The organism is Flaviaestuariibacter terrae, from assembly GCF_054777635.1.
In genome coordinates this window covers 113,984-171,654 of sequence record NZ_BAAHAL010000008.1, presented here as the reverse complement: position 1 = coordinate 171,654, position 57,671 = coordinate 113,984, and the positions used below count along the sequence as shown (strand labels likewise).

At 60.5% G+C, this 57,671-nt stretch carries 44 protein-coding genes and 1 tRNA gene (2 of these 45 running past the window's edge); 24 read left to right on the top strand and 21 right to left on the bottom strand.

Going from position 1 to position 57,671, the window contains the following annotated elements; translation table 11 throughout:
• Positions 1-1,590, bottom strand: the 5' portion of a protein-coding gene (locus tag ACYU7Z_RS08705; protein ID WP_460569461.1) for a DUF6531 domain-containing protein. 60 nt of this gene lie to the left of the window's left edge; 1,590 of the gene's 1,650 nt are visible here — the first part of the coding sequence; it begins with the start codon at positions 1,588-1,590; its stop codon lies off the left edge, out of view.
• Positions 1,587-4,586: a caspase family protein gene (locus ACYU7Z_RS08700; RefSeq protein ID WP_460569459.1), complete on the bottom strand. Its 3,000-nt coding sequence runs from the start codon at positions 4,584-4,586 to the stop codon at positions 1,587-1,589. Before ACYU7Z_RS08700 ends, ACYU7Z_RS08705 begins: the two co-directional genes overlap by 4 nt.
• Before the next feature lie 212 nt (positions 4,587-4,798).
• On the opposite strand from ACYU7Z_RS08700, the gene ACYU7Z_RS08695 reads away from it, so the two are divergent.
• Positions 4,799-5,491, top strand: coding sequence for a lipoprotein signal peptidase (locus tag ACYU7Z_RS08695; protein ID WP_460569457.1), 693 nt, complete (start codon positions 4,799-4,801; stop codon positions 5,489-5,491).
• 64 nt (positions 5,492-5,555) lie between these two features.
• On the opposite strand, the gene fumC is transcribed toward ACYU7Z_RS08695, so the two are convergent.
• Both fumC and ACYU7Z_RS08685 read right to left on the bottom strand, forming a co-directional pair.
• Positions 5,556-6,956, bottom strand: a complete 1,401-nt coding sequence (fumC, locus tag ACYU7Z_RS08690) for a class II fumarate hydratase (RefSeq protein ID WP_460569455.1) — start codon at positions 6,954-6,956, stop codon at positions 5,556-5,558.
• Positions 6,957-7,074: 118 nt separating this feature from the next.
• The gene (locus ACYU7Z_RS08685) at positions 7,075-7,872 is read right to left on the bottom strand and encodes a DUF3575 domain-containing protein (RefSeq protein WP_460569453.1); all 798 of its coding nucleotides are present in this window, start codon (positions 7,870-7,872) and stop codon (positions 7,075-7,077) included.
• Between the two features lie 57 nt (positions 7,873-7,929).
• On the opposite strand from ACYU7Z_RS08685, the gene ACYU7Z_RS08680 reads away from it, so the two are divergent.
• Entirely contained in the window at positions 7,930-9,501 is a 1,572-nt protein-coding gene (locus tag ACYU7Z_RS08680; protein WP_460569451.1) for a hypothetical protein, read from the top strand.
• 80 nt (positions 9,502-9,581) lie between these two features.
• Entirely contained in the window at positions 9,582-10,235 is a 654-nt protein-coding gene (locus ACYU7Z_RS08675) for a C40 family peptidase (RefSeq protein ID WP_460569449.1), read from the top strand.
• On the opposite strand, the gene ACYU7Z_RS08670 is transcribed toward ACYU7Z_RS08675, so the two are convergent.
• The 3 genes from ACYU7Z_RS08670 to ACYU7Z_RS08660 all read right to left on the bottom strand — a co-directional run bounded on the left by ACYU7Z_RS08670 (position 10,232) and on the right by ACYU7Z_RS08660 (position 13,129).
• Complete coding sequence (locus ACYU7Z_RS08670) at positions 10,232-11,644, bottom strand: hypothetical protein (protein WP_460569447.1); 1,413 nt, start codon at positions 11,642-11,644, stop codon at positions 10,232-10,234. The two genes, ACYU7Z_RS08675 and ACYU7Z_RS08670, sit on opposite strands and share 4 nt — an antisense overlap.
• Before the next feature lie 161 nt (positions 11,645-11,805).
• Positions 11,806-12,585 carry an enoyl-CoA hydratase/isomerase family protein gene (locus tag ACYU7Z_RS08665; protein WP_460569445.1) on the bottom strand — a complete coding sequence of 260 codons (780 nt, stop codon included), beginning with the start codon at positions 12,583-12,585 and terminating at the stop codon, positions 11,806-11,808.
• A 127-nt stretch (positions 12,586-12,712) separates the two neighbouring features.
• Positions 12,713-13,129, bottom strand: coding sequence for a cobalamin B12-binding domain-containing protein (locus ACYU7Z_RS08660; RefSeq protein WP_460569443.1), 417 nt, complete (start codon positions 13,127-13,129; stop codon positions 12,713-12,715).
• Positions 13,130-13,233: 104 nt separating this feature from the next.
• Here ACYU7Z_RS08660 and ACYU7Z_RS08655 point away from each other — a divergent pair, with 104 nt between their 5' ends.
• Positions 13,234-14,763 (top strand): glycosyltransferase family protein, encoded by a 1,530-nt coding sequence (locus ACYU7Z_RS08655; protein WP_460569441.1) that lies wholly within the window; start codon positions 13,234-13,236, stop codon positions 14,761-14,763.
• Between the two features lie 112 nt (positions 14,764-14,875).
• Here ACYU7Z_RS08655 and gltX read toward each other — a convergent pair whose 3' ends face one another.
• Positions 14,876-16,390 carry a glutamate--tRNA ligase gene (gene gltX / locus ACYU7Z_RS08650; protein ID WP_460569439.1) on the bottom strand — a complete coding sequence of 505 codons (1,515 nt, stop codon included), beginning with the start codon at positions 16,388-16,390 and terminating at the stop codon, positions 14,876-14,878.
• Positions 16,391-16,496: 106 nt separating this feature from the next.
• Between gltX and ACYU7Z_RS08645 the strand changes: the two genes are divergently transcribed.
• On the top strand, positions 16,497-17,135 hold the full coding sequence (locus ACYU7Z_RS08645) for a polysaccharide deacetylase family protein (RefSeq protein ID WP_460569437.1): 639 nt from the start codon (positions 16,497-16,499) through the stop codon (positions 17,133-17,135).
• Between the two features lie 280 nt (positions 17,136-17,415).
• Here the strand turns inward: ACYU7Z_RS08645 and ACYU7Z_RS08640 are convergent, their stop codons facing one another.
• Positions 17,416-18,318, bottom strand: coding sequence for a hypothetical protein (locus ACYU7Z_RS08640; RefSeq protein WP_460569435.1), 903 nt, complete (start codon positions 18,316-18,318; stop codon positions 17,416-17,418).
• A gap of 123 nt (positions 18,319-18,441) precedes the next feature.
• On the opposite strand from ACYU7Z_RS08640, the gene ACYU7Z_RS08635 reads away from it, so the two are divergent.
• From ACYU7Z_RS08635 to ACYU7Z_RS08615, 5 genes are all read left to right on the top strand, one after another.
• A complete protein-coding gene (locus tag ACYU7Z_RS08635) occupies positions 18,442-19,203 on the top strand; it encodes a TatD family hydrolase (protein WP_460569433.1) in 762 nt (253 codons plus the stop codon).
• Between the two features lie 70 nt (positions 19,204-19,273).
• On the top strand, positions 19,274-19,783 hold the full coding sequence (locus tag ACYU7Z_RS08630; protein ID WP_460569431.1) for a VIT1/CCC1 transporter family protein: 510 nt from the start codon (positions 19,274-19,276) through the stop codon (positions 19,781-19,783).
• A 182-nt stretch (positions 19,784-19,965) separates the two neighbouring features.
• The gene (locus ACYU7Z_RS08625; protein ID WP_460569429.1) at positions 19,966-20,316 is read left to right on the top strand and encodes a DUF3127 domain-containing protein; all 351 of its coding nucleotides are present in this window, start codon (positions 19,966-19,968) and stop codon (positions 20,314-20,316) included.
• Between the two features lie 137 nt (positions 20,317-20,453).
• Positions 20,454-20,541, top strand: a tRNA-Ser gene (locus ACYU7Z_RS08620).
• Positions 20,542-20,707: 166 nt separating this feature from the next.
• Positions 20,708-20,944 (top strand): GIY-YIG nuclease family protein, encoded by a 237-nt coding sequence (locus tag ACYU7Z_RS08615; RefSeq protein WP_460569427.1) that lies wholly within the window; start codon positions 20,708-20,710, stop codon positions 20,942-20,944.
• 85 nt (positions 20,945-21,029) lie between these two features.
• Here ACYU7Z_RS08615 and ACYU7Z_RS08610 read toward each other — a convergent pair whose 3' ends face one another.
• Together ACYU7Z_RS08610 and ACYU7Z_RS08605 are read right to left on the bottom strand one after the other, a co-directional pair.
• A complete protein-coding gene (locus ACYU7Z_RS08610; protein WP_460569425.1) occupies positions 21,030-21,458 on the bottom strand; it encodes a hypothetical protein in 429 nt (142 codons plus the stop codon).
• A 133-nt stretch (positions 21,459-21,591) separates the two neighbouring features.
• Entirely contained in the window at positions 21,592-22,782 is a 1,191-nt protein-coding gene (locus ACYU7Z_RS08605) for a cytochrome-c peroxidase (protein WP_460569423.1), read from the bottom strand.
• 367 nt (positions 22,783-23,149) lie between these two features.
• Here ACYU7Z_RS08605 and ACYU7Z_RS08600 point away from each other — a divergent pair, with 367 nt between their 5' ends.
• The 4 genes from ACYU7Z_RS08600 to ACYU7Z_RS08585 all read left to right on the top strand — a co-directional run bounded on the left by ACYU7Z_RS08600 (position 23,150) and on the right by ACYU7Z_RS08585 (position 26,060).
• Positions 23,150-23,482, top strand: a complete 333-nt coding sequence (locus ACYU7Z_RS08600; RefSeq protein ID WP_460569421.1) for a DUF5763 domain-containing protein — start codon at positions 23,150-23,152, stop codon at positions 23,480-23,482.
• A 194-nt stretch (positions 23,483-23,676) separates the two neighbouring features.
• The gene (locus ACYU7Z_RS08595; RefSeq protein ID WP_460569419.1) at positions 23,677-24,057 is read left to right on the top strand and encodes an NINE protein; all 381 of its coding nucleotides are present in this window, start codon (positions 23,677-23,679) and stop codon (positions 24,055-24,057) included.
• 73 nt (positions 24,058-24,130) lie between these two features.
• The gene (locus tag ACYU7Z_RS08590; protein ID WP_460569417.1) at positions 24,131-24,742 is read left to right on the top strand and encodes a Rossmann-fold NAD(P)-binding domain-containing protein; all 612 of its coding nucleotides are present in this window, start codon (positions 24,131-24,133) and stop codon (positions 24,740-24,742) included.
• 61 nt (positions 24,743-24,803) lie between these two features.
• On the top strand, positions 24,804-26,060 hold the full coding sequence (locus tag ACYU7Z_RS08585) for a DUF2779 domain-containing protein (protein WP_460569415.1): 1,257 nt from the start codon (positions 24,804-24,806) through the stop codon (positions 26,058-26,060).
• 25 nt (positions 26,061-26,085) lie between these two features.
• Here ACYU7Z_RS08585 and ACYU7Z_RS08580 read toward each other — a convergent pair whose 3' ends face one another.
• From ACYU7Z_RS08580 to ACYU7Z_RS08570, 3 genes are all read right to left on the bottom strand, one after another.
• A complete protein-coding gene (locus ACYU7Z_RS08580) occupies positions 26,086-26,784 on the bottom strand; it encodes a hypothetical protein (protein WP_460569413.1) in 699 nt (232 codons plus the stop codon).
• Between the two features lie 106 nt (positions 26,785-26,890).
• The gene (locus tag ACYU7Z_RS08575; RefSeq protein ID WP_460569411.1) at positions 26,891-27,490 is read right to left on the bottom strand and encodes a Crp/Fnr family transcriptional regulator; all 600 of its coding nucleotides are present in this window, start codon (positions 27,488-27,490) and stop codon (positions 26,891-26,893) included.
• A 78-nt stretch (positions 27,491-27,568) separates the two neighbouring features.
• Positions 27,569-28,639, bottom strand: coding sequence for a M23 family metallopeptidase (locus ACYU7Z_RS08570; RefSeq protein ID WP_460569409.1), 1,071 nt, complete (start codon positions 28,637-28,639; stop codon positions 27,569-27,571).
• 69 nt (positions 28,640-28,708) lie between these two features.
• Between ACYU7Z_RS08570 and ACYU7Z_RS08565 the strand changes: the two genes are divergently transcribed.
• The gene (locus ACYU7Z_RS08565; protein WP_460569407.1) at positions 28,709-30,049 is read left to right on the top strand and encodes a DUF2779 domain-containing protein; all 1,341 of its coding nucleotides are present in this window, start codon (positions 28,709-28,711) and stop codon (positions 30,047-30,049) included.
• Here ACYU7Z_RS08565 and ACYU7Z_RS08560 read toward each other — a convergent pair.
• Positions 30,035-30,460: a hypothetical protein gene (locus ACYU7Z_RS08560; protein ID WP_460569405.1), complete on the bottom strand. Its 426-nt coding sequence runs from the start codon at positions 30,458-30,460 to the stop codon at positions 30,035-30,037. The genes ACYU7Z_RS08565 and ACYU7Z_RS08560 overlap by 15 nt on opposite strands.
• Before the next feature lie 218 nt (positions 30,461-30,678).
• Here ACYU7Z_RS08560 and ACYU7Z_RS08555 point away from each other — a divergent pair, with 218 nt between their 5' ends.
• Entirely contained in the window at positions 30,679-34,824 is a 4,146-nt protein-coding gene (locus ACYU7Z_RS08555; protein WP_460569403.1) for a PKD domain-containing protein, read from the top strand.
• A gap of 6 nt (positions 34,825-34,830) precedes the next feature.
• The gene (locus ACYU7Z_RS08550; RefSeq protein ID WP_460569401.1) at positions 34,831-35,868 is read left to right on the top strand and encodes a PorP/SprF family type IX secretion system membrane protein; all 1,038 of its coding nucleotides are present in this window, start codon (positions 34,831-34,833) and stop codon (positions 35,866-35,868) included.
• Here the strand turns inward: ACYU7Z_RS08550 and ACYU7Z_RS08545 are convergent.
• Complete coding sequence (locus ACYU7Z_RS08545) at positions 35,837-36,676, bottom strand: nucleotidyl transferase family protein (protein ID WP_460569399.1); 840 nt, start codon at positions 36,674-36,676, stop codon at positions 35,837-35,839. The genes ACYU7Z_RS08550 and ACYU7Z_RS08545 overlap by 32 nt on opposite strands.
• 291 nt (positions 36,677-36,967) lie before the next feature.
• Here ACYU7Z_RS08545 and ACYU7Z_RS08540 point away from each other — a divergent pair, with 291 nt between their 5' ends.
• Both ACYU7Z_RS08540 and ACYU7Z_RS08535 read left to right on the top strand, forming a co-directional pair.
• Positions 36,968-37,339 carry a hypothetical protein gene (locus ACYU7Z_RS08540; protein WP_460569397.1) on the top strand — a complete coding sequence of 124 codons (372 nt, stop codon included), beginning with the start codon at positions 36,968-36,970 and terminating at the stop codon, positions 37,337-37,339.
• Positions 37,340-37,348: 9 nt separating this feature from the next.
• Positions 37,349-37,912 (top strand): DsbA family protein, encoded by a 564-nt coding sequence (locus tag ACYU7Z_RS08535; protein WP_460569395.1) that lies wholly within the window; start codon positions 37,349-37,351, stop codon positions 37,910-37,912.
• 122 nt (positions 37,913-38,034) lie between these two features.
• Here the strand turns inward: ACYU7Z_RS08535 and ACYU7Z_RS08530 are convergent, their stop codons facing one another.
• Both ACYU7Z_RS08530 and ACYU7Z_RS08525 read right to left on the bottom strand, forming a co-directional pair.
• Positions 38,035-38,283 (bottom strand): hypothetical protein, encoded by a 249-nt coding sequence (locus ACYU7Z_RS08530; RefSeq protein WP_460569393.1) that lies wholly within the window; start codon positions 38,281-38,283, stop codon positions 38,035-38,037.
• 103 nt (positions 38,284-38,386) lie between these two features.
• Positions 38,387-39,463, bottom strand: coding sequence for a 2Fe-2S iron-sulfur cluster-binding protein (locus tag ACYU7Z_RS08525; RefSeq protein ID WP_460569391.1), 1,077 nt, complete (start codon positions 39,461-39,463; stop codon positions 38,387-38,389).
• A 207-nt stretch (positions 39,464-39,670) separates the two neighbouring features.
• Here ACYU7Z_RS08525 and ACYU7Z_RS08520 point away from each other — a divergent pair, with 207 nt between their 5' ends.
• The 5 genes from ACYU7Z_RS08520 to ACYU7Z_RS08500 all read left to right on the top strand — a co-directional run bounded on the left by ACYU7Z_RS08520 (position 39,671) and on the right by ACYU7Z_RS08500 (position 55,775).
• On the top strand, positions 39,671-41,713 hold the full coding sequence (locus ACYU7Z_RS08520; RefSeq protein WP_460569389.1) for a DUF3857 domain-containing transglutaminase family protein: 2,043 nt from the start codon (positions 39,671-39,673) through the stop codon (positions 41,711-41,713).
• An 89-nt stretch (positions 41,714-41,802) separates the two neighbouring features.
• Entirely contained in the window at positions 41,803-42,327 is a 525-nt protein-coding gene (locus tag ACYU7Z_RS08515) for a CAP domain-containing protein (protein ID WP_460569387.1), read from the top strand.
• Between the two features lie 238 nt (positions 42,328-42,565).
• A complete protein-coding gene (locus tag ACYU7Z_RS08510; RefSeq protein WP_460569385.1) occupies positions 42,566-43,156 on the top strand; it encodes a TMEM175 family protein in 591 nt (196 codons plus the stop codon).
• A gap of 173 nt (positions 43,157-43,329) precedes the next feature.
• Positions 43,330-54,753, top strand: a complete 11,424-nt coding sequence (locus tag ACYU7Z_RS08505; protein WP_460569383.1) for a PKD-like domain-containing protein — start codon at positions 43,330-43,332, stop codon at positions 54,751-54,753.
• 5 nt (positions 54,754-54,758) lie between these two features.
• Positions 54,759-55,775, top strand: coding sequence for a PorP/SprF family type IX secretion system membrane protein (locus tag ACYU7Z_RS08500; RefSeq protein WP_460569381.1), 1,017 nt, complete (start codon positions 54,759-54,761; stop codon positions 55,773-55,775).
• A gap of 85 nt (positions 55,776-55,860) precedes the next feature.
• Here the strand turns inward: ACYU7Z_RS08500 and ACYU7Z_RS08495 are convergent, their stop codons facing one another.
• The 3 genes in view from ACYU7Z_RS08495 to ACYU7Z_RS08485 are tightly spaced (at most 25 nt apart) and all read right to left on the bottom strand, a layout consistent with a single transcriptional unit that may run on beyond the window.
• On the bottom strand, positions 55,861-56,322 hold the full coding sequence (locus ACYU7Z_RS08495; protein WP_460569379.1) for a PPC domain-containing DNA-binding protein: 462 nt from the start codon (positions 56,320-56,322) through the stop codon (positions 55,861-55,863).
• A gap of 25 nt (positions 56,323-56,347) precedes the next feature.
• A complete protein-coding gene (locus ACYU7Z_RS08490) occupies positions 56,348-56,806 on the bottom strand; it encodes a DUF983 domain-containing protein (protein WP_460569377.1) in 459 nt (152 codons plus the stop codon).
• Between the two features lie 11 nt (positions 56,807-56,817).
• Positions 56,818-57,671, bottom strand: partial view of a UDP-N-acetylmuramoyl-tripeptide--D-alanyl-D-alanine ligase gene (locus tag ACYU7Z_RS08485; protein WP_460569375.1) — the 3' portion only. The gene runs 430 nt beyond the window's last position; only the last 854 of its 1,284 coding nucleotides appear in the window; its start codon lies beyond the right edge, outside the window; the stop codon is at positions 56,818-56,820.

Genomic DNA, 57,671 nt, shown 5'->3' with positions numbered 1-57,671 from the left:
ATCGGCGAAGGCGCGCGCCCATTGCTGGCGGGCCCGGTCGGCAGGACTTTTCGCTTCTGTTACCAGGTCCACATCGCCCCAAAAGCGGCTGCTGGCGCGCACGGGCGTTTTGCCGTCATAATGCAGGAGCACCGTCGTGTCGCCGGTGGATACGCGGAGGTCGCCGTCTTTCAGCCGCTGGATGTTGAACAGCTGCGTTCCTTTTTGCACCGCGAGCAGGGCGCCCTTGCTGTTGTAGCGGTATCGGTAAAGAAGCGTGTCTTTTCGGAGCGAGTCGATGACGACAAATTGCTCCGGCAGGTCCTGGACGTTGTAGCGAACGCGGAATACCGAGTCGTTCATCCGGAGATAGACGCAGCGCGACTTCCCATCGTATTGTGCGAATGCTTCGCGGCCGTTGACCCGGCGGTAGGCAACATTTCCGACGTTGGGGTCGTACCGGTTTTCCTCCTCGCTCGTATCGGAAAGCGCAACGTAGTGATAGAAGTACACCGTGCCATCACCGCGCACCCTGTTCTCGTATTCGTAGGAGCTGTTGAAAATCCTGGTCCCCAGGCTGTCGAACTGCTCGATGCGGGTGCCGTAGTGGTTGTTGTTCACCTCCCCCCATTCGTTATAGAAACTGAGGTACTGGTAACGGGTGCTGCTGCCGTTGCGCTCCGTAACCCTGATCGCAAAGAACGTAACAGGGTCGTATTCGATGAGGTATTGCGTGCTGTCCGAATAGCCGATACGCGTCATGTTGTGCGATGCGTCGTAACTGTGCCAGTACTCATTGCCGCCCATATCGCGTGAATAGACAAGGTCGTTGTTGCGGTCGTAGCGGTACACCGCGGTTTTTACCTTCCCGCTGTCGGTGGTCGTTATCCGGATGATCCGCCCCGCCGTGTCGGTTTGTACCTGGCAGGGAAAACGCTTGTCGAGCGTGATCTCCGTGATGTGCCTGCCCCGGTAGCGGATCTGCATGCTGCCGCCGTCCTGGGTCAATTCGGTGAGCAGTCCATCCGCGTTGAAGTGGTAGCTGTCCGCCCAGCTGCGCAGCGTGAATTGCCGGCCGTCCCAGCTGAGTTCGCGGTTGGTGTCCAATCGCCAGCTGCGTTTCAGCGCCGACCTGTAGGTGGCTGCCTGGGGGATAAAACCTAACTGCCGGTTGTGGAGGAATTGCTCGTACAATTTGTTGCGGTCGCTTCGAAGCTCGCCCCTCCGCCGCAGCAGGTCGGCGGGTGTATTGGACAACCTGTTGCGGCGGATCTCGGCCTGCACCACGGCATCGATCATCCGGTAAAATGCGTCCGCATCGGGCACGGCCGCTTCCATAATATCGTTGGAGCCCGAACCCCACCAGCGTATCGCCACCGTCCCGTCGGGGAGGGGAAAGAGCCGCGTTTCCAGGAGGCTTCCCCAGCCAAAGCCGAAGTACCCGTTGTCGACCGACTTGGAATTATAGCTGCGTGTGATGTCGAGTTTGGCGCCGTCGAAGGCGATGTCGGTATAGGTGATAAAGAAATTCCCGTTCTTGATGTTCACACCCGCGAAAGCGCTCCGGGCGGCGAGCAGCAGCAGGAGGAATATGGTTGCGCGCAGACTCATAGACCGCTGAAGTATTTGATGAAGTTGCTGTGGAAATACGATCGGATGCCGGTACCTGCTTCTTTTTTCCGGCGCCGCGCTTCTTCCGGGTGACCGGTAAGCTGCAACGCTACGGCCGCTATGGCGGGCTCGGTGTTGAGGGTCTCGTCCAGGTAGCGCCGGGCAAAGGTTTTCGCAGCGGCTCCATCCCGGTTTTCGATGGCCAGCAACAGCAGCCAGCGGATCGCCGCGGGGTAGAGGTAGTCGGTCGCCGCTTCGGCGCGCTGCAGCCCCCGGAAGGCGGCCTGCAGGTTCCGGTTGCTGCGGTAGGCCGCTTCTGCCAGCGCGATCCGGAGCTCGATGTGCGTTGTATCCAGCGGCACAAAACGCTGCAGCCAGGCATAGCGTTGGGCCTCCGGTTGCGCGCGGCTTTTTTCCAGCGCCATGCCGATATAATCCTGCACGCGGTCGTCGTAGGGGAGCAGCCGGCGCAGGCGTTCCATGCATTCGAGGCTTTGCGTCACCTCGTTGCGGGCCAGGTGCATATAGGCCAGCGCCGCCAGTGCCTGCGAAAAGGAGCTATCCACCTGCAACGCCTTCTGATAGGCGGCCACAGCGCGACCCGAGCGCCCGGTCTGAAACAGGAAATTGCCGAACTGGTAATGCACCAGGGGCGACAGCGGCTGGTGGCGGATCGACGCCAGCAGTACGGCCTCGGCGCGCGCTGTATCCTTGTTGCGCAGCAATTCGTTCGAAAAGCTCTGCGCGATATCGTAGCGGTAGGGGTTAATCGCCAGGGCCCGTGCATAGACGGCCAGGAGGCTATCGGTCTGCCTGGTAAAGTCGTAATAGCTTGTCATGCTGAACCAGGCGGCGTCGGAGCCACGCGAAGCCTCCACGGCCTTCCGGAACCAGGGCAGGGCGCTGTCCGGCCGGTTGCGGTCGAGCCAAAGCAGTCCTTTGCCTGCGTAGCCTTCCTGGTCGTAGGGGTTCAGCGCAATGCCGATGCTGAACAGGCTGTCGGCCCTTTCCTGGTAGCGTTGCAGGGTACTGCCGTTGCGGTAAAATTCAGCAAGGGCCAGGTAGCCGGCCGCATCGTACGGGTTGGCGGCGATCATCCGGCGATAGTAGGCTTCGGCCTTCCGGCCATCCGTCTTGTTGTAAAAGTCGCCCAGGTTCTTCAGTGACTGGGTGAACGTGGCATCGGTGGAATCGGCTTTCAGGAAGTAGCGCTCGGCGATGGCCGGGAGCCCGCGGAGGTTGTAAAGATTTCCCAGGTTGCTGTAGGAGATGGCGAAGTCGCGGTTCTGGCGTTGTTGCGCGTTTTCTTCTTTGAGCGCAAGCGCTTTCCGGTAGTAGCGTTCGGCATCCGCGGTGCGGCCGATGTCGTACATGATGGTCGCTATGTTGTTGTAGGCCCAGGCGTAGTTGCTGTCGTTGCGGAGCACCTGCTGGTAATAGCCGATCGCTTCGTCGTGCTGGTAGATGTCGTTATAGAGATTGCCCAGTTCGTTGCGGGCATGACTCCAGGTGGGAATGAGCTCGTGGGCTTTCCCGGCATAATAGAGGGCGCTGTCGTACTGAAGCCGGAAACGTTTGAGGTGGGCCATGGCGAGGTACACGTAGGCGGCCCGGTTTTCGAGCTGCAGCGCGCCTCGGAGCAGGGATTCGGCCTCGCCGAATTTCTCGTAGCGGTCGTAGCGCAGGTAGCTGTTGGCAATATGAAAAGCGGCCATCACGCGGTCGTTCCTGTGACGCGGATCGCCCGCCGGCAGGAGGCTGTCGGCAAGGGCTGCGTCGATGCCGGCCGTGTAAAAGGTGGCGGCCGGCGGCATGAGGCTGAGGCCTTTGAGGTAGTCGTTGAGCACGAGCTGGCTCCGTGTTTCGAGCACTTCGGCCAGGTGGTTCTGCAGGCCTTGCTGCAGGTCACGGGCGCGGCCTTCGGGCAGGGCGCCGAGTTGGGCGATCACGGCGAGGCAGCTGGAGTCGGAGCCATAAAGCCGTTCGCGCAGCAGGAAGCGGTTGTAGCGGTTCACGTATTGCTCCAGCAGCGAGTCCGGGAGGTCGCTGGCGGCGCCGTTGCCGCGCCCGGCAAGGCTTTGGCCGTACTGGCGCCCCTGGAAAAAGCGCAGCGCCTGCTCGCGCATCGCGGGTGTGAGCTCGGCCACCACGTTGTTGCCATCGGGAGCGGTGAGCACCGGGTTCTGGCGGCCGCGGGTAGCGCTGCCCACGCGTCCCTTTACAAAAGCGGCCAGCTCGTTCAGCGTCAGCTGGTTGTTGCCGGTATTGGCGAGGCCCATCATACCCTGCACGAGGTACCAGGTGAAAAGCCCGTGGCCCACCGAGTCGGCTTCGAACGAAAACTCGTTGACGGCGCAGCCGAGCATCTTGGAGATCTGGTTGAAGCTGGACACGATATTGTCCTGCGCCTTCAGGATACCGTCGTTGTGCACGCTGAAACCGGAGTGGCAGGCATCCATCACGAGCGTCACCTTTACTTTTTTGACCGAGGCAAGCCGGTTGGTGTAGAGCTCGAGGTCCGACAGCTTGAGGGTGCCCGCGGCGCCGTGGTAGTTGCGTGTGTCGGAGGCATCCCAGGCCAGAAAGAAAGCCTCGTCGAAGTCGGCAACGGTCTGCACATCGCCATGCCCGGCGAAGTAGAGCACCAGCTCGTCGCCCTTGTTGAGCCAGCGCATCATGTCGAGGATGGCGTTGTAGATACGGCCCGAGGTGGCGGCCGAGTCGGGGAGGAGAAAGACGTTTTCCTTCGGGAAGGCCCGCACGCTGGTGAGGTAGTTGTAAAACAGGACGGCGTCGCGGTTGGCGTACTGGAGCTGTAGGCGCTTGCTGCTGTAGTCGGAGATGCCGACAATGAGCGCCGCCTTGCGCTGCCCCGAGTCGCCCTTCAGCGGCGAGTTGGCGGAGCGCTCATAGGGTGTGACCTTGATGCCGCGCTCCTGGGCACGTAGCCCTGTGGCCGCCAGCAGGATCAGCAGGAAACAAAGAAGTCGGCGCATCGCAGTCAGGTTGGTCTGTTTGGTTAAAAGTACTCCTTTCATTCCTTAGATGCAGGGCGCGGCGGGAGCGTGGCGTCGTTACAACAACTTTAACAAGCCGCCCCGGTGCCGCGTTTTTTCATTTCTATTACAAAGGCGGCTGGCGGCGAGTGCCTTGCTGTCCTATCTTTGGCCCCTTGACAACCCCGCTGCGCGGGGACTAAATCCGCTACGTGAAACTCAGAACTCCCTTTCTTATTATCCTCGCGGTCATCCTGGTTGACCAGGTCCTGAAGATCTGGATCAAGACCCATTATCCCTTTGGCGAGGTCGCCAAGCTGGGCGGCATGTCGTGGGCACGCCTGTATTTTATCGAGAACGAAGGCATGGCCTGGGGCTGGAAGTTCGGCGGTTCCTGGGGCAAAATGACGCTGACGCTGTTTCGCCTTGTGGCCGTGATCTTCGGTACCTGGTACATCGTGCGGATCGTCCGCGAGCGCTATACCCGTGGCTTTATCGTTTGCGCGGCCCTGATCTACGCGGGCGCGCTGGGCAACCTGCTCGACTCGATGTTCTACGGCCTCCTGTTCTCTCCCTCCGACTACTTTACCGTAGCGAAGGCCTTCCCTCCCGGGGGCGGCTACGCCGGCTTTCTCCACGGCCGGGTAGTGGACATGCTTTATTTCCCCTTCATCGAAAACGGAACCTGGCCCTCCTGGGTGCCTTTCGTGGGCGGTGAGAGCTTTACCTTTTTCAGCCCCATCTTCAACGTCGCCGATGCGGCGATCTCCGTGGGTGTGATTTCGCTGATCGTTTTCCAGAAGCGCTTCCTGCACAAGCAACACGCAGATAACGCCGGTAACGCGGATAGAGTAAAGGATATACCCGCAAGCGCCGACCCGATTCATGAACGCTTACCCGAATAAAAACAAAAGCCTCGCACTGCGAGGCTTTTGTTATTATCTGCGTTATCCGTGTGATCTGCGCGCCCTATCCAAGGTTGCCAACCATTTTGCTCGGATCCACCCACTGGTCAAACTCTTCGGGGGTAACATAACCAAGCTTCACGGCCATTTCTTTCAGCGTGGTGCCTTCCTTGTGCGCCTTCTGCGCGATCTCGGCAGCCTTGTAGTAACCAATCTTCGTGTTGAGCGCCGTCACCAGCATCAGCGAGTTGCTTACGTGCTTGTGGATGTTGGCCTCGATGGGCTCGATACCGGCGGCGCACTTGTTGGTGAAGCTCACGCAGCCTTCGCCGATCAGGCGCGCGCTGTGGAGGAAGTTGTAGATCATCATTGGCTTGAACACGTTGAGCTCGAAGTGACCCATCGAGCCGCCGACGTTGATGGCGACGTCGTTGCCAAGCACCTGCGCGGCGATCATGGTGAGGGCTTCCACCTGCGTGGGATTCACCTTGCCGGGCATGATCGAGGAGCCGGGCTCATTGTCGGGGATCAGGATCTCGCCGATACCCGAGCGCGGGCCCGAGGACAGCATGCGGATGTCGTTGGCGATCTTCATCAGCGATACGGCAACCGTCTTGAGCGCGCCGTGGCTTTCCACGATGGCGTCGTGCGCGGCAAGCGCCTCGAATTTATTTTCTGCCGTTACAAAGGGAAGCCCGGTGAGCGTCGCGATATGCTTCGCCACATTTTCGGAATAGCCCTCGGGTGTGTTGATGCCGGTACCGACGGCGGTGCCACCCAGCGCCAGCTCGGCGAGGTGCGGCAGTGTATTGCGCAGCGCGCGGAGGCCGTGATCGAGCTGCGACACGTAGCCGGAGAACTCCTGGCCCAGCGTCAGCGGCGTGGCATCCATGAAGTGCGTGCGGCCGATCTTGACCACGTTCATGAAGGCCTTGCTTTTTTCCGCAAGCGTATTGCGCAGCAGCTCCACAGCAGGGATGGTCGTCTCCACGAGCATCTTGTAAGCGGCGATGTGCATGGCGGTGGGGAAGGTGTCGTTCGACGACTGCGATTTGTTGACGTCGTCGTTGGGATGAAGCACCTTGTCTTTATCGGTAAGAGCGCCGCCGGAGAGCACATGCGCGCGGTAGGCCACCACTTCATTGACGTTCATATTGCTTTGGGTGCCCGAGCCGGTTTGCCACACCACCAGCGGAAAGGCGTCGTCGAGCTTGCCTTCGAGGATCTCGTCGCAGGCGCGGCCGATGAGCTCCATCTTCTCCTTCGGCAGCACGCCGGCTTCGAAGTTGGTGATGGCGGCGGCTTTCTTCAGGTAGGCAAAGGCGCGGATGATCTCTTTCGGCATCCGGTTGATGTCCTGGGCGATGCGGAAGTTGTCGATGCTGCGCTGCGTCTGGGCACCATAGAGAGCGTCGGCAGGAACCTGCACTTCGCCCATGGTATCTTTTTCAATACGAAAGTTCATGGCGTTTGATTTTCGGGGGCAAAAGTACCGCATTCCCGTTGCGGTACGAAAAAGGCCGCCTCTTTCCGCTGGCAGGGAGCGAAGAGTGCGGCCATTGTATTTTCCGGGTTGCGGGGGATCAGAAATGGTAGCCTACGGTAAAGCCGAGGCCGAAGTTGATCAGGCTTTTGTCGTAGCTCGCGAAGCCCTCGGTGCCGTGGTTGCTCACCACGTACTTGCTGCCCCTGATCTGGCGCAGCCCGATGGCCGATGACCACTCCATCGACAGGCGGTCGTAGAGCCACTGGTGACCGAAATGCACCATGAAATCGGTGAGCGTCTCGTACTCGTTCTTTTCGGCGCCGCTGAAATCATTGCTGGCGGCCACGTAGCCGGGTATGCTGAAGTTGTAGCGGGCGTAGTTATACTGGAAGCCCAGGTAGCTCTCCTCCGGCGCGTCGCCACCGAAATACAGCCGCGGCTCGAGGCGGTACATATACCCCATTTTCGGCTTGCGTACATCGAAGTTATACGGTTCCGGCGCGAGGTCGTAGTCGCCCGAGTTGGCGCTCCAGGGGTATTGCTTGATCAGCGGGGCATCTTCATCGTGCAGCACGTTGATAAAGGTATTGCGGATGTAGTTGCGGTGCGTGAGTCCGCCGCCGACCTGCACGGTCAGCATACCGCTGATCCGGCGCTCATAGAGCAGCGGGAACTGGCCGCTGATAAAGCCCAGGGGGGCGATCTTGACGATGTTGTTCTGGGTGCTTCCCTTCTTTTTGGACGATGTCGAACCGGATTTCTGCTCGCCGAAAATGATCGTAACGGTACTGTCGCGGGCTTGCCTGCGTGATTGTGCCAGCACGGGTTGCAACGATGTGGCTGCGAGGAGCAGTATGAGTAGAAGGCGCAGTTGGTTGGTTTTGTGAGGCTTCATAATAATTCTGATTGCCGCGAATGTATTTTATTTGTGGTCTAAGCCAAAATAATTGCTATGAGAAAATACATGGTAGTGGCAGCGCTGATCGTTGCAGGACAAGTGGAGGCCCAGCGGGTGAATGTACGCTGGAGCGAAGAGAGTAAGACAGAGCTGCGATACGGCTCGCTGGTGAAAGGATCCGGCGCCGAGATGGTGAAGCTTTGCTTCGAAGACCACGGCGGGATGTTCAGGCGGCCTACGTCGACGCCCATTCTAAGCCGCTACAGCGACCGGCTGGAGGAGCAGGGCGTGCGCAGCTTTGCCGCCGACGAAGACAATATGTCGTTCGATAACCTGCTGAGCGTAGGATCGAACCTGTTCATGTTCACCAACCGTTACGACCGGAGCGAGAAGGCCACCAGCTTCTATGCGCAGAAGATCGATGCAAAAACGCTGCTGCCGGCCGGCAGTCCAGTCAACCTCGGCGTGATGTCGGCCATCGACCGGCGGCGCCAGTCGGAAGCCCACTACGAGCTCTCGCTCGACTCGTCGAAGCTTCTCATGTTCGGACTTTCGCCGTATTCGAAAAAGGACAACGAGAAATATTACATGGCCGTGTACGACAACAACCTCACGAAGCTGTGGGACAACACAGTGGAGCTGCCTTACAAGGACAAGTTCACCGACGTGCTGGATTATATCGTGACGAGCAACGGCGACGTAGGCGTGCTGCTGAAGCACTACGACAAGGAAGTAAAGCGCGAGAAGGTGCGCGAGGACGGCGCCAACGTGCCCGCCTACAAGACCAAGTTCCTGTTGTATGCAAAGGGAGCCGCAACGCCGCGCGAGTACGTGCTCGACCTGCAGGGCAAGTTCGTGCACGACATGCAGCTCACCGCCGACAAGAACAACAGCCTGACGATGTTCGGCCTCTATAAGAACAAATACGACGGCTATGTGAACGGGTACTTCATCACGAAGCTCAATGCATCCGGCGGCGGCGCCGAGCTCGTGAAGATGGAGGCCTTCCCCGACGAGATGGTGACGCTGATCAAGAAAGACAAGCAGGGTAGCGACCGCGAGAAAGACCCGGGCCTGAGCTCCTACTTCAGCCTCGCCGACGTGCTGACACGCCAGGACGGAAGCGTTGACTACCTGCTGGAATATTACAAGCTGACGATCGTGACCTACACCGATTCGCGCGGCCGCACAACGACCTACTACGATTATACCTATGGCGATGTTGTGGACGTCAACGTAAAGCAGGGACGCGACACCCGCTTCGTGCGGCTGCCCAAACTGCAGAACACGCGCAACACCTCGCTGTACAGCTCCTTCAAGGCGCTTACTGCCAATAACAAGCTGTTCATCTTTTACAACGACGACCGCGACAACGTGGAACGCCCGCTCGAAAAGCGCCCCGACGATATGGTGCGCTTCACCAAGAGCATCCTCGCCATGGCCACTATCGACCAGGATGGCGCCCTCACGCGCAGCCAGGTGTACGACCACCGCGACATGAAGCTGACGACCTGCGTACGCGTAAGCCGTCGCCTCAACGACGGCAGCATCGGCCTCTATGCGCAGCGGATCGGCGGCATCTTTTCCGCCGCCAAAGACATGGTCGGCATTCTCGCACTGCAGTAAGCTACAACGCATTACCACGAAGACCCGCCGAGGCGGGTCTTTTTTGTGTCCTTTGGTGCTGTTTTTGCACCGGTGTCGGTATGCGTATCCCGGTTCTCAGTATCGCCCTGTTGCTCGCCGCCTGCGGCGGGCCCGCCTTCGATCCCCGTTATAGCGAGGGGATCGAGGCCGATACGTTGCTCCGCACCGATTCGGCTGCGGCCTTCCGCGACAGCATGCCGGCGGATGGTACCCGCTCCGTGGACACAACACTGGCGGCGACACCGCCCCATGCTGCGGCGGACACGAACATCGACCTTACGGCGCTGCCGGCCGGGGCAACGATCCAAACAAAAGGCGTGCGGCCCGAGGAGCTGCTGGCCTTCGCGCAAACGTTGATCGGCACACGCTATGTATACGGCAGCACCAACCCAAGCGTCGGCTTCGATTGCTCGGGATTTATCACCTACGTGTTCAACCACTTTCACATCAGCGTGCCCCGCTCCTCGGTCGACTTTACGCGCGTGGGCCAAACGGTCGACACGCTGCAGGCGCGGCCCGGCGATCTGATCCTGTTTACCGGCACCAACCCGCTCGAGCGCGAGGTGGGGCATATGGGTATCGTTATCGATCGCAGCAAAACAGGGCTTCGCTTCATCCACTCTTCCTCGGGCAAGGCCATGGGAGTGACGATCACCCCGCTCAACGATTATTACAAGGGACGCTTTGTGCGGGTGGCGCGGATCTTTCCCTAAGCAGTCCCTTGTTCCGAAACAGGCGAGCCTTTTTCTTCCAATTCCCGTATCGTCCGCCGGGCGCGGGCCAGTCGGATGCGGTTGTTCTTGGCCACAAGCTTGTGCGTCAGCCAGTGCTCTACTTTGTGGTGCAGGGGAACGAGTATAGCCGCCAGGCCCACCATAATCAGCAACATCCATACGGGCGAGTGGTGGGAGGCCGATCCGATGTACGGGTGGAGCAGGAGATTGAGAAACTCGAACAGGATCAGCAGCGAAACAACGCCCAGGAAGCGAATGGCTTTTTCATTGGCAACAGCAGTATGACTGAACGCCAGGAAACCGGCGATGATCGTTACCAATGCAAGCGCAATGGCGGCGTATTGCAGGTTGTGCTGCCGCTCTTCTTCGGCTTCGGCACGCTTAACTGCCTCTTCCTGCTCGCGGAGCGTTTCGTTGAGCGCCATATCCTTTATCGCATTCAATTTATCGCTGTTAAACAAGGAGTCCTGGTAAGCTAACTGCAGCGTAGCGTAATGAAAGGCGCTGTCGTAGCGATGCAGGCTGCTGTAAATTTTCTGGAGCTGCGCTACGTTCTCCAGTAAGGGAAGCTTGGCCTGGCTCTCCCGGGCGATCTGCAGCCCCTGCAACGCCATCCGGCGTGCCTCCGCCACTTGTCCTTTTCTAAAGAGATACTCACTGTAAGATTTCGCGGTCATGGCATCGGTGAAGCTTCGGCTCTTGCCGGTACTATCGATACTGTTCCGGAAATAGCTTTCCGCCAGGATGTCGTTGCCCTCCTCTGCATACGCCTGCGCAATGATGGTCGCCATGATCTTCGCCATAGGATTCCCCTGTTTCTGCATTACGTCGAAGCAGGGCTGGGCATAGTAACGTGCGGAATCCAGCTGGTGCAGGTACTGGTAGTTTATGGCTGTGAAATATTGTACCATTGTATAGGCCGGGCCATTAGTGGTGATCCTGGAACGCACCCGCCGCAGGTACCGCAGGGATTCTCCGTAATTCTTCAGGTCAATGTACATAGAAGCCAGGCCTAGTTCAAGATTGTTGATCCACGTTGGAAATTTCGCCTCCGCAATTCGTAGTGCCTTGAGCAGATACTCCATTTCCTGCCGGGAATCGGTGCGATAGTCCAGGTAAAGCGCGGCGCTAGTGTAGGAAACCAATTTCAGGCTGTCATTACCCGATCTTACCGCTTCGATCAGGATGGTGTCCACCTGTTGCCGCGCGCGATCCAGGTACCCTTCTGTCACGAGGAAACCTAACAGGGTGGTCCGTATACTGAATTCGGATTTCCGGTCGTTACTCAGATCCAAAGCGCGTTGTAGGGAGTCTATTTTCGCTTTTACCTGTGCTGGGGCAGTAAACGATAGGGCGAGGAGGGCTACCAGGAGTCGGAATTTTCTCATAGCGCGGTTCAGTTTTGGGCTACGAAAGTAGGATTTCCGGCAAAGGAGCAGGATTTTCAGGTACTACTATTAATGCGCCAAACCCTTTGAAACTCCGAAGAGACAGAAATAGAAAAGCGCCCGTAAGGTCCGGGCGCTTTCGTGTGTGAAATTGATACCGATTACTTGCCGGTAAATTGCGCTTTACGTTTTTCAAGGAATGCCGACGTGCCCTCGCGCATGTCTTCTGTTGCGAAGCATGCACCGAAAGACTCGATCTCTACGTCATAACCGTTCTGCGATTCATCGTACACCGCGTTGGCCGCCTTGATGCAATGTGCGACTGCGAGCGGAGCCTTGCTGTTGATCGTTTCGAGGAGCTTGCGGGTTTTAGGCAGCAGGTCGTCGGCGGTCGTTACCTGGTTCACCAGTCCCCATTGCTGCGCCGTGGCGGCATCGATCATATTACCCGTGAGCAGCAGTTCGAGCGCGCGGCCTTTGCCAACGAGCTGTACCAAACGCTGCGTACCACCGTAGCCCGGGATGAGCCCGAGGTTGACTTCGGGCTGGCCGAACTTTGCCGTGTCAGAAGCAATACGGAAGTGGCAGCTCATCGCCAGCTCACAACCGCCTCCCAGCGCAAAGCCGTTAACGGCCGCAACGATCGGCTTCGCCGAGCGCTCGATGCGGTTGAAAACGGTATCCTGCCCGCGGCGCGCCAGCGATTCGCCTTCTTCCTTTGACAGGCCCACGAACTCGCTGATATCGGCCCCGGCCACGAAGCTTTTCGGCCCCGACCCGGTGATGATGACCGACCTGATCGCATCGTTCGATTCGATCTCGGTAAGCACGGCGCCCAGTTCTGCGATCACATCGCGGTTCAGCGCATTGAGTTTTTCGGGTCGGTTGATGCTGACGGTAAGGATGCCGTTATCGAGGTCGGTCAGGAGCGTTTGATACATGGGGGAAAGTTTTGGGAAATGGTTTTGGAAGGTTTTGGAAGGTTTTGAAGGGTTGGGCTCAGAGGGTTCAGCAGGTTTAGAAGGTTCAGGAGGTTGTTGCAGTGCGGCAACTCCAAACACCAAACTTCTAAAACGCCCGGTGCTCCTTCACCCAGCTGCTGATGTAGCCCGCGATATCGGCGGTGGAGGTGCCGGGTGCAAAGAGCTTGCCCACGCCTTGCTGCTGCAGGGTCTGCATGTCTTCGTCGGGGATGATGCCGCCGCCGGTGAGCAGCACGTCGTTGAGCCCCTTTTCCTGCATCAGCGCCCTGACCTTGGGAAACACGGTCATATGCGCACCGGAGAGAATGGAGATGCCGATGGCATCGACGTCTTCCTGCAGCGCGGCGGCCACGACCATTTCGGGTGTCTGCCGCAGGCCCGTGTAAATGACTTCCATGCCGGCATCGCGCAACGCCGTGGCGATCACCTTGGCGCCGCGGTCGTGGCCGTCGAGGCCTACCTTGGCCACCAGCACGCGAATGGGACGATTGAGCGTATCCATGGGGCAAATGTAATGGGATAATGTGGTGATGTGGTAATGTGGTAATGGGTAATGGGGTGAAGGTGTGGGCAAGGGGTTTGTTACTGCTGCGGTATCTTCCGCCCATGAACCGCAACGAAAAAGTGCTCGCCGGCTTATTCATCGGGCTCAAGCTCCTGTTGCCTTTTCTGCTGTCGGATGGCGCCTTCGGCCTGCACCGCGATGAATACCTGTATTACGAGCAGGGCCGCCACCTCGATTGGGGCTTTCTCGAAAACCCGCCGCTGCTCGGCATCCTGGCAGCCATCAGCCGCGCGCTTGGCGGCTCGCTGCTGGTTATCCGGATGTGGCCCGCGCTCCTTGGCGCGGCAACGCTGGTGCTGCTCTTCCGGCTGGTAAAAGGATTCGGCGGTGGCCTGTACGCGATCGGGCTGGCAGGTATCGCCTACCTGCTGTCGGTATACCTCCGCATCCACATTCTTTTTCAGCCCACCATTCTCGAGATCTTTTTCTGGACGGCTGCCTGCTGTTGCCTGCAGCAGTACCTGCTCAGCGGGCAACGTCGCGATCTGTACGGGCTCGCGCTGCTGCTGGCGCTGAGCTGGTGGAGCAAATACTCGGTGCTGTTTTTTATCGTGGCCCTTTTCGGTGCACTGCTGCTCACGAAGCAGCGCCGACTCCTGCTGCAACGCGATTTCTGGCTCGCAGCCAGCCTGGGCGCCGTGCTGGTTCTTCCCAACATACTCTGGCAATGGCAGCACCACTGGCCGCTGGCGCAACACATGTCGGAGCTTCGCCAAACACAGTTGAAATACCTGAGCAAGACGGGTTTCCTTTCGGAGCAATTGAAAATGTTTGTCCCGGGTGTGCTGCTTCTCTTCGGCGGCCTCTATGCCCTGCTGCGCGACGAGCGCTTCCGGGTGCTCGGCGTGCTTTATATCGGCGTGATCCTGCTGTTGCTCCTTGGCTCGGCGAAGGGTTATTACTCTGTGGGCATCTACCCCCTGCTGCTGGCGGCCGGCGCGGCCTGGCTGGAGCGTGTTGTTCGTCCCGTAGTTCTACGGGCCGCGCTCCCGCTGCTAATGATCGTGGCCGGCTTCCCGATGCCGTTCCTGCTGCTCCCCGTGCAGCCGCCCGCGGCAATGGCGCAATTCAATAAGCGCTGGGAACTAGCCGACAAGGGCGTGCTGAAATGGGAAGATCAAAAGAGCCATCTCCTGCAGCAAGACTATGCCGATATGATCGGCTGGGAAGAGGTCGCCCGGAAAACAAACAACTATTTTGATGCACTGCCTGCATCAATGCGCGACAGTACCGTTGTGTATGCGCGCAACTATGGCTATGCCGGGAGCCTGCTGTACTTCGCGCACGATTCCACTTTCTCCCGCCGCGTCATCTGCGACAACGGCAGCTTCCTGCTCTGGATCCCCGACCGCCTTCGCTACCGGCACCTGCTGTTCGTGGGCGAAAGCGCCCCGCGCCCCGGCGACGAGGTGTTCGATCATTTTCAAACAGTCCGCCGCATCGACTCCTGTACCAACCCGCTCTCGCGGCAGTACGGCACGCAGATCCTGTTTTTTGAGAACGCTGATACAGCAGCGTTCCCGCTCGCCGAAAGGGGACTGCGCCGAATGAAAGCGGCATTCGGGGAGTAGGACGCGGAAAAACCGGGGCTCCCTGCGTAGCACAGGCGTTTGCGTCGCCCGCAATGAAAGAGGGCCCGCAATGCGAGCCCCCAATTTCGTGTAGTCCATTTATATCCTGGGCCTATCCCAGTGTCGGCAGCACGCTCCGGATACGGGCGGCCGTCTCTTCCGCGCCGAGCACTTCCGCGATCGCAAATACCGGCGGGCCGAACTTACCGCCTACGAGCATGATCCGCAGGGGCAGCTGGAGCTCGCCCGGCTTGATCCCTGCTTCTTCGGCACCCTGCTTGAAGGTGCTTTCGAAAGAGGCGGCATCGGTGGCAGTAGAAATACGGTCGGCGTATTGCTCGAAGAAAGCCTGCTTTTCCGGGGTCCACTTGGCGGCGAAGGCTGCCGTATCCCACTCGGTTGGGGAGCGGAAGAAGAAGCCTGCCTGCTGCACAAAGTCGGTGAGGAAGGTGCAGCGCTCCTTGACCAGATCGATCACTTGCGCGACGCGGGAGTCATCGGCGCTGATCCCCTGGGCGCTGAGCACGCGCTGTACATCGGGAAGGAGGCGATCGGCGCTGCTGCGCTTGATCCACTCGTGGTTGAACCACTGCGCCTTCTCAAAGTTGAAGTGCGCGCCGCCTTTGTGTACTTTTTCCATCCGGAACCGCTCCACCAGCTCGGAGAGCGAGAACAACTCCTGCTCCGTGCCGTCGTTCCAGCCAAGCAGCGCCAGCAGGTTATTGAATGCTTCGGGGAGAAATCCGCGCTCGCGGAATCCTTCGGTGCGTTCGCTTGTTTTGGGGTCGGTCCAGCTGGCAGCGAAAACGGGGAAGCCGTACTTCGCGCCATCGCGCTTGGAGAGCTTGCCGCTTGGTCCCAGGATCAGTGGCAGGTGCGCCCACTGCGGCATCGCCGCTTCGCCGAAGAGCCAGCGCCACAGCAGCACGTGCACCGGCGCCGAAGGAAGCCACTCCTCGCCGCGGAAGGCGTGGGTGATCTCCATGAGGTGATCGTCGACCACTACCGCGAGGTGATAGGTCGGCATGCCGTCGGCTTTCAGCAGCACCTTATCGTCGACCGTGGAGCTGTCGAAGCTGACTTCGCCACGGATCATATCGGTGAACGTCAGCGTTTCGCCTTCGGGCATGCGGATGCGCACCACGTGCGGCGTTCCGGCGTCCAGCAGTGCCGTCACTTCGTCCTGCGGCAGCGTGAGCGAGTTGCGCATCTGCCCGCGGACGTGGCGGTCGTATTGCGGCGTCGGATTGCTGTCGGTCTTGAGACGTGCGCGCATCGCGTCGAGGTCCTCCGGCGTGTCGAAGGCGTAATAGGCATGTCCTTCCGACACAAGGCGCTCGGCATAGGCGCGGTACAGCTCCTTGCGCTCGCTCTGGCGGTAGGGGCCGAACGGGCCGCCCTTCAGCGGGCTCTCGTCGGGCTCAAGGCCGCACCAGGCCAGCGTTTCATAAATATATTCCTCGGCACCGGGCACATAGCGGCTCTGGTCAGTGTCTTCGATACGCAGCACGAACTCGCCGCCGTGCTGGCGGGCAAACAGGTAGTTGTATAAAACGGTGCGCACGCCGCCCAGGTGGAGACCACCCGTGGGGCTGGGTGCAAAGCGAACGCGAACTCTTTTCGGCATGCGGCAAATATCGTGAATCGTCAATCGTGAATCGTCAAGCACAACGGACAATAACAACCTCAAAACCAGCAGAACCCTCAAAACCTTCAAAACCTATCTTCGCTCCATGCACCGCTTCTTCATCAGAATCCCCTGGCTCATCAAGCGCCTCTTCCCCAGGTATACGTGGGATGCGCCGGCATCCGGGGGCGCGGTGTACCTCACGTTCGACGACGGCCCGCACGAGACCATCACGCCCTGGGTGCTCGACCAGCTGGCAGCCCATGGGGCGAAGGCCACCTTCTTCTGTATCGGCAAGAACGTGGCGCTCCATCCCGAGATCTTCTCCCGTATAATTACGGAAGGACACAGCGTCGGCAATCACACCGAGAATCATCTCAACGGATGGAAAACCGGCACGGCCGAATACCTCGCCAACATCCGCCTCGCGGCGAAGCGCATTTCCTCGCCGCTGTTCCGCCCGCCCTACGGACGCATCCGTGCCCGGCAGGCACGCGGCCTCGCTGCGGCACTCGGCGTACCCAACCCGCGGGTGATCATGTGGGATGTGCTCAGCGCCGACTTCGACCGCGAAACCAGCGCCGCCGCCTGCAGCGCCAACGTGCTGCGGAACAGCAGGCCCGGCTCCATCATCGTTTTTCACGACAGCGAAAAAGCCTGGCCCAACCTCAAAGAGGCGCTTCCCGTAGTACTACGGTTTTTCCGGGAAAAAGGCTATCTCATGAAAGCATTAGAAACGACGTAGCATTCTGTGCTTACTGTTACAAGAAAGGGTCGGAGTCAGCAAGACGAAGCCGTAGTTTTCGCTTCGGATTTTTTATACATGCGCGGATTAACTGTCAGATAATTTGATTGGTCCCGCGGTATCGATGCAACATCTAACGAATTGCACCGTCTTTTCGCCGGTCGTGGATGTCATTTTCTTCATTTGGCCTTCAGGCAACAAAAAGGGCCGGGGTTGAAACCCTGGCCCGTTTTTAATCCGTACCCTATGAAAACTAGGTCAAAAATATAGGTTTTTACCTTTACGGCAAACTAATTTGATAAGTGGAATTATTTACTGTAAGACTGGCAACATTGTCGCAATTCCCCTGGCCGTAATCCAGCAGAGCTACCCATCTCGGGTTTGAAGGGGAAGTGCCCCGGTTCGTGCGCACGGTGCCCTGCCGGATCCAGCGGCAGTTGAAGCTCTTCCGGAGCGGAGTCTCGATAACCGACTGCCAGTTACTGACGAGATCGTTGGTCTGCAGGGTTCCGTGCGACTCGCCGCTGATCAGGAATACATCGTCGGCGGGGAAGTTCGGGGTGGCGGCGCCTTCCACCTGGGTAAGCACCCGGGTGCTATTGGCGCGAATGTAGTTGCCCGAGGGCTTGTCAATGCGCCCGTTGTTGATGGTTACGCGGAACACCCGGTTGTGGTTGGGGCCGGTGCCCGGCGGGGTCGTGTTTTCCACGATATGGGTGCCGCTGATGGCGAAGGAATCGAGCTGGTAGTGATCGAAGGTAGTGGTGGCAGTGGCCCCCGGCTCGGTAATCCGGGCCGTGTAGTCGATGATGATCTTCCCGGAGCGCGTGCGGCCGTCGCGGCCGGTGCAGCCGCCGCCGAAATCGAGCGTGACGCGGGCAGGGAAAGCGTTCGGCCCGAGGCGCTGGATCAGCACGGTGACGCAGGCAAGGGAGTCGGGCCGCTGGAGGCGACCGAAAACACCGGTGCCGCCGATACCGAACTCGGTGTTGACGCCGAGGACATTGTCGAACACTTCCTCGCGGGAAAACGACATCTGCGCATCACCGCGCACGGCGGCCAGCGCAATCTGGAGCTCTTCCTGCGAACTGAGCTCGTCCTGGCTGTGCTCTTTTTTGCAGCCCAAGAAGAGGGCGGGCAGTCCGAAAAGAAGCAGGTATTTGGTAAGCGAACCTTTGATCATGGCGATAGTATTGCGGCTGGAAGCAATGGCCGGCCCGTTGCGGCGCGGCCGTCCCCCAGTAAGAGACGCACTTACGGGAAAGGTTTAAAGGTATCTTAAAAAATAATTACCCAGCTTTGCCCCATGACCCTGATCGACACCCATGCCCACCTTTACCTCCCCGAATTTCGCGAGCGCTGGCCCGAGCTGCTGGAGCGCGCCCACACCGCGGCAGTCGGCACGATCTTGCTGCCCGCGATCGACAGCGAGACGCACGCCGCCGTGCTGGAGCTCGAGGCCGCCCACCCCGAATGCCGCGCTATGATGGGACTGCATCCCTGCTCGGTGGGGGCTAATTGGGCGGAGGAGCTGGCGCTCGTTCGGGCTTACCTGTCGGAGCGCCGTTTTTGCGCCATCGGGGAGATCGGTCTTGACTTTTACTGGGATAAAACTTTCACCGAACAGCAGTACAGCGCCTTCCACGAGCAGATCGGGCTGGCCTTGCAGTACGACCTGCCCATCGCCGTGCATTCGCGCAGCGCCACGGCCGAAGCCATCGAGGTCGTGCGGCAGTACCCCGGGCTGCGGGGCGTGTTCCACTGTTTCGGCGGAACCCTCGAAGAGGCCGAAGCGTTGATCGGGCTGGGCTTTTACCTGGGTATCGGCGGCGTGCTGACCTTCAAGAATTCGGGGCTCGACAGTGTTGTGGCAGCGATCGGCCTCGACCGCATCGTGCTCGAAACCGACGCGCCCTACCTGGCGCCGGTGCCTTTCCGCGGCAAGCGCAACGAGCCGTCGTACCTGCGCCATGTGGCGGAGAAGCTGGCCGGGGTAAGCGGAAAGAGCCTCCCCGAAGTTGCCGATATTACCTCGGCCAATGCACGCGCGCTTTTTCGGTTGGACTAGCAGGGTAGACTTTTTATCCACGTCCTGGAGTTCTGGTATACTTTTTTACCCTGATGGGAAAAGCCTCCGCATGGAAACCGTTGCACCTGCTTCTTCGCCCCAGGACTCCGCCGAGCGGCACAGTTTCGTGATCCAGAAAGTGCAGCCGGCACTGCTGGGCCTCATGGACGGCTCCGTGTCGACGCTGGCGCCCCTGTTTGCAACGGCCGGGATCACCCACAATTCCCTGAGCGCGTTTTACGTGGGGCTCGCCGCTTCGCTGGGCGCGGGCATTTCGATGGGGCTGGCCGAGGCACTCTCCGACGACGGCAAGGTAACGGGCCGCGGCTCGCCGGTAGCGCGGGGCCTCATCACCGGCGGCGCCACGATGCTGGGGGGAATGCTCCACACGCTGCCCTTCCTGCTGGGCGATCTTTCTGTCGCTCTCCACATCGCCTACCTCGTAGTAGTGCTCGAGCTGCTGGTCATCGCCTGGATCCGCTACAAGTTCATGGATACGCCCCTCGCGAAAACCGTCGGCCAGGTGATCGTTGGCGGCGGGGTCGTATTTGCCGTTGGCATCTGGCTGGGAGCAACGTAAACAGGTTCTTAAGGTTCTGGGGGTTCTTAGGGTTCGGAAGGTTAGCGTCGCGAAAGCCAATCTCCCTTCCACAATCTTCCAAAACCCGCCAAAACCTTATTGAGCCTTTCTCTCCCATTTGTAGCCGTTTCCTCCCGGTTAGACCGGAAAGTTGCCTTAAGTTTGCCGCCTAACTTTAGCGCATGCAATTAACCGCCAAACTCATACAACTGTTGCCGCTGCAGACGGGCAACGGCAAGAACGGACAGTGGAAGAAGCAGGACATCATCGTGGAGACCGAAGGCACCTATCCCAAGAAGGTGTGCATCTCCATTTGGGGCGACAAGATCGACGCCTCGATCCTGCAGCCCGGCGCCCTCCTCAACTTTGATTTCGACGTGGAAAGCCGCGAGTTCAACGGCCGCTGGTACACCGACGTAAAGGCCTGGCGCGTACAGCCCGCCGCTGCTGCCGGCGCCGCACCGGCGGCTCCCACCGGCGACACGTATACCGATTTTCCCCCGGGCGACATGGGCGAGGACCTGCCGTTCTGACGAACGGAACAGGGGAACAGGGAACAAGGAAGAAAGAACAAGGAACCCGGGGCTGCCGCTTCGTTCTCCCTTTGAAATTCAGAATCCCTTGTTCCTTGTTCGTCTGTTCAAATGGCCTATATTTGCCGTCCTTTACCGGAGAGTTGTCCGAGTGGTTGAAGGAGCACGCCTGGAAAGTGTGTATACCTCTAAAGGGTATCGAGGGTTCGAATCCCTCACTCTCCGCCTCCGCCCGCCGAAGCACGAAAGTGCGAAGGCGGGCTTTTTTTTGAGATCCTGCTCTTTGCGGGCTACGGCGGACAGAGTCCGCATTTCCGAGCAGAAAAATCCCATGATCCGCTGTTGTTTTCCCCATGGTGATTAACAGATCAGGCTCGAGCTTAGTAGCCTGATGTATTACGTTTATATACTTCGATGTGCAGATGGAACGCACTATGTCGGCTTTACGAAAGATTTCAAAAGCCGGATGGCACGTCATCGACGCGGCGAGGTGAAATACAGCAGTACGCGGCTTCCCTTCGAGGTTGTTGCTGTTATTGCGCTGCCCGACCAATACAAAGCCCTTGAACTGGAAGATTATTTAAAAAGTGGTTCAGGACGGGCTTTTGCACGAAAGCATTTTCTTTAGAAAGTCATGAAGCCTGATTCTTCGACAAGGATGGTCCCACCCCGGGCTCGCCCCGCCAACGGCAGGGCAATCCCTTGCGGCCTTCTTACCGATAGGTCGCTCGTCCCTGTTTTTCACTCCACAACAGGTGCAGGCAATAGGCGCCGATGGCCATAACGGTATCGCGGACGGCAATGTCGAAATAGTTGCCGGTAAGCACGAGGTTGACGGCAATCCCCAGCAGCCACAGGGTCACCACCAGGCTGCCGATACGGGGCCGGGCCAGTACCAGGATGCCGGCCACGATCTCGATGATCCCGACAATATTCATGAAGGTGCCCGCGGGGATGACGGCTGCGATCTGGGGTGCGAGGTATTGATTCCAGTTGGTAAGGATATGGAAGAACTTATCGGCGCCGGCGACAATCGGCACCAGTCCGTAGGTCCACCGTAATATCGAGGCGACGCGCCCGGCCGGGCTTATTACGGTAGCAGAAGCAGGCTGTGCTGCATAGGAGGCGGTTACTGTAGACATGGTATCTGGTTTTCACCGATAGAGCAGGTCAGGGCGCAAATGGTTACAAAGCCGCCTACACCGACGGATGCACTCGATGCAACCTGTCTACTGTCGTTTTGCCTGTGCCGGGCAGCCCTGTCCATTGCTTCGCTCACTGGAACGGGTTGTTCCAGCGCGCGTCCGTATAGACCGCAGAGCCGGTCAGCGTGCGGAGGAAGGCCGTCACCGCATCCACTTCCGCCGCCGTAAGGTTGAGGCGTTGGCCCGAGCCGCCGGGCATCAGCCGCGCATCCAGATTGGTATTGCCCGGTGCCACGTTGATAGAGCCGTAGTGCCCCAGCACTTGCTGCAGGCTTGTAAACACGCCCGTGTGCATCAGCGGGCCATTGAGTGACCCGGCAGGTCCGATGAGATCGCGGAGCGAGGGCGCGCGGGTGACGGCCACGTCGAGCGTGCCGGAGCCGACTGTGCCGATGATGCCATTGTTATGGGTGTTCGGATCGATGTCGAACTCGGGTGCGTTGTGGCAGGCGTTGCAGCCGAGGCCTCCGCCCGTGCGGCTGTTGGCGGTGAATTGCGGGGGACGGAGAAAGAGCTGCTTGCCTTCGTTCTCCTGCGCCGTGAAGTTGGCGAAGGGAGCGCCGTCATTGGGGGCGCTGGCGCGGCCGGCGTCGTATTTCGAGTCGAAGCTCTGGATGCTCCGCACGAATTGGGCGAGGCATTCCTGGAGACGCGGCTCCGTAACGCTCTCATCATTGTATACGAAACGGAACAGCTCCTTGTAGTAGCCGATCGCCTGGAGCTTCGCCAGCAGCGTGCTGAGACCCGGTCGGCCACCAGTGCCGCTGAAGCCCAATTCGGCGTGGTCCTGGACCGGCATCGTCGTTTGTATCTCAAGAGTTGCGGCCCGCTCGTTCCAGAAAAACTTCCGCTCCATCGCAAAGCGCGCGTTGACAAGGCGCATCGAGTGACGGCCGGTTGTGCCGCCCTCCACGCCGTTGCTCACGAGCGCCGTATCGCTGAAGGCAAAAGCCTGCTTGTGGCAGGACGCGCAGGCGACGGTATTGTTGATGCTCAGGTTTTTGTCGTAAAACAGTACGCGCCCGAGAGTTGCCTTGGCATCCGAGATGGCGTTGCCGCCGGTGTTGTCTTTATTGATATACGCCGGCTTGCCCTGTGCTGCGTAGTTGGCCAGGTGGGCAAGGTCGATGTTGCCGCCAAAGGCCGCGGCCACGGCCGGGTAGGAGGCAGGGCTGGCGGTCGTTTCCGACTTTTTGGAGCAGGAAGCGGCAAGGGCCACGATGGCTGCTATGGCACTTAACAGGATGGAGCTTTTGCGCATAAGAAGGAGTTTGGTCAGTGGAAGCTGGAGGTCCCGAACAGGTTAGACGACGAGGCGGAAGAATTCCAGCGGCGGGCAGGAAATTCACTGTGCAAGCGATGAATCTGCATCGAACGTAGGGTAACCGGCCCGGACCCCCGGTTTTTGTCCGGCGCGGCCGTGTAACTCCGCAGGTCGGTATTTCCAGTGTCCGATAGGGGCGTGTTCTTTTTTTGATGATGCTTTGCTTTTTGCAACGTGCTTTTTATCTTTAATTCCTGTTCTGTTGAGTTACTGGAACTCATCAAGCAGTTGGTTTAGGTGAACGGCCGGACTTTTGTCCGGCCGTCATTTTTCATAACCCGTCTGCTCCATTCAAACATAGCCGATGCGCCTCCTGCTAATCCTTCTTTGCTTCCTTCATCCCACGGCGGATCCTGCCGTCTATGTATGCACCGGCCCTTATGCGGCGCGCTATCATTCGGTAGCCAGCTGCCGCGGGCTCAACGCCTGCAAGGGGCGGATCATCAGGGAAACCCTCAGCGAGGCACAAGGCGCCGGCCGCACGGCCTGCCATCTGTGCGCCGGGAGCATCGTAACCCCCGCCCGGGCCGGGACAGCGCCCGCCAGCGACGGTCAATGCCATGCGACCACGAAAAAAGGCACGCGCTGCTCGCGGGCCGCGCGAAGGGGCGGTTATTGCTGGCAGCATGGCGGGTAACCGCGCTGTGCCTGTTGGGGCTGCATTGTGCATAACCCCGTTCCACGCAGCCCTTGTGCATTTCCTGCCAAAACCAGTACGTTTCGATTGAGTGCGAAGCCGTTACCCGCTGTGTGCAACTAAACCTTCGCGAAACCTTCGGCCTGTGCTTTTCGCTTTCTAGGTTTGACCCGTCGTCGGCGCGCAATTGGCTAGTGACGATTCACGAACTCATGCCCAACTATCCCGACCTGAAGAAAGCCTACCGGCTCTGGCTCCTGGGCGGCTTCGGCCTGCTTGGCCGCCACCGTGTCTACCTCGGCAAGCCACGCAGCGCGCGGATCTGGCGCTGTTCGCTGGGTGTGCTGGGTGTCGGCGCGCTCCTCGACCTCGTCTTCTTACCCTGGCTCGTCAAACGCATGCACATGATCGAACGTATCCAACAACTGAAGGCCGAGATCGAGCGAACGGCCGCCTGGCGGGAGGAGCTTGCCCGCGCCCAGAAATACGAAGAGGCCGCCTACAACCGCGACAAGGAGCAACTGCTGCGCCGCGAGCTGGAGCGGCTGCGGAAGGAGCTTTCCGGAAGTCGCTGATGCAGCGCAGCCCGCATTTGTCCCCGGTCTATCTTCAGCGCGTTAATTCATTATACAAGCTCAACGTCCTTATATGAAAGTTGTTGTTGTTGGTGCTACCGGCACTATCGGCGCACCCGTGGCCGCCCTGCTCCGCGGGAAAGGCCACGAGGTGGTCGATGCTACGCGCTCCTCGAGCCCCGGACTGGACATTACCGATAAGTCCAGCGTGGAAGATTTCTTCATCCGAACCGGCGTCGTCGACGCGGTCGTCTGTGTTGCCGGCGATGCCGCCTTCGCGCCGCTCGAGTCCCTCAGTGATGAGGATGTGCAGCGCTGCGCCGACTCCAAGCTGATGGGGCAGGTAAACCTCGTACGCCGCGCTCTCCCGCACCTGAAGCCGGGCGGATCGTTCGTGCTCACCGGCGGCATGCTCGCTTATGCGCCCTGGCCCGCTACCTCGATGATCGCGCTGGTCAACGCGGGTGTGGAGGGTTTCGTTCGCGGTGCCGCCCTTGACCTCAAGGAAGGGCGCCGCATCGCCATCGTGCACCCGCCTTTCGTGGCCGAAACCGCCCGCGCCCTCGGTATGGATGCGACGCCCTGGCCAACGGCCGCAAAGGCAGCCGAGGCCTACCTGCAGGCGCTGACCGATGCGAAGAACGGCGGCGTGTATTTCGTGGAAGGCTATACCCCCGGGCCATAGCCGTTCGCGGCTGCGCAGACGCCCCTGTCCCCGCTGCCCGAATAGCCCTACTTTTGCCGCCATGCATTCCCGTCGCCCTGCTGCTTCCCTGCTTACGCCCACGGCCCCGCCGCCAGAGCCCGCCCTGCGCGCGCTCCTCCATGCCCGCTACCCGGGTGGGGTGGATGTGTCGTCGGAGGACGGCCGCGCCGCGGCTGCCGAAACAGAGCGGCTTCTCGACGAAGGGAGCGAGACCATCTTCGGCGCTACGGTGCTGCAAGAGGGGATGCTGGCCTCCTTCGATGTGCTGCTGCAGCGTGGCGGCCGCCGCGTGGGGCTGCTTTTCCGCCCCAGCACCAAGCCGAAGGAAAAGCACTTCCTCGATTGTGCCCTCGCCGTGCACCTCTGGCGGCAGGCCGGTGTCGACCTCGATGATGTGGGCCTGCTTCTTCTCAACGCCCAGTATGTGCGCCACGGCGCCCTTGATCCCAGGGAACTGTTCGTGGAGGAGCGCATTATGCGCCGCCTGCGCTTCACGCAGCAGGAGCTGCGCGGCCGCATGCAGATGCTGAAGCGGATGTATGAAAAGGACCGCAAGCGCGCCGCCGCCGTCGCTGCCGGGGAGCCCGTGGCGCCGCCGCCGCAATACGGCAAGCAGGAAGTGACGCTTCCCGCCGGACCCGTGGAGATCGAAACAGATGCACCCTGGCTCCGCGCATTCCTCGGCGGCATCAGCTACCCGCTGTACTTTATGGATTTCGAGGCCTACCAGACGGCCATCCCCGAATACGACCAGCACTGGCCCTTCCGCCAGATCCCTTTTCAATTCTCGCTGCACCGGCAGGAAGCCCCCGGGGCACCGTTGGTACACGAGGGCTTTATCGCCAGCGGTCAGTCGGAGCCGGTAGCCGCCTTCGGCCGCGCGCTGCTCGACGCCATTGGTCCCGAAGGATCGATACTCGTTTACAGCCGCGATTCCGAGCAGCTGATGCTCGATCAGCTCCGAACCGATCATCCCGAGTGGGCCGAAGCCATCGATGCCCTCAGCAGCCGGCTTGTAGACCTGCAGCTGCCTTTCATGACGCAGCATGTGCGCATCCCGGTCAATGGCAACAAGGTATCGCTCAAGTACGTTCTTCCCGCGCTGGTGCCCGAAATGAGCTACGCCGCCCTTACCATCGCCGGCGGCGAGGAAGCAAACGCGGCCTACAACCGCCTCCGCAGCGCCACCGACCCCGAGGTCGTGCGCCAGATCTGCGAAGACCTCGACGCCTACTGTGCCCTCGACACGCTCGCCATGGCGCACATCCTTGAGCGGTTGCGTGAACTTGCACAATGACATTCGTCACGCATCTGCGGCCCTCTTACAAATCGTAGCTAAGGCTTGTTTTTTCTTTCGGAAGTAACCTCCGGATCATCGCTGCGTGCGCCAGCAATACGGCCGGCACCACGAAGCCCGGGAGCAGCGTGTACGGGAAATAACCCACGGCGATCGCAGGCTGATCGAAGGAAAGCCGCTGCAGCGGCGTCGGTACCGACAGCAGCGCATGCGCGACCACGTTGACCAGAAGCGCGAGGCAGGCGATATTCCACAACAGCAGTGCGTTACGCCCGGCACGCTTCCGTACAAATACAAGGTAGTAGATCAGCGGCGCCGACAACCCGGAAAGGATATCGAAGTTGACGCCTTCAAATGTAATCAGCGCGGGCACGGTTCGGTACAGCGCGAGCGCCCAGAGAACGCCTTCCACGGGGATGCGGACGGTGTGGAGAAGCGTGAGCGTGCGGGCGTCGAGGCTGTCGAGGAGCGCCCTGCCCTGTGCGGTAGCCAGTGCCACGACGATGAGCGCCATGGGCGGCAACAGCAGCAGCAGGATCCGTGGCGGCAGCGTAGTGAATACCGTGTAGAAGCCACTCAGCGAAATAGCCGATTGGAGAATGAGCCAGGCTGCCATGCCCAGGAGAATCGTTCTTTTGGAGGATGCAGCGCGGAAGAGGAGGATAGCAGTAGCGAGCACGACCAGTAGAAATACAGTCGGGATGATAATGGGTAGCTGTTCCATGCGTATTGTTTTTTGCTGCTACAAAGGAACCAACACCGTAAATGAGTCGGCTTGTCAAATGGCAAGAAACGACCGGCGCCTTGCAAAAAATGCAGGGGCTGATGCGCTAGGATCCTTTTCGCGCAAACTCGCGCCGGATGCGGCTCAGCGATGTGTCGGTAATGCCCAGGTAGGAAGCGATCTGCTTCAGCGGCGCGTGCCGGAGCAGCCCCGGCTGCTGCTGGAGCAGCTGTGCATAGCGTTCTTCCGCGCGCTGGTTGATCATGGCCACGGTTCGCTGTTTGTACAGCGTGAACTCGCGTACCAGCATGGCGCGGCCAAACTCGCGCGCCACGGGAATTCCGTGAAAGAGCGCGTTGAGCTGCTCGAAGCTGATATAGTAGCCGTGGCAGTCAGTGAGGGCCTGGATGTTTTCGGCGGAAGGCTGCCCGAAGAAAAAGGAGGGCGGGTCGAAGGCAACGCGGCCGGGCGGGTAGAAGTAGGTCGTTACTTCGTTGCCGTCCGGATCGTGCATGTAGGTGCGCAGGTAGCCTTCGTGCAGGTAGTAATAGCCGCTCACGCGCCCGGCCTGGAGCAGGAGGGCGCCCTTCGCAAGCGTCCGTTCCTCGAAGGGCGCCACGATTGCTTCGAGCACGTCGTTGGGCACCGTAAGGTAAGGTGTATTGTTACGGATGAATTCCGCGAGCGGGGTCTTGCTGCGATCCATGCAAAGCGTGTTGTGCCCAAGATACCTAATCGTTCAGAAAGTTGGGTTCGCTGGCTCCGCAGGGCTACGGCCCTCCGCTCAACGGCTGCTGATGATATCGCCGCTGTCGATGAGGCCTGCCGGCACAACGATCGCCTTGCTTCCGAGCCAGCGCCGGAAGTTGCCGAAACGCGCGGGAAGACCCTCGGCTTCATGCCCGATCGCCGTGCGCAGCTCGAAATGCAGGTGCGGAAACAGCGACGAGCCGGAGGCGCCGATAGCCGCAATGCGCTGTCCCGTAGAAATACGGTGTCCGCGCTTGACGCGGATGCTGTGCTGCCGTAGGTGGCCATACAGGGCAATGCTGCCGTCGGGATGACGAACGGCAACATAGTTGCCATAAAGGGCGAGTGCGGAGCGGTGCAGGTCGGCCACCTGGAACGAGCGGTCATCGCGTGCCGTGTCGCATACCGCGATCACTTCCCCGCCGGCCGCAGCGAATACCGGTTTCCCGAAGCCGTACCAGGCCTTCATCGAGTCGCGTACGGCTCCTGTGGGCAGCGCATCTCCCGCTTCATTCACTACGAGGAGGTCGTACGAGAAGCGCATGAAGTTGCCTTTCAACCCGAATTCGCGGATGCGCGGATCGTCGGCCTGGAACCTGCGGTGGTGGCTGTAGTAGTCGTGGCCGTCGTATACCAGCAGCCGCTCGTGCAGCGGAAGTGCCAGCAGCGGCGTTGCTGCCGTTGCCGCAGGATGCACCGAGCTGCGTGCCTCCAGTTCCCGGCCATTGCTGCCGGCAAAGGTCAGTATGAATTCCAGCGTGTCGAGGGGCGTGGCCGGGTCGAAGCGGGTGAAGGGGCTGAAGTAAAGCGCTTCGGCCCCGGGCGCGATGCGTCGGTCCGGCACCGTTTCGATGCCGGGGTGCAGGCCGTTTCCATCCACAAAGCGCTGGAGCACGAGACGCCCGGAAGCATCACGCACCCGGAGCAGGAGCGACCGGAGCTCGAGGCTGTCGGCCGTACTGTTGCTAACCACGAGGTCGACGTTGAGCACCTGGCCACGGGCGTCGCGCTCGATATAGGTGGGGGCCGGGTTGATGCGCAGCGTGAGGCTGTCGGAAGACGGCCTGCTGAGGAGGCCGAAGAACAAGGCGAATAGTGCGGTCATACCCCTGTGACGCCACAGGGCGCCGCGCGGTTACCGCTGCCGTATTCGTGTTACCTTGCCTTTCCCCCTATGGCTTCCGACCCGCGCTATATCACTGCCTCGGCCTTTCTCACAGGCACTCATTGCAGCAAACGGCTCTGGCTGCAGCGGCATGCGCACGATACGCACCGGCCCTCCCGTTCTGCGCCCGGGGCAGAGCTCCCGGTGCTGGCGCGCGTGCTTTTCCCGGGTGGCGCCGATGCCGGGGATTCCGACTACGCGGTGGCCGTAGCCCGTACGCAGCTGCTCCTGCACTCGGGCGAGGAGCTCCTGTACAACGCGACCTTCGAGCACAACGGCGTACTGGTTACGGTGGATGTGCTGCAGCGGCAACATGGCAAGTGGTATGTGTACGAAACGAAGTGCGCCACCTCCCTGAAGCCGGCGCACTTTTCCGATGCGGCCTTGCAGTACTACGTGCTCCAGGCAATCGGGCTCCGGCCTGCCGGCAACTTCATCCTGCATCTCAATAAGGACTATGTGCGGCAAGGCGCGCTCGACCCGGAACAGCTATTTGTACGGGTGGCGGTAACCCGCACGGTGCGGGCTATGCAGCAATCCATCGTGGCCCGCGTGCATCAGCTGAAGCGAACGCTGGCCGCGGGGGAGCCGCCGCACGCCGACACCGGCAGCCATTGCCGCAAGCCGGAGCCCTGCCGCTTCGCCGGGCATTGCGTGTTTGCAGAAACGCCGGTTCCAGCCGAAAGCGTTGACGCGATCCAGGTAGAAGAGGCGCCGGTCCGCGCCTTCCTCCATGGGCTTCGCTACCCGCTGTCGTTCATGGATTTCGAAGCGTACCAGTCGCCGGTGCCCGAATTCGACGGCCACTGGCCCTTCCGGCAGGTGCCCTTCCAGTTTTCGCTGCACCGGCAGGAGGGGCCGGGCGCCCCGCTGACGCAGTACAGTTTCCTGGCAGAAAGGACCGGCAACCCCGCACGGATCTTCCTCGAGCGCCTCCTCGCTGCGGTCGGTACCAGCGGGTCGGTACTGTCCTGGGGCGCTGCATTCGAGCACGCCATCCTGGCCCAGCTCGCCCGCGACGAGCCCGATCTCCGCGCCGCGGTGGAAGCACTCAAGGATCGCATCGTTGACCTCGGAAACCTCTTTCTCAAAAAGCATATCCTCCTTCCGGGACTCTACGGCCGCAGCTCCCTGAAGTCGGTGCTCCCTGCGCTGGTGCCCGGGGCCGGCTACTCGGGTCTTGCCATCAACGATGGCGGCGGGGCACACCTAGCCTTCTCGCAGCTGCGCCACGAAACCGATGCGGCCGTTATTGCCCAAACCCGGGCCGACCTGCTCGCCTACTGTACGCTGGATACGCTGGCGATGGTGCACATCCTGGAAAAAGTGCGGGAACTAGTGCCCGAATAAGCTGCCGATCTTGCCACCCAGTCCGCCGAGCATGCCACCAAGCCCGTCGGGCGTGATGCTGGGGTCATTGGGATCGTTGGCCTTGTGGGCCAGCTTCTGGAGCAGCCCGGGCAGGGCGCCGGCAATGGCACCCGTGGCAGCGGGCGGAAGTCCGAACTTGCTGCCCAGCGCGCTGACGATACCGCCCGTGATCGCGCCGGTGACAGGGCTTCCCGAGCCGGCGGCGTTCTGCAGCTGGCTGAGCACGCCACCGATACCGCCGGCCTGCGGGGCCTGCTGCGCCATTCCCTGCGTGATCTGCTTTGCTACTTCCTCGTGTACCTGCTGCTCCTGTCCCTGGGGTATCTGGCTGGCCACTTCAGGGTGCTGGTCAAGGTGCTCCTTGACCAGATTGACGACTTGTTCGAACATATACAAGGTTTTTTTAAAGAGAAAAAAGGCACTATAAACGTACCAAAAGGGGCACTCACCCATTTTTCACCCGGCAGGGCTTTGGCTTCTAGGCGGCCGGCCGTATCTTTATTTAGGATCCTTTCCCGCTGAAAAACCCGTCCGTAGTTCTACCGGCTGCTGTACGCTTCTCCCAACCATTACTTTCCAAACTCACCGGCCAAATAAACCAGCTGCTCATGAGCGTCCGTTTTTCATCGATTGCTTTCTTCCTCATCCTTCTTTTCCCCTTACTCGGCAACGCGCAACAGCGAACGGCCGAGCCGCAGGTGCAGATCCGCGCCGCTGGCGGGAAATACCTGTTCGTAAGCCGGAGTACCGGCCAGCCCGTATCCGCGCAACGCTTCGACGAGGCCCGCCCCTTCTCGGGTGGCTTTTCGGTGGTCCGTATCGGCACGCAGTGGGGGTTTGTCAACGGCCGCGGTGAGCTGGTGCAGCCACCCGCATTCGATGAGCTTTCCGATTTTGTTGAATATGCTACACTTGCCCGCAGCGGCGGCAGCTGGAAGATCATCGATACCAACCGCGTCGTGCGCCGCGTGTTCGACGCGAACTGGCAGCCCCCGCGCCGCGGCGGCAGCAGCGATCCCGTGCGCCCGCCGGTGACCCAGGTGCTCACACCGCATCCCGACCTTCCGGCCCGCACGGCCACGACGGCTTCGGGACAGTGCCCGTTCAACCTCGACTTCGAGGCCGGCAACTTCAGCAACTGGACCTGCTTTGCCGGTACTGTACAGGACGACGGGTTCAGCACCAACGTAATCAGCGTCAGCCAAACGCCCCCGCTGTCCGGGCAGCATAAGATTATCACGCGCACCCCTACCTCGCTGCTGGACTACTACGGCGGCTTCCCCATCAACCCGCCCGACGGCAGCCAATATGCCGTGAAGCTGGGCAACGACTTTGTGCAGCGCGGCGCCGAGCGCATCCGCTACGTGGTGCATGTGCCCAGCCCGGCCAACGAATATTCCATCCGCTTCCAATACGCCGTGGTGCTCGAAAACCCAAGTGGCTCGGGCAACGAGCACGAAGACTGGGAGCAGCCCCGCTTCACCGCCAAGCTTTCCGACTCCGCATCGGGCGAATTCCTTCCCTGCGCCTCGTTCAACTACGTTGCCTCGCTGGTGCCGGGCTTCCAGCTTTCGCCGATCACGACCGGCGGCCTGCATTCGTCGCCGACGGGTTCGCCCATCCGGTACAAGCCCTGGTCGTCGGTGTATGTAAACCTGTCGCGCTTCGCGGGCCGCACGCTTTATTTCGATTTCACCACGGCCGACTGTACGCTCGGCGGTCATTTCGGCTATGCTTATGTAGATGTGTCGGAATGCGGCTCGGCGGCCAAGCTCACGTACAACTGTACACCGCCGCACGAAACGGTACTCGAGGGCCCGCCCGGATTCCAGAGCTACCAATGGTGGAACCAGAACTTTACCCAGCAGCTTTCAACGGCGCCGAGCTTCACCATCAACCCGGGCCCGGTCATTGGTTCCGGCTACTGGGTGATCGTGAAGCCCTTCAACAATACCGACTGCAACACCTGTAATTGTACGGATACGCTGCACGTGGAAGCCAACCCGGTGTTCCCGACAGCCAATGCGGGCCCGGATGCGGTCATCTGCGAAACGGGTACGGTCAGTATCGGCAGCGCTCCGGCAAACGGGGTGAGCTATTCGTGGAGTCCCTCGACGAACCTGCTCTCGCCGAACGCATCGAGCACGGTGTACAACGGAACGAGCTCGGCCACCTATGTGCTCACGGCCATCGATGGCAACAACTGTACGGCTACCGATACCGTATCGGTTTCGATCCAGCCGAAGCCGCGGCCTGGCTTTACCATCGCCAACAATGCGCTCTGCGCGGGCGACGTGTTCTCGTTCAGCAACAGCAGCACCGTGGCCAGCGGAACACTGGGCTACCGCTGGGACTTCGGCGACGGAAGCTTTTCCACCGACGTCAACCCGACGCATACCTACGCCACGGGCGGCCCTTATACCGTGAAGCTCGTTGTGACCACGGGCGCCGGCTGCAAAGACAGCAGCAGCCTCCCCATCACCGTGTACCGCAAGCCCACGCCGGCCTTCACGCTTAACGCCCAGGGCCAGTGCCTGACCAACAATCTGTTCCAGTTTACAAACGGATCCTCGCTCAACGGCGGCACCTTCACCGGCACCTGGAATTTCGGCGACAACAGTAGTTCTACGGATGCGAGTCCTTCGCACAGCTACGCGCTCCCCGGCACCTACCCGGTAACGCTGGTGCTCACCTCCGACCGTGGCTGTATCGATAGCCTGCGCCGCGAGATGGTGGTAGACCCGCTGCCAACGGCGGCTTTCGCTGTCAACAGTGCGCTGCAGTGCCTCAACGGAAACAGCTACCAGTTTACCAACAACTCCACGACGCCCATCGGCAGCCTGGCCTACCATTGGACCTTCGGTGATGGCAACAGCGCCAGCGACGCCGCGCCGGTGCACAGCTACAGCAACTACGGACCCTTTACCGTGCAGCTTACGGTAAGCACCGTGAACGGCTGTACGCATTCGGTGCAGCTTCCCGTAACGGTACACCCGAAGCCGCAGCCGCAGTTCAGCATCAACAACGGGGCGCAGTGCCTCACCGGTAACCGCTTTGTGTTCAGCGCCAACGCAACCATCGGCGCCGGCAGCATTAACCTCACCTGGGATCTTGGTGATAATACCAGCTCCACACAGAATACGATCACGCATACCTACGCCAGTGCCGGCACCTTCACCGTGCAACTGCTTGCCGTAAGCGATAAAGGTTGTAAGGATTCACTGCGCCTGCCTGCCGTGGTGCACCCGATGCCGCAGCCTGCCTTCACGCTCAACAGCAGCGCGCAATGCCTCAACGGGAACTCATTCAATGCGGCCAACGGCACTACGATCGGCAGCGGCACGATGACCTACCAGTGGAGCTATAGCGACGGCGCTGCCTCAACGCAAACGAGCCCGAGCCATAGCTTCGCCACGTACGGTCCCTTCTCGATCGGCCTTGTGGCCACGAGCGACAAAGGCTGCATCGACAGCACGCGGCAGCCCGTGACTGTACACCCGAAGCCGATGCCCGCCTTCAGCATCAACAGCGCGCAGCAATGTCTTCGCGGCAACAGCTACCAGTTCAACGGCGCGGGCTCGATCGCTGCGGGCAGCATCAGCACGACGTGGTATTTCGGCGATGGCAGCACTTCAACACAGGTGAGTCCTTCGCACAGCTACACGATTGCCAACCTCTACAACGTACGCCAGGTGCTCACGAGCGACAAGGGCTGTAAAGACTCGACCTCATTGCCGATCGACGTGGTGGCGAACCCAACGGTACAAACCGGTGTCACGCCACGGAGCCAAAAGCTTTGCGAAGGCGACAGCCTGCAGCTCTCGGCAACCGGCGCGCTTATCTACAGCTGGTCGCCGGCAACGTCGCTCACCTGCAGCAACTGCGCATCGCCGCAGGCCTTTCCCCGTAACGACCAGGCCTACTACCTCGTTGGCTTCGGACGCGCGGGCTGTCCCGGTGAGGACACGGTGCTCATTTCGGTGAAGCACCCGATCCACGTAACGGCCGGCGGCATCACGGTGTGCAGCAACGTGCTGGGCCACCTCAGCGCGCAGGGCGCGACCACTTACAGCTGGAGCCCCGCTACCGGTCTCAGCGACCCGGCGAGCGCCAACCCCAACGTTATTCTCGACAGCACGCAGCTATACCAGCTCGTGGGCTTCGACAGCGTCAATTGCTTTACCGACACCGTGCAGGTCCTGGTGCACGTCAACCCGTCGCCGGGTGTTGATTTGGGGCCGGATCTTGCGCTGCCGACAGGCGCCGTACAGCAACTGCAACCGGTCATTACCAACGGGCCTATTGTCAGCTGGACCTGGCTGCCCACGCAGGACCTGAGTTGCAGCAACTGCCCCGCGCCGACCGTGACCGTACACCACGACCTGTTGTACGTGCTGAAAGTGGTCAACAATTTTGGCTGCAAGTCGAGCGATACGCTCCGGATAGCTGCGTTCTGCAAAGACGCGCAGGTGTTCGTGGCCAATGCCTTTACACCCAACGGCGACGGGGTGAACGACGTGCTGTACCTGCAGTCGTCGGGTATCGCCAAGGTGCGGTATTTCCGCATCTTCAACCGCTGGGGCGAGCTCGTGTTCGAGCGCACGGAGTTTACACCCAACGACCCGCGCTTCAGCTGGGACGGGCGTGTGCGTGGCGTTCCGGCCAGCCCCGACGTATTTACCTGGACAGCCCAGGTGGTTTGTGAGAACAAGATCGAATACAACCTCAAAGGGAATGTATCGGTATTAAAATAAGTGAAGATGAAAAGAGGCGTACTGGCGGGCCTGGTCCTGCTGCTTTTGGGAAGCTCCTGCATCGTTTCGGCGCAGGATATCAACTTCTCACAATTCTACGAGCTGCCGCTGCTCCGCAACCCGGCGCTCGCGGGCACCTACAAGGGCGACTACCGCATCACGAGCGCATTCCGCCGCCAGTGGAGCAGTGTGACAACCCCTTACCAGACCACCGCGCTGGGAACCGAGCTCCGGCTGGCTTCGCGCGGCAGCGACAACTACCTGAGCCTCGGCTGCCAGGTGACGCATGACGAGGCCGGCGATTCCCGCCTCAGCCGCACGCAGGCCCTCCCGATGCTCACCTTTCACAAATCGCTCAACAGCGCCCGCGATGCGTACCTCGCCCTCGGTGTGATGGGTGGCTTTGTGCAGCAGCGCTTCGATCCGTCGGGACTTCGCTTCAGCGACCAGTTTGTCAGCGGCGCCTACAGCCCGCTCAACCCGACGCATGAGTCGTTTGCCAACAACAGCATCAATTACGCGGATCTGACAGTGGGTCTTACCTATACGAGCTCCTTCGGCGATAACGAAGACCAGGGCACGCACTACTACGTGGGCGCGGCGCTCTTTCACCTCACCGAGCCCCGCGTGGCCTTCAGTCCCAGCAACGATATTCGCCTCAACAAGAAATTCGTTTTCAACGCCGGCCTCTCGGTGCCGATCAATGAATCGGAACGCGTGGTGGTATACGGCGACTTCTTTCTGCAGGGCGGTAACCAGCAGGGACAGGGCGGACTGCTGTGGCGCAAAGACCTGGGGGCGCAGGAAGAGGACCTGCCCGTGAGTCTTTACCTCGGCGGCTTTTACCGCGGCAACGACGCCGTGGTGCCCGTGGTAAAGCTCGACTACCATCAGCTTGGTTTCGGGTTGACCTACGATATGAACGTAAGCAAGCTGAAGAGCGCGTCGAAGGCACGCGGCGGCATCGAGCTGACGATCTCCTACCGGGGCTTCCTGCACTCCGACCGTAGTTCTACGGATAAAATGCGCTGCCCCACTTTCTAAGATCCGCCAGGAGCTCGCCGAGTGTGCCCCCGGCTGCACGGAACTGCCGAATAGAATCGGCGCCCGCCGACTTCGACAACTTTTCTCCCGATGCATCCGTGAGGAGCGGGTGGTGCTCGAAGCTGCAACGAAGGAAAGCGTCGCTGCCCAGCCGTCCGGCGAGGTACAGCTGTGCCAGCGTCGACTCCCACAGGTCTTCGCCCCGAACAATATGGTCGACCCCAAAATGCACGTCATCGACGAGCGAGCTGAGCTGGTAAGCGGCGCAGCCATCCTTTTTCCGCACAACAAAATCGGTTTGCGCAACGGGCAGCCGGGCCCGTATCGCTTCGCCCTGCTGCCGGTGAACGAGCAGTTCCAGGTCCGGTTCGGTTCGGAGCCGCCAGGAGGCGCCGGGCGTGTTGAGCGGGAGGCCCTTGTTGCGGCAGGTACCCGTATAAATACCGTCGGGCTGCGCGCGGAGCAGGTCGGCGCGGGAGCAGGTGCAGGCAAATACGAGGCCTTCCGCTGCGAGCCGGTCGAGTGCTGCGGTGTAAAGGGGCATCCGGAGCCGCTGTGACCAGGCCGCCTCGAAATCGGCGGGATCCCGCGGGCCTTCGTCGGGGGTTATCTGCAGGAAGCGGAGTGTTTCGAAGATGTCGGCCACGTATTCCGGGCGCACGCGCTCGCGGTCCATATCGTCGATCCGCAGCAGCAGGCGGGCGCCGGCCGCCTGCGCCCGCGCCGCGGTGAGCAGGAAGGAAAGGGCGTTGCCGCGGTGCAGGTAGCCGCTCGGCGTCGGGGCGATACGTGTTCGGGTAAAGGTCATCGGCGGCCCCGAAAATGGGGTATTTCGGCCGATAAAAAAAGGCCCCTGTAGAGACAGGGGCCGTTGCGCATATCGTATGCACATGAGATGCCGCGAAGCTAAGAAGCTCCCCACTCACCGGAGGTTAAAAAGGGTTAATGGTTTGCTGGCAGGGACAAGTGGCAAGGGCTTTTTGCAGCGCGCAGCCCTGCCGCAACGGCGCATTAACAAGCCCTTAGCAGCCATGCTGGCGCGTTTCCTGCCGCTTCGCGTGTTAACAAAGGGTAGCATGTTCTTTGCACTTTCAGCAGCATGAATACGCGCAAAATACTGATCGTCTCGGCACGCCCCCAGGGCATTGCTTCCTGGCCGGCGCAGTACGAGACCGTTGTGGCTCCCACCGATGAATCGGCTATCGAGCTGGCGCAGCGGCAGGACTTCGAGGCCATCGTGCTCGACGGCACCGACCCGGAAGTGCACGGCGCCAAGCTGCGGGCCATCCTCCCCATTCTTCAACCCGAAGCTGCCCTCTTCGAACACAGCGGCAGCGCCGATACGCCGGTGCAGTCGGTTGTGCAGGAGCACTTCCGCCGCCTCCGCAACGACCGCATCCGCCAATACCTGGTACTCGACGAGCTCGACGCCCGCAACTGGTCGGAGCCGCCCGCATTTTCGGCTAATTAAATCATTCGTATGAGGCAGAAAGAAATAGCTCCTGTACTCCCCACGCGCGACCTTTTCCTGGGCACGGCCAAGGCGCCCGTGACGCTCGTGCTGTACGGCGATTATGAAAGCGCGCCGACGGGTGCGGCCCATGCGGTGCTCCGTGGCCTGGTCGACGAATACCCCGGGCAGCTCCGCTACAGCTTCCGGCATTTTCCGCTCACGCGGCTGCACCAGAAGGCGCACAAGGCCGCGGAAGCCGCCATCGGCGCGGCACAGGAAGGAAAGTTCTGGGAAATGCACGAGTTGCTGTTCGAGCACCGGCTCACGCTGGGTACCATCAGCCTGAAAAGCTATGCCCGCGAGGTGGGTGTGAAGAACAAGCATTTTCTCGATCAGCTCATCAACGGTGACTGGGGCTGGTATGTGCAGGACGACCTGCGCGAAGGGATCCAGAAAGGCGTCGAGACAATCCCGGCCCTGCTGGTGAACGGCCGCCTGCTCACCCGTGAGCTCAGCGCGCGCAACGTGCGGGCCGCTATTGAGGAAGCGCTTGCTGCGAAGGAAGCGGCGCCGAAGAAGAAGCGGGCCTGAGCTCCCTACAACGAATCAGAAACCGGGCAACTGCCCGGTTTTTTTTATTACTGCGCGGAGCGTTTCTCCGGCCACAGGCCATGCTGTTCCAGTGAATATGAAAAATGAAGCGACGATGCCCGTTACAGGCCCGCGAGTGCCTCGTTGGCCTCGATGGCTTCGCGAAACTTTGGCTCGGCCTGCAGCACATAGCTGGGCAGGTGCATCGGGACGATGGTCCAGCTGCCCTTTGCATCGAGGCGCATACGAAAGATGGTATGCTGGTGCCAGTCGGCAAAATGTACATGGTAGCTTACCGGGAGCTCGGGGTGAAAGATGCGTTTGAACCGGTAAGCCACCTGGTCTATAGTGATCGTAAATTCCTGCTTCATGCCACGTGTTTCTCGGCGTCAAAGCTAGCTTTCCCTTTTTTAGAAACCGCCGTAGTTGTACGTAGTATTTTCTCGATGAGGTTTTACGATCGCCGTTGCGGAATTAACGATCCAGTTGCGTTACAGGGGCATCCGTTGACGTGTCGTCGAGGCGCAGTGTGACGCCGTTTCCGGTGGGATACGCCGTGCAGGTAAGGGTGAGCCCGCGTGCCCTGTCGGCATCGGTAAGCACTTCGTTGTGCGCGAGCCAGGTGCCCCCGTCGAGGCAGGCTGCAATGCAGCTTGCACAGCGGCCCGCGGCGCAACTATACGGAAGCTCGAGACCATGGCGCTGCGCTGCGCGCAGGATCGTATCGGGCCAGGTCGCGGTGAACTGCCAGCAGCGTCCCTGCCAGTACAGCGTCACTTCCTTGGGCGATGCATCGGGCGGCTGCATTGGAGGCAGGGAAGGCTTTACGGGGATGAAATCTTCGCGCCGTATATGAGCGTCGGCGATTCCTGCTTCGCGCAGCACAAACCGGCAGAAGCGCATATAGGCCTCGGGGCCGCAGGTATAGAACCAGCACCGGGCCGCATGCACATCTTCCTGTTGCAAAAACGAAAGGAGACCATCGCGTGTGAGCCGCGCGCTTCGGAGCTGCGGGTTGCTGCTGAACAACAGGTGCAGGTGAAAGCGATTGCTGAAGCGGCGCGCAAGTTCCTCGAGCTCTGTTTTCAATATCGTTACCGACGGGTCGTGGCTGCTGTACACAAGCACGACGCGTGCCTGCGGGCGCTCGTAGAGCGCGGCGCGGAGCAGCGAGTAGATGGGCGCGATGCCGCTGCCGGCTGCGAGAAAAAAATACTGCTGGCCCGGGGTTGCTGCCGGGAGCTGGAAGAGGCCGGCCGCGCCTGTTGTCTGGAGCACGTCGCCGGGGCGAACAATGTCGAAAAGGTAGCGCGAGAAAAGCCCGTTGTCGATCCTCCTGACACCGATGGCCGGGGCTTCATCAAGACCGGGCACGCTGAGTACCGAGTAGGAGCGCCGCACCTCCTGGCCGCCGATGGTCTGCACAAAGGTGAGGAACTGGCCGGCCGTGTAGCGGAGCGCGGGCTGCGGTGCAAAGGAGATCCGCCGGAAGCCCCGAACGAGCTCATCGCTTTGAACAACAACCAGGGGAATCAGTGGAGGCGCCGGCATGCTCCGAAAGTACGAAAGGGCGGTCAGTGGCGCCGTAACTGCCAGACTACGGCCAGCGTAAAGACGATGATGAGGGCAAGTGTAAGCAGGAGGTACAAGGTCCGGCGGCGATCCTTCCGGCGCGGGGTCATAAGCAGCTTTGTTGGTAACGGCTAAAGGTAGCGAAACCGCGCTCCGCGCCGATTGGCGTATCTTCGGTACCTGCTTATGAGACTTCTTTTCCTGCTCCTGTCGGCGCTTCCGACGCTTCTTTGCTGTGCCCAACGGGTGGCAACAGGCCCCGTTCCGGCCTGGGTTACCCGCCACGAACTGAACTACACCGAGACCGGCCTCGAGGAAGGCGCGGGCGATGGCTACATCGATCTTGATTTTGAAAAGCAGGTGTCGCTGGCATCGCAAACCGTATTTATACGGTCAGTCCGCCGGGTGCTCTCCGACGCCGGTGTGCAGAACGCCTCCGAAGTATCGGTCGATTACGATCCTGCCTACGAGCAGCTCGTACTGCATACCGTGCAATTGCGCCGCGGTGCGCAGGTCATCGACAAGCTGCAACCCGCGCGCTTCCAGGTGCTGCGTCAGGAAAAGGAGCGCCGCGAGCATCTCTACAACGGCTCGCTCACGGCGCTGCTGCTGCTCGACGATGTGCGCCAGGGCGACGTGATCGAATACAGCTACAGCATCCGCGGCTTCAACCCGGTGTTCGGCAACCGCTATGCGGCGCGTTTCGACACGCGCTTCAGCGTTCCGGTTTACCATATCTACTACAAGCTGCTTGCTCCCGCGGGGCGCAGCTTCAGCATCCGCAACCCCGCCGGCGGGCCGGAGGCGCAGAACGTCAGCACCGGCAGCGAGCGGGGCTGGGCCTGGCAGTTGCGCCGCAGCGCGGCACTGCAGGTTGAAGACCATGTACCGGCCTGGTTCGATCCCTATCCCTCGATCGAGGTAAGCGAGTGGCGCAGCTGGCAGGAAGTGATCGACTGGGCGGCGCGTCTTTTCCCGCCGACCGCGCCGGCCCCTGTGCAGCGGCTGGCGACCGAATGGAAGGCCCGGTACCCGAGCGACGCCGCGCGCACCGTTGCGGCGCTGCGCTTTGTGTCGGAAGAAGTGCGCTACCTCGGCGTGGAGATGGGCGCCAACACGCACCAGCCGCACCCGCCGGAGCAGGTGCTGGCGCAGCGCTTTGGCGACTGCAAGGACAAATCGTACCTGCTCTGCGCGCTGCTCCGGGCGATGGGTATCGAAGCGTGGCCAGTGCTTACCAATACCAGCGACCGACATGCCGTGCGTGGCTGGCTGCCGACGCCGGTGGCCTTCGATCATTGCACGGTACAGGCACGTGTGGGAGGCAAGACCTTCTGGTTTGATCCCACCATTACCGGCCAGCGCGGCACGCTCGACGAGATCAGCTATCCGAATTACGAGGTAGGGCTCGCGGTTCGTCCCGGCGACAGCGGCTTCAGCGATGTGGCGCTGCAGGACCGCGGCCGCATCGACGTGACCGAGCATTTCAAGCTGGAGGATTTTGGCGGTGCGGGTCGCCTGCTCGTAACGAGCGTGTATACCGGCTCCTGGGCCGATGCCAACCGCGATGCCTTCCGCAGCAGCAAGCGCGCCGACAAGCTGAAGGAATACCAGGATTATTATGCGGCCTACTTTGATAAGGTGACCGCCGACAGCATCCGCTGCGAGGATGAGGAAACGGCCAACCGCTTTACCGTTCACGAATACTACACGATCCGCGATCTCTGGAAGAAGGAGGGAAGCGGCAGCCGCGAGCTGTCGGTCTTTCCCTTTGTGATCAACGCCTACCTGCGCAAGCCAAGCGACGTGGACCGCAAGATGCCTTTTTCGCTGGATTACCCGCTGCACCTAAGCGAGCACATCGAGCTCGAGCTCCCGCAGGATTGGGATGTAAACTCCTTCGACGACGTGTACAGCGGTCCCGGCTTCCGCCTGTCGGCCTCGGGCAAGGGGAGCGGCAACAGGGTGCTCCTTTCGTATGCGTACGATACCGACCGCGACCATGTGCTTCCCGGCGAGGTGAACGATTACCTGGCGGCCTATCGCCGCGCCAACGACAACGTGGGGTACAGTCTTACCTATAGCGGCGATGGCACGGTGCGTGCACCTGCGCGTCCGAAGCCGACGCCGCACTTCGAGCCGATGACGCTGGCAGATCTCTATCCTGTGCTGTATGTGCTGCTCGGGCTTGCGGTGTTCATCACGTGGCAGATCCGACGGAAGCGCTAGCCGGGTAATGCTGCGACATTCACAGAATCTTCACAGCGCTGCCGACATTTTCGGTGAAGCGATGCGTTAACAGCGAAATGGCTCCTGCGATGAAACCGCTTTTTCTCCTCTTCCTGGCAGCAATCTGCTGTAACCCTGCCGACGCACAGCTGGCGCGCAGCGGCTCCGCCATTCCGCCCGCAGAGGCGCAGGCTGCCCTGGACGTGCACAACAGGGTGCGGGCCGAGGTGGGCACTGCGCCCCTTGCGTGGTCCGAATCGCTATCGGCCTTTGCACAGGCCTGGGCCGAAGAGCAGGCGAAGCGCGGTTGCCAGATGCAGCATCGTCCCGCCGGTGGCGCCTGGACGCAGCAGTACGGCGAGAATATTTTCTGGGGAAACGGCCGCTACTTCAGCGCTGCCGAAGCCGCCCAATCCTGGTACAGCGAAAAGAAAGACTTTACCTACGGCCCCGTGACGGCCGGCAACTACACGCGCAGCGGCCACTATACACAGATGCTTTGGAGCAGTACCACCGAAGTGGGGATGGGCGCCGCGCGCTGTCCCAACGGTGCTTGGATCATCGTGGCCAACTACAGCCCGCGGGGGAATTATCTTAACGTAAAGCCGTATTGAGAGGGTTCAGGAAGGTTCAGGAGGTTTAGAAAGTTTGGAGGCGAGGAAGAAAGGTTTTGAAAGGTTTTGAAGGGTTTTGGAAGGTTTTGGAGGGAAGGCCATCCAGCCGCTCAACGCTCACTTCTCACACTGCTCACCGCTCACTCGCTCACCGCTCACCGCTCCCCGGTAATTCCTCACCGCCCACCTTCCCGCCTCCCGGTTTCCTTCCTATCTTCCACGTTCCAAAACGGCAGCTATGGGTAAAGGACGACTGGAAGCATTCAGCGATGGCGTGCTGGCGATCATCATCACCATTATGGTGCTCGAGCTGCGGCCTCCGCACGGCACCCATTTCGCCGACCTGCGCCCGCTGTTGCCGGTGGCCCTGGGCTATATCCTGTCGTTCATCTACCTCGGTATTTACTGGAACAATCACCACCACCTGCTGCAGGCCGCGCAGCATACCAACGGGCGTGTGCTCTGGGCCAACCTGCACCTGCTTTTCTGGCTGTCGCTGGTGCCCTTTACCACTGCCTGGATGGGTGAGCACCCGGGTGCGCGCGGCCCGGTGATCGCCTATGGTGTCGTCCTCTTCGGCGCCGGTTTTTCGTACTACCTGCTGTCGCTCTCGCTGGTGCACGCCGCGGGCCGCGAATCGACCCTTGCCCGCGCCATTGGCCGTGACAGCAAGGGCATCCTGTCGCTCGCGCTCTACGCAACGGCCATCGCCGCCGCCTTTCTCAGCACCTGGATCAGCATCTTCATCTACACAGCTGTTGCCATCATGTGGGTCGTGCCCGATTCGCGGATCGAGCGCAAGCTCGCGCACGAGGAGCCGGAAGCTTAGTATCGGTGCGCTTATCGTATTTCTACGAGGGCGCTTTTTCTCCCTTATCCAGCTTTTTTGCCAGTTGATGGCCCTTTCCTGCCCGTTCAACGGCAGAGTTTCGTTATTTTGTAAGCCAGTTTCCGCTGAACAACCAACTGCTTTTTTTTCGAATACCACCAACTGAACCGCTTATGAGACGCGCTCTCCTGTTTTTCCTATTCCTGATATTGGGGCTGACCAGCTTTGCACAGCCGAAAAAATTACGTGACCGGTCACCGGGGTCTTCGCGGAATATCTCCCGGACACTGGATGCCGGATATACCATCACTCCGCGTGATACAGCATTTTGCCAGGGAGGAACTGCGCTGCTCACAGCAAGTGTGCCCGGTCTGCCCGCTGTAGCCTACCAATGGACCAGGAATAACACGGATATTATCGGCGCCACGTCGGCGACTTATACCGCCAGCACAAGCGGCTCGTACAGTGTTGTTGTAACGAGCGGCACAACCGTCGTTCATTACGACACGGTTACGGTGACCGTAAACCCGAACCCAAGCATTGACTTCACCTTTTCGAACGACAACAGTTGCGCGGGCACCAACGTTGGTTTTACCTCCCAGCCAAGTGGTGGCACCACGCCGTATACCTATTCATGGGACTTCGGTAACGGTGTGACCTCAGGTGCGGCTAACCCGACGAAAGTCTTCAATCCTGCTCTGGGCTGCGGCTTTGTTGATTCAACGGTAGCTCTGAAGATTACCGACAGCAAAGGTTGTATCGCCAGTGTCGGACACCCGGTACGGGTTAAGAAGAAGCCTGATGTTACAGTCAAGGACGCGCAGAACCCATTCAGTCAATTCAATAACTGTAGCCACAATCCATCAGCGGCAAACCCAAATTTTCAAGTTGTCGTAGAAAATACCTCGCCGAGCAGTTCGTGTATCACTTCTTATACAATCGATTGGGGTGATGGAAGTTCACAAAGTGTTGTAACTACATCTACCTTTTCAATTCCACATACATACACTTCGATTCGAGAGTTTACGATTACGGTGACAGCGCAAAGCGATAATGGTTGCACCAATTCAAAGACATATAAAGTCGTTAACCAGTCAAATCCCGCTGTCGGTATCGGGGCTTCCGGTAATACGACCGGATGTGCGCCGATCGGTTTCTTTTTTAATCTGACGAATTATAATCTAAACTCAGATGGTACGTACTACACATGGTCGTTCGGTGATGGGAGTTTAGATACTGTATGGCATACCGGGGCACTTCCTTCGCCCCCAAATATTTTCCACCTGTTCGATACGACTTCCTGCAACTCTCCGAATCAGCAATTTGTCGTAAAAGTTACAGCTACAAACGGTTGTAAGTCAACAACTGCGACCGTAGACAATATCACCATTTTTAAAAAGCCTAAGGCAAAGTTCTCAAATCCACCAAGTGCATGTGTAAACACCTCTGTCTCGTTTACTAACACGTCTATAGCCGCTTACAACGAAGGGTCCTGTAGCAGAGAAACTTTTTACGAGTGGACTTTTGGCGATGGCGGGACTTCTACGGCGGAGAATCCGACGCATACTTATACAGCTATTGGTACTTACGACATCCGATTGATTGCTCAAGGATCTTGTGGTAAGGACACTTTTTACAATACCATCTGCATCGTTCCCCAACCTTCCTCTTCATTCACAATCAGCGACGCTTCGATTTGCAAAGGTGGTTCTGTTACCACTACAAACACCTCCAATACGCTTACGCAGTGTGTGGCCGCAACCTATAGCTGGAGCGTTACCTACCAGGCCACCAATTGCGGGGCCTCCAGCTCCTGGAGCTTTGCCGGCGGTTCAACTGCTTCCTCACTCAACCCAAGTTTCACATTCGCGAATCCGGGTACCTATACCATAAAGCTTTCGGTTACGAATGCGTGTACCACCAGCACCTATACGAAAGACGTGATCGTCAAGGGGCCACCGACGGTATCCATCAACGCGATCTCCGACCGTTGCGTGCCGGCGACCATCACGCCGAGGGCGACTGTGACCAATTGCGGTACCGGCGCGCTGACCTATTCCTGGAGTTTTCCAAGCGGATCGCCCGCCACAGGAACTGGCGCAAACCCGGGCACTGTATCCTATGGTGCAGCCGGCACTTATTCTGTCAACCTGGATGTTTCCAATGAATGTGGCCTGACCAATGCGACGAAAAGTTTTGCCGTAAATCAAACACCCGATCTGACGGTCCCTGCTTCGCTGTCGCTATGCCCGGGCGCCGCCACCGGACCGTTGACCTTCAGCAGCACGCTGGCTGGAACCACTTTCAGTTGGACGAATGACAATACAACAATCGGATTGTCATCGAGCAGCGGCAACACGAACATTGCCTCGTTCAATGCGGTTAATAACACAGCGGTGAATCAGGTGGCCAATATCACGGTTACGGCAACCAAAGGCACCTGTACCAAGCAAGATGTCTTCACTATCACCGTGAAGCCCAAACCCGCCATCACCGATACCACGGTCTCCATCTGCAGCGAAGGGTCGTTTGCCTTCACTCCCTCGGCCGGACGTCCGCTCGGCTCGATCGTTCCGTCCAACACGACGTATACCTGGCCGGCACCCACCACACCGACACAGCTCAGCGTCTTTCAATCCGGCACGGATCAAACCTCACTGACCGGAACGCTGACGAACAGCATCGCTTCGGCGGTGACGGCCACTTATTCGGTAACTCCCAAGGCCGATGGCTGCGCCGGAAGCGCTTTCAATTTCAAAGTGACGGTGAAGCCGAAGCCGTCGATCGCCAACGCCTCGGTTTCTACGTGCAGCGGCACGGCTTTCACGTTTAGTCCCTCCGGCACAGCGCCGAACATAGTGCCTTCATCGGGTCTTACCTATTCGTGGACGGTAAGTGCACCCGCATCGGTCAGCGGCGCATCCGATAAAAACAATCAAAGCAGTATTTCTCAAACCCTCATCAACAGTGGAAGCACAGCGGTGAACGTGGTGTATACGGTGACGCCAACGGCCGACGGCTGCAGCGGCGCCGCCTTCACCCTCACCGTTACCGTTAAGCCGAAGCCCAATGTGCAAAATGCGAGCGCATCGATCTGCAGCGGCGCCACCTTCACCGTAACGCCGCTGGACGGTGCCACGATCGTGCCCGCCAACAGCACTTACACCTGGAGCACCCCGTCGATGCCCGCGGGCGTGACGGGCGCCGGCTCCGGCACGGCCGCCTCCAGCATCAGCGGCACGCTCAACAACAGCGGCAGCTCGGTGCAGCAGGTGGCGTATTCCGTTACCCCGACAGCAGATGGCTGCCCGGGAACGGCCTTTACCGTTACCGTTTCGGTGGTGCCCGGTGCTACCCTGAGCAGCGTGAGCGATCGCACCTATTGCAACGGAAGCAGCAGCGGCGCCATCAGCCTCAGTGCCACGCCTGCGGGAACCGACGTCAGCTGGACCAACAGCAACACGGCCATCGGGCTTGCCGCCAGCGGCAATGGATCCATCGCCGCCTTTACGGCGACCAATACCGGCAATGCGCCCGCAACGGCCACCATTACGGTAACGGCTACCTATAACAATGGCGGACTGGGTTGCAACGGCAGCACCCGCACCTTCACCATCACCGTCAACCCCACACCCTCCGCGGACGCCATCAGCAGCCAGACGCTCTGCAACGGCAGCGCAACGGCAGCCATTTCGTTCAGCGGTAGTGTGAGCGGCAGCACCTACAACTGGACCAACAGCAACGGCACCATCGGTTTGGGCAGCAGCGGCAGCGGCACCTCTATCGCTTCCTTCACCGCCACCAACACAGGCAGTTCCGCGGCAACAGGCAACTTCGTTGTCACGCCTTCCTATAGCAACGCGGGTCAAACCTGCACCGGCGGCACAAAGGCCTTCAGCATCACGGTGAATCCTACACCTACCGTTACTGCCATCAGCAACCAGGAGCTGTGCAACGGCGCCGCCTCCACGGCCGTCAGCTTCAGTGGCGCAGTCAACGGCGCCGATTACGAGTGGACCAACGATCTGCCGTCCATCGGCCTGGCAGCCAGCGGCTCCGGCAGCATCGCGTCCTTTAACGCGATCAACAACGGCAGCAGCGATGTAACGGCAACCATTACGGTGACGCCGAAGAAGACCAACGGCACTGATCCGACCTGCACCGGTACCGCACGCAGCTTTACCATCAAGGTACATCCCACACCGACCGTGAACCCGGTTACGAGCCAAACCCGTTGCGTGGGAACGTCCACCACCGCCATCAGCTTCGGCGGCAGCAGCGCAGGCACCAGCTATGCCTGGACCAACAGCGACAATAGTATCGGTATTGCGGCGAGCGGAGCCGGCGACATCAGCAGCTTCACGACGTTGAACAGCACCAACACTCCGCTGGTCGCCTCGCTTTCGGTAACGCCCAAGATCGGTGCCTGCTCGGGCACGGCCGCTGCCTTTACGATCACGGTGAACCCGAAGCCGAAGATCGGCCCGCTGACGGCGAGCATCTGCAGCAACGACAGCTTCCATGTGAACCCCCTGAACAACGCGCCGACAACGATCGTTCCGGCCGGTACGACCTACATCTGGGGCGCGCCGCAGATCGACCCGGTGAACGCGATCAGCAATGGGGGCGCACAGAACACGCCCAGCAACAGCATCGGGCAGTTCCTCACCAACGGCACTTCTTCGAATGCCACCGCTACCTATTCGGTGACGCCCCAGGCGCCGGTGGCGCTGGGGGGCTGCAGCGGCGATCCGTTTACGGTAACCGTATCGGTGAACCCGCAGCCGGGCATCTCGAGCTTCACGCGCAGCACCTGTAGCGGCGACCCTATCAACGTGACGCCCTCCGGTGTTCCTTCGGGCACGAACTATAGCTGGACGACCCCTCCGGCGGTGACCCCCTCGGGAGCCGTGACCGGCGTCACCACCAGTGCGAATGGTATCAGTGCCATCAACGAAACCCTGACCAACACCACCAATGCCGCGGCATCGGTGCAATACACCGTGGCACCCACGGCAGGCACCTGCGGCAACGGCAGCTTCACCATCACCATCAATGTGGATCCGAAGCCGGCGATCAACAACTACACCCTCGCCGACATCTGCTCGGGCGATGTTATTTCGGTGCAGCCCGCCAACGGTGTGGCTCCCGCTGTGATCGTTCCGGCCAACAGCACCTATACCTGGACCGTGAGCAGCACGAGCCCGGTGGGCGGCGCCGTGGATGGCAGCTCCACCAACGGCATCATCAGCCAGCAGCTAACCAACAACGGTACGTCGAATGCAACGGTGACCTATACCGTGACGCCGAAGTCGGGCAGCTGTACGGGTGCCGACTTTACGATCAAAGTAGTGGTGAAGCCGAAGCCCGTGCTGGCACCGGTGCAGCAGGCGATCTGTTCGGGCAATGCCTTCAGTGTAACGCCGGGCAATGTGCCCTCCGGCACCACCTATACCTGGCCGGCGCCGCAAAGCAACCCGGCGGGCGTGCTCACGGGCAACGCGCAAAGCAGCGGCGTTACCAGCATCGGCGAATCGCTGGTGAATGCCACCAATGCGGCGGCCAACCTTGTGTATACCGTAACGCCCGTCAGCAATGGCTGCACCGGCAACGACTTCACTATAACGGTCACCGTCAACCCGAAGGCTTCGGTGACCAATTATTTCGATACGTTGTGCAGCGGCGGTTCCTTCCTCGTAACCCCGCAGCACGGAATCCCTGCCACCAACAGCATTCCCGCCGGAACGCTGTATACCTGGGGCACGCCCTCCGATCCGTCCAACGCGATCAGCGGCGATGCGCTGCAGGCGCTCCCCGGCGCCACCTCCATCGGGCACACGCTGGCGAACAGCAGCAACGCACCGGCGACGCTCACGTATACGGTCACGCCACATTCGGGCGACTGCGTCGGGCCGGACTTCACCGTGTCGTTTACGGTGAACCCGCGGCCGAAGCTGCGCGACACGGCGCTGACCACCTGCTCGGGCGCCGCCTTCAACCTGGCACCGCCCAACACGGCCCCGGCGCAGATCGTGCCCGCGCCGACGAGCTACAGCTGGAATGCGCCGGTTGTGACGGGTGGCCTTACCAGCGGCCAGGCCGGCAGCAATGCGGCCTCTATCGGGGGCAGCCTCGGCAACCCCACTACAGACGTACAAACCGCCACCTATACCATCGCACCCGTGTCGGGTGCCGCCGGCCACTGCGTGGGCGATTCCTTCCGCCTGGTGGTAACGGTGAACCCGCAGCCCGGGATCGGGCCGCAGGATACGGCCATCTGCAGCGGAACCGCTTTCGATATCCGCCCGCCCGGTGTGCCGTCCAATACGAATTACAGCTGGACCCTGCCCCAAAGCAGTCCCGCCAACGCCATCACCGGCGGGTCGCTCCAATCGAACCAGGGCAGCATCGGGCAAACGCTGACCAACAACACGAATGTACCCGCCACGCTGCTGTATTCGGTGACGCCCACCGCCGGGTCCTGTGGCAACAGCGCGTTTACGGTTACCGTAACGGTGAATCCGAAACCGGTCATCGGAAGCCTGAGCGCCGACATCTGCAGCGGGGAATCCTTCCTGCTCGATCCGCAGAACGGCACAGCGGCCGGCACGATCGTGCCGGTTACGACGACCTATAGCTGGGGCCAGCCTTCGGTGAGCCCCACCGGCGCGGTGACCGGCACGGCGCAGAGCGGCCGCCCCAACATCGGCGAGCTGCTTAACAACGGAACCAATGCTTTGGCCACGGTCACCTACCAGGTTACGCCCACGTCCACCGCTCCCGGTGCCTGCGCCGGCGACGCCTTCCCTGTGACGGTGCAGGTGCGTCCGCGCCCGCTCCTCGCCGACAAAACGCTGAGCGTATGTAGCGGTACTGCGTTTACTCTTCGTCCGGATAACACGTTGCCCGATATCGTTCCGGGCAACAGCACCTATAGCTGGGCCGCGCCCACGGTTACCGGAGGCTTGCTTGGCGGCACCGACGGCACCGACCTGGCGCAGCTAACCGCGACGCTGATCAACCCGACCAATGTGGCGCAATCTGCGGACTACCTGCTGACGCCGAAGTCGGGGAGCTGCACCGGCACGCCCTTTCATTTCCGGGTCACGGTGCTGCCGACACCAAAAGTGCCGGCCCTCACCGATGCCATCTGCAGTGGGCAAACGTTCAACTTCCAGCCGGCGAATGCCGCACCGGCAACGATCATTCCGGCCGGTACGCTGTATAGCTGGAACGCGCCCACGTCGAGCCCGCTCAATGCGGTGACGAACGGGTCCGCACAAAGCGGGCAGGACCATATCGGGCAGCTGCTGACCAATGCGACGAACCAGCAGGCCACGGTTACCTATTCCGTCACGCCGGCCACGGCTGGCTGCACGGGCGATGCCTTTGCGGTGACCATTACGGTGCATCCGAAGCCCGTGATCGGCGACCTAAATACAACGATTTGCTCCGGTTCCTCCTTCAACCTGAGCCCGCAGAACGCCGCACCGGGCACGATCGTTCCGCAAGGCAGCACCTATGCCTGGGCGTCTCCGTCGAGCAACCCTCCGGGAGCCATCACGGGTGGAAGCTCGCAAACGGCTGCTTCTTCGATCACCGACGTTCTGTTCAACAACACGATCCAGAACGCCACGGCGCAGTACCTCGTCACACCCACGTCGGGCAATGCTGATCATTGTGCCGGTGCGCCCTTCACCGTAACGGTGCTCGTGAAGCCGCAACCTACCCTCAGCGACCAGGCAGCGACGATCTGCTCGGGCGATGCCTTCCTTGTGAACCCGCCCAATGCACCGGCGGGCACCACCTACAGCTGGGTGCTGCCGCAGCCGACGCCCGCCGGAGTTATTTCCGGAGGAGTGGCCCTGAACAACCAGCCGGACATCAGCGGTACGCTTGTGAACAACAGCAATGCTACCGCTTCAATGGTATACGTTGTTCGCCCCTCGGCATCCAATTGCTCGAACAGCACCTTCAACGTAACGGTGACTGTGCAGGCAAAGCCGGTGATCCCGACGCAGACGGCAACGATCTGTACGGGTGGCACATTCCTGATCGATCCTGTAAATAATGCTCCCTCGGTAATTGTTCCCGCAGGCAGCACGTATACGTGGACGACGCCTTCAAGTGCGCCGATCAACGCCGTAACGGGCGGGGCAGCGCAGCCGTCAGCTGCTCCGAACATCAGCCAGCAGCTGGCGAATGCGGGCGTAGCGCCTGCCACGCTTACCTATTCGGTGACCCCGAAATCGGGTACTGCCGGTGGTTGCGTCGGTGCTCCTTTCGATGCGGTTGTAACGGTGAACCCCGATGCGCGTGCGCGGCTGGCGCCCACCGATACAACGGCCTGTCCGCCCTTCCTCATCTCGCCGCAGGTGCTGGGCCTCGTGCCCTACCCGAACGCCAACGGCGTATATAACTGGTTTGCCAACGGGGCGCCGATCGGTACCGGGTTGCCCTTCCCCGGCTACACGATCGCCAACGAATACGATTCGATCGACATCAAATTGATGGTGACATCGGCCTTCGGCTGCAAGCCCGATAGTACGGCCTTCCGCTTCTACACCTATAAACTGCCGCATCCCGAGTTCTCGCTGACGCCTTCCGGCGGTTGCGGACCCTTGTCGGTGCAAGTCGTCAACAACACGCCGTATGCCGCGGACTTCCAGTACCAGTGGAACTTCGGCCAGGGGCAGAGCTCCGGCAACATGCAGCCCGGTGCCATCGTGTTCCCCCCGAACCCGACGTTTGGCGATACGGTGTACCAGGTGAAGCTGATGGCCTACAACGAGTGTGATACAGTGATCGTGACGAAGCCCGTAGCGGTTTCCTCCAAACCCAAAGCACTTTTCACACCCGATCACACAACGGGCTGCTCGCCGATGCGCGTGGTCCTTACCAACACCTCGCTCGGCATCGGGGCCACGTATACCTGGATCTGGGACGATGGTACACCCAATACATCATCGCCCGATCGCAGCCCGGTGACGCATGTATTCAACACGGGAGTTCAGGACACCTTCTACGTGAAGCTCGCGGCGGTGAACAACTGCGGCTCCGACACCGCTACCTATGCCATAGTCGTGTCGCCGAACCCCATCCGCCTGCTGATGGCTGTAAATGGCACGCAGCAAAACGGATGCGCCCCGCACAGCGTTCAGTTCATCAACAATACACTTGGCGCTACCGGCTTCCATTGGGATTTTGCCGACGGCAATACACTGAATACAACGCGCGGTGTCGATACGGTAACGCACACATTCCTCGCGGCCGGCATCTACAACGTGCGGCTGACGGCCTTCAACGGCTGTACCGATACAACGATGACCCTGGCCATCGAGGTGTTTCCGAAACCGGTTGCCGCCTTCAGTGCCGACCGGCTCACCGTTTGCCTGGGCGACAGCATTCACTTTACCAACAACAGCAGCAACGGTGCCAGCTCGTACCTCTGGCAGTTCGGCGACGGAGCACAATCAACGCTTACGAGCCCGGCCCACGCCTACAGCGTCGCCAGCACGTATGATGTAAAGCTCATTGCCTACCGCTTCAATGCCCCGGGCAATGTATGCTCCGACTCACTCACGGTGCCGGTGCTCGTGGTTGCCGGTCTCCCCGGCGGCATCAGCCTGAGCGATTCCATTTCCCGCTGCGTGCCCTTCACGGTTACGTTCAGCAATCCCAACCAGCCGTCCTCCGCCAGCACCTGGGATTTCGGCGATGGCAGCAGCGCTACGGGCAATGTCGTGACGCATACCTACCAGCAGGCGGGTATCTATATCGCAACGCTTACGAGCGTCTCGCCTGGCGGCTGTACCTATTCGGCCCTGCGCCGCGTGCGCATCGACGCCCCGGCGGGCAGCTTCACCTACAACTCGGGCTATATCTGCGGCGGTCGCTCCGTGCGCTTCGACGCGACGGTGTCGGGCACCGATACGCTCATCTGGAACTTCGGCGATGGCAGCACGCAGGCTACCCTGCAGCATGTTGCCTTCCATACCTATCCGAACCCCGGCCTCTATGTACCGTCGGTAACGCTTGCCTCCACGGCAGGCTGTCACCTGCTGCTTCCGGGTGTCGATACCATCAGGGTCGACCGGATCGTGGCCGGCTACACAGCAACGCAAAACCGCAGCTGCGGCTCCACGGATGTGACCTTCCGCGATACGTCGAATGTCTTCTTCGGGATCAGCCGTATCGAATGGGATTTTGGTGATGGCACTACCGGCAGTGGTCCGCTCGTGCGGCACGGCTACAGCAGCAGCGGCGCGTACAACATCCGCGAGATCGTATTCTCCGGCAGCGGCTGCTCCGACACGGTGCTGCGCGTGCTCAACGTAACCGTATCGGGTATCCCGACGGCTGCCATCTCGGCCCCGCCGCAGGCCTGTTCCGGTATCCCGGCAACGCTGCTCGCCAATGTGCAGTCCGTTGACCCAATTACGCTCTACGAATGGTCCGTTAATGGAACCGTGCAATCGTCGGCCAACCTCTTCACGCCGACGTTCACGGCGCCGGGCACCTACGCGATCCGTCTTGTTGCAGGCACGGCCAACGGTTGCTTCGATACGGCTCGTCTCGACCTCACCGTTCGTCCGACACCGGTGGTCACCGCTTCGCCCAGCCAGGACCTTTGCCTCGGTCGCTCCACGCAGCTCAATGCCACGGGCAACGGCGTCGTGCAATGGGGCTGGTCGCCCATACAGGGGCTTAGCTGCAGCAGCTGCCCCAACCCGGTGGCCACACCCAACGGTACCACGCCCTACCTCGTTACCGGTACCAACAGCTTCGGGTGCCCCGGCTACGATACCGTGGTTATTACGGTGCACGGGCCCATTCACATGAGCGTATCGCCCGACGACAGCATCTGCGTGGGTGATGCGGTGCAGCTGCTTGCAACTGGAGCGGCTTCCTACGTGTGGCGCCCCGATCAGTACCTCGATAACGACTCAATCCCGAACCCGATGGCAACGCCGCCCGTTACAACGCGCTACCAGGTTGTGGGCTACGACGGCTGGAACTGCTACAACGACACGGCCTACGTACTCGTAGCGGTGGGCAATTACCCCACGGTCAACCTCGGTCCCGACCTGCAGCTTGCAACGGGTACCCTGCGCCCGCTCGTGACCACGATCACCAATGGACCCATCCGGGATTGGACCTGGTCGCCGACCGCCGATCTCAGCTGCGGCAACTGCCCGCTGCCAACGGCAACGATCCGCAACAATGTCGTGTACACTGTGCGGGTAACCACCTTCTACGGCTGCAGCGCTACCGACAGCCTCGTGATCCGCGCTTTCTGCAAGGATGCGCAGGTGTTCCTTCCCAACGCTTTCAGTCCCGACGGCGACGGGGTCAACGATGTGTTCATGGTGCAGGGCAGCGGCATTCTCCGCGTGAAGACCTTCCGGGTATTCAACCGCTGGGGCGAGCTCGTGTTCGAAAAGAACGAGGTGCCGCCCAACGACCCGCGCTTTGGCTGGGACGGGCGCGTGATCGGCCACCCCGCGGCCCCCGACGTGTATGTGTATACCGTAGAAGTACTGTGCGAGAACGGCACACCCTATACCTATAAAGGCAACGTAACCATTCTAAAATGAGGTGAATGAAAAAGCTCTTGCTGTGTATGACCCTTGCGCTGTCGGTTGGCGCGCAGGCGCAGGATATCAACTTTTCCCAGTTTTACGAGCTGCCGCTGCTCCGCAACCCGGCGTTGGCGGGCTCTTTCCGTGGCGATTTCAAAGCTACCGGCGTCTACCGCAACCAATGGGGGAGTGTAACTACGCCCTACCGCACCATGGCGCTCGGCACCGAGATGCGCTTTGGCATCGGCTCTTCGGAGAATTATCTTACGCTGGGCGGCCAGATCACCAACGACGAGGCCGGCGACTCGAAGCTGAGTCGCACGCAGCTCCTCCCGGCGCTGACGTTTCATAAGTCGCTCAACATCGATAAGGACGCGTACCTGTCGGCGGGCTTTATCGGCGGCTTTGTGCAGCAGCGCTACGACGCCACGGCGCTGACGTTTTCCGACCAGTTCGTGAACGGCGCGTACAGCCCCACGAACCCCACGCGGCAGCGCCTTCCCGGCTCCAACGTCACTTACCTCGACGCGGGCGCCGGCGTGGCCTACAGCAGCACCATGGGCTACGACGTGCGCTATTACGCGGGGCTGGCCATCTTTCACTTCAACCAGCCGCGCGTGGCCTTCGATGCCGCAAACGACGTGCGTCTCAACCAGAAGATCTTCGTCAATGCGGGTCTGTCGGCGCCGGTTGCCGACCGCAACCGCCTTGTGCTCTACGGCGACTTCTTCCTGCAGGGCGGCCATCACCAGGCACAGGGTGGTGTGCTGTACCGCCACTACCTGCTCGAGGAGGATGATGACTTCGGGATGGCCTTCTCCTTCGGCAGCTTCTACCGCTGGAACGATGCCGTGGTGCCGGTGATCAAGCTCGATTACTACAAGCTGTCGATCGGGCTTACCTACGACGTGAACGTAAGCAAGCTGGTCAAGGCCTCGCAGATGCGCGGTGGATTCGAGCTTTCGCTCAGCTACAGCTCTTTCCTCAACATCAAGAACAGCTCCTCGGCGAAGGTGCGCTGCCCGGTGGCGTTGTAGAAGGGGCAGAAAAGTTTTGAAAGGTTTTGGGAGGTTTTGGGGGAATTCAAAGGGCTCGCGTTGCGAGCCCTTTGTAGTAGATGGGTCAATGACCGTCTTTCTTCTTTACCTGGAGTTCTTCCCAGGGCGTGGTTCCGTCTTTCTCTCTTGTGAAGACAAGTGACGGGTCTTCCTGGACTACGATCTCGGCGGTTGTATAAATACGGTTGCCCTCGAGCAGGTGGCCTCCGATGGTATGGCCGCTGCTGTCGCTGAGGCTGATGTGAATGTGCACACCGCTGCGGGCGAGCGTGCCCGTGAGGCTTACGATCTCGAAGTGGCCCGAGCCCTTGCTGCCCTCTGGCTGATTGGCAAAGCGTATATTATAGTCGGTGAGGCTGCCCACGCAGGTCACGATCCATCCTGCGTCGATGGCGTTGCGCGTGGCAAAAGACTGGAGCTCGCGCCGCAGGTCGGTACCGGGCTTGAGACGAAAGACATGTGTTTTGGTCATGGGAGCCTGGCAGGAGAGGAGGGTGAGGAGCCCGATGAGGAGATACGGTTTCACGCGGTCAAGGTACGCCCTAATAGGTTTACCAGTTGCCCATCTGGTCGCGGTTGATGCGCTCGCCTTCCTCGGGCGGGTGCTCGCGCCAGTTCGGGTCGTAATGCACGAACCACGACAGCCAGAGGCTACGCGAAAAGCGCATCAGCCAGGGCTGCAGCAACGCCAGCAGCAGGCTGTTGCCGGTGATCCAGATGAGGAACCGGTTGTCGTGAAACGAAAAGCCGATGAGCAGCCACCACACGAGCAGCGTGGCCACGCTCAGGAAGATGGCGATGAAATAGCTCACGTAGCCGGTTCCATAATAAAAGCCCACTTCGATGTCGGTGAGTTGCCCGCACACGGGACAGCGCTCGTGCATCTGCATGAGGCTGCGGAGGCGCCGGAAGCTGAGGGGATGTACAAAGAGCTTGCCCTCGCGGCAGCGCGGACAGTAGCATCCAAAAACAGTGGCCAGGTAGCCGCGGTGCGGCTTCACAGCATCCATACACGTTGTTATTAGAGATAGTCCAATACCTTTTCCATACCGGTGCTCCGCGAACCTTTTACCAGGAAGCTGGCGTTCCGGAAGCCTTGCTCCCGCAGCCATTCGCCGGCCTCGGCAGCCGTGGCAAAGCGCCGGTAGGGATGGTCGATCTTTTGAAAATCGCCGCCCACAAGCAGCACTTCCTTCCAGGGGTAACTGCCGATAAGCCCGGCGAGGGCGCTGTGCTCCTGCAGGCTCTCGGGGCCCAGTTCGGCCATCGCGCCCAACACCAGCACTTTCGTTGCAGCAGCGGCCTTCGCGAAGTTTTCCACGGCAAGTTTCATGCTACTCGGGTTGGCATTGTACGCATCGAGGATGATGCGGTTCGTGCCCTTCTCCACGAGCTGCGAGCGGCTGTTCGAAGGCGTATAGGCTTCGAGCGCCTGGCGGATCTTTTCGGGCGCTACGGCAAAGTGACGGCCCACGGCAACAGCGGCCAGAACGTTGGGCAGGTTGTAGGCGCCGACCAACTGCGTGTCGATCGTTCCGTCAAAGCCCTTGTGGAAGCGCACCGATAAGAACGGGTCCGAACGAACGGCCTCGCCCTCGTAATCGGCATCCGTCGTACCATAAGTAACGATGGTCGGGATGCCGCGGCTCATGCTCCGCAGGTAGTCGTAATCCCACATCACGAAGGCCGTGCCCTGTGCCGCACGCAGGTGATCGAACAGCTCGCCCTTGCCCTTGCGTACGCCTTCCTCCCCGCCAAAGCCCTCTAGGTGGGCCTTGCCGCAATTGGTGATGAGCCCGTGCGTAGGCAGCGCGTAGCGGCAGTAGGAGGCGATCTCCTGCTGGTGGTTGGCGCCCATCTCGATGATGGCGTATT

Coding starts and splice junctions, on each gene's coding strand:
- ACYU7Z_RS08700 (WP_460569459.1), bottom strand. CDS start 4,586: ATGCGCCGACTTCTTTGTTTCCTGCTGATCCTGCTGGCGGCCACAGGG.
- fumC (WP_460569455.1), bottom strand. CDS start 6,956: ATGAACTTTCGTATTGAAAAAGATACCATGGGCGAAGTGCAGGTTCCT.
- ACYU7Z_RS08685 (WP_460569453.1), bottom strand. CDS start 7,872: ATGAAGCCTCACAAAACCAACCAACTGCGCCTTCTACTCATACTGCTC.
- ACYU7Z_RS08680 (WP_460569451.1), top strand. CDS start 7,930: ATGAGAAAATACATGGTAGTGGCAGCGCTGATCGTTGCAGGACAAGTG.
- ACYU7Z_RS08675 (WP_460569449.1), top strand. CDS start 9,582: ATGCGTATCCCGGTTCTCAGTATCGCCCTGTTGCTCGCCGCCTGCGGC.
- ACYU7Z_RS08670 (WP_460569447.1), bottom strand. CDS start 11,644: ATGAGAAAATTCCGACTCCTGGTAGCCCTCCTCGCCCTATCGTTTACT.
- ACYU7Z_RS08665 (WP_460569445.1), bottom strand. CDS start 12,585: ATGTATCAAACGCTCCTGACCGACCTCGATAACGGCATCCTTACCGTC.
- ACYU7Z_RS08660 (WP_460569443.1), bottom strand. CDS start 13,129: ATGGATACGCTCAATCGTCCCATTCGCGTGCTGGTGGCCAAGGTAGGC.
- ACYU7Z_RS08655 (WP_460569441.1), top strand. CDS start 13,234: ATGAACCGCAACGAAAAAGTGCTCGCCGGCTTATTCATCGGGCTCAAG.
- gltX (WP_460569439.1), bottom strand. CDS start 16,390: ATGCCGAAAAGAGTTCGCGTTCGCTTTGCACCCAGCCCCACGGGTGGT.
- ACYU7Z_RS08645 (WP_460569437.1), top strand. CDS start 16,497: ATGCACCGCTTCTTCATCAGAATCCCCTGGCTCATCAAGCGCCTCTTC.
- ACYU7Z_RS08640 (WP_460569435.1), bottom strand. CDS start 18,318: ATGATCAAAGGTTCGCTTACCAAATACCTGCTTCTTTTCGGACTGCCC.
- ACYU7Z_RS08635 (WP_460569433.1), top strand. CDS start 18,442: ATGACCCTGATCGACACCCATGCCCACCTTTACCTCCCCGAATTTCGC.
- ACYU7Z_RS08630 (WP_460569431.1), top strand. CDS start 19,274: ATGGAAACCGTTGCACCTGCTTCTTCGCCCCAGGACTCCGCCGAGCGG.
- ACYU7Z_RS08625 (WP_460569429.1), top strand. CDS start 19,966: ATGCAATTAACCGCCAAACTCATACAACTGTTGCCGCTGCAGACGGGC.
- ACYU7Z_RS08615 (WP_460569427.1), top strand. CDS start 20,708: ATGTATTACGTTTATATACTTCGATGTGCAGATGGAACGCACTATGTC.
- ACYU7Z_RS08610 (WP_460569425.1), bottom strand. CDS start 21,458: ATGTCTACAGTAACCGCCTCCTATGCAGCACAGCCTGCTTCTGCTACC.
- ACYU7Z_RS08605 (WP_460569423.1), bottom strand. CDS start 22,782: ATGCGCAAAAGCTCCATCCTGTTAAGTGCCATAGCAGCCATCGTGGCC.
- ACYU7Z_RS08600 (WP_460569421.1), top strand. CDS start 23,150: ATGCGCCTCCTGCTAATCCTTCTTTGCTTCCTTCATCCCACGGCGGAT.
- ACYU7Z_RS08590 (WP_460569417.1), top strand. CDS start 24,131: ATGAAAGTTGTTGTTGTTGGTGCTACCGGCACTATCGGCGCACCCGTG.
- ACYU7Z_RS08585 (WP_460569415.1), top strand. CDS start 24,804: ATGCATTCCCGTCGCCCTGCTGCTTCCCTGCTTACGCCCACGGCCCCG.
- ACYU7Z_RS08580 (WP_460569413.1), bottom strand. CDS start 26,784: ATGGAACAGCTACCCATTATCATCCCGACTGTATTTCTACTGGTCGTG.
- ACYU7Z_RS08575 (WP_460569411.1), bottom strand. CDS start 27,490: ATGGATCGCAGCAAGACCCCGCTCGCGGAATTCATCCGTAACAATACA.
- ACYU7Z_RS08570 (WP_460569409.1), bottom strand. CDS start 28,639: ATGACCGCACTATTCGCCTTGTTCTTCGGCCTCCTCAGCAGGCCGTCT.
- ACYU7Z_RS08565 (WP_460569407.1), top strand. CDS start 28,709: ATGGCTTCCGACCCGCGCTATATCACTGCCTCGGCCTTTCTCACAGGC.
- ACYU7Z_RS08560 (WP_460569405.1), bottom strand. CDS start 30,460: ATGTTCGAACAAGTCGTCAATCTGGTCAAGGAGCACCTTGACCAGCAC.
- ACYU7Z_RS08555 (WP_460569403.1), top strand. CDS start 30,679: ATGAGCGTCCGTTTTTCATCGATTGCTTTCTTCCTCATCCTTCTTTTC.
- ACYU7Z_RS08550 (WP_460569401.1), top strand. CDS start 34,831: ATGAAAAGAGGCGTACTGGCGGGCCTGGTCCTGCTGCTTTTGGGAAGC.
- ACYU7Z_RS08545 (WP_460569399.1), bottom strand. CDS start 36,676: ATGACCTTTACCCGAACACGTATCGCCCCGACGCCGAGCGGCTACCTG.
- ACYU7Z_RS08540 (WP_460569397.1), top strand. CDS start 36,968: ATGAATACGCGCAAAATACTGATCGTCTCGGCACGCCCCCAGGGCATT.
- ACYU7Z_RS08535 (WP_460569395.1), top strand. CDS start 37,349: ATGAGGCAGAAAGAAATAGCTCCTGTACTCCCCACGCGCGACCTTTTC.
- ACYU7Z_RS08530 (WP_460569393.1), bottom strand. CDS start 38,283: ATGAAGCAGGAATTTACGATCACTATAGACCAGGTGGCTTACCGGTTC.
- ACYU7Z_RS08525 (WP_460569391.1), bottom strand. CDS start 39,463: ATGCCGGCGCCTCCACTGATTCCCCTGGTTGTTGTTCAAAGCGATGAG.
- ACYU7Z_RS08520 (WP_460569389.1), top strand. CDS start 39,671: ATGAGACTTCTTTTCCTGCTCCTGTCGGCGCTTCCGACGCTTCTTTGC.
- ACYU7Z_RS08515 (WP_460569387.1), top strand. CDS start 41,803: ATGAAACCGCTTTTTCTCCTCTTCCTGGCAGCAATCTGCTGTAACCCT.
- ACYU7Z_RS08510 (WP_460569385.1), top strand. CDS start 42,566: ATGGGTAAAGGACGACTGGAAGCATTCAGCGATGGCGTGCTGGCGATC.
- ACYU7Z_RS08505 (WP_460569383.1), top strand. CDS start 43,330: ATGAGACGCGCTCTCCTGTTTTTCCTATTCCTGATATTGGGGCTGACC.
- ACYU7Z_RS08500 (WP_460569381.1), top strand. CDS start 54,759: ATGAAAAAGCTCTTGCTGTGTATGACCCTTGCGCTGTCGGTTGGCGCG.
- ACYU7Z_RS08490 (WP_460569377.1), bottom strand. CDS start 56,806: ATGGATGCTGTGAAGCCGCACCGCGGCTACCTGGCCACTGTTTTTGGA.